At 64.1% G+C, this 54,128-nt stretch carries 59 protein-coding genes and 1 tRNA gene (1 of these 60 cut by a window edge); 22 read left to right on the top strand and 38 right to left on the bottom strand.

Annotated features, from left to right (window positions below):
- Window positions 1-295 precede the first annotated feature (295 nt).
- Together ABIB78_RS06710 and ABIB78_RS06705 are read right to left on the bottom strand one after the other, a co-directional pair.
- Window positions 296-730, bottom strand: coding sequence for a hypothetical protein (locus ABIB78_RS06710; protein WP_429022826.1), 435 nt, complete (start codon window positions 728-730; stop codon window positions 296-298).
- Window positions 712-1,059, bottom strand: coding sequence for a GrlR family regulatory protein (locus tag ABIB78_RS06705; protein ID WP_429022824.1), 348 nt, complete (start codon window positions 1,057-1,059; stop codon window positions 712-714). The genes ABIB78_RS06710 and ABIB78_RS06705 overlap by 19 nt, the downstream gene beginning before the upstream one ends.
- A gap of 158 nt (window positions 1,060-1,217) precedes the next feature.
- Between ABIB78_RS06705 and ABIB78_RS06700 the strand changes: the two genes are divergently transcribed.
- The 4 genes from ABIB78_RS06700 to ABIB78_RS06685 all read left to right on the top strand — a co-directional run bounded on the left by ABIB78_RS06700 (window position 1,218) and on the right by ABIB78_RS06685 (window position 3,850).
- Window positions 1,218-1,391: a hypothetical protein gene (locus tag ABIB78_RS06700; RefSeq protein ID WP_225644315.1), complete on the top strand. Its 174-nt coding sequence runs from the start codon at window positions 1,218-1,220 to the stop codon at window positions 1,389-1,391.
- Window positions 1,392-1,553: 162 nt separating this feature from the next.
- On the top strand, window positions 1,554-1,799 hold the full coding sequence (locus tag ABIB78_RS06695; RefSeq protein WP_429022823.1) for a hypothetical protein: 246 nt from the start codon (window positions 1,554-1,556) through the stop codon (window positions 1,797-1,799).
- Window positions 1,800-2,466: 667 nt separating this feature from the next.
- Complete coding sequence (locus ABIB78_RS06690; RefSeq protein WP_429022821.1) at window positions 2,467-2,919, top strand: VOC family protein; 453 nt, start codon at window positions 2,467-2,469, stop codon at window positions 2,917-2,919.
- Between the two features lie 289 nt (window positions 2,920-3,208).
- Window positions 3,209-3,850 carry a glutathione S-transferase family protein gene (locus ABIB78_RS06685; protein ID WP_429022820.1) on the top strand — a complete coding sequence of 214 codons (642 nt, stop codon included), beginning with the start codon at window positions 3,209-3,211 and terminating at the stop codon, window positions 3,848-3,850.
- An 18-nt stretch (window positions 3,851-3,868) separates the two neighbouring features.
- Here ABIB78_RS06685 and ABIB78_RS06680 read toward each other — a convergent pair whose 3' ends face one another.
- The 5 genes from ABIB78_RS06680 to ABIB78_RS06660 form a co-directional block, all read right to left on the bottom strand.
- Window positions 3,869-4,114: a hypothetical protein gene (locus tag ABIB78_RS06680; RefSeq protein WP_429022818.1), complete on the bottom strand. Its 246-nt coding sequence runs from the start codon at window positions 4,112-4,114 to the stop codon at window positions 3,869-3,871.
- 32 nt (window positions 4,115-4,146) lie between these two features.
- A complete protein-coding gene (locus ABIB78_RS06675) occupies window positions 4,147-4,404 on the bottom strand; it encodes a PilZ domain-containing protein (RefSeq protein WP_429022815.1) in 258 nt (85 codons plus the stop codon).
- A 184-nt stretch (window positions 4,405-4,588) separates the two neighbouring features.
- Window positions 4,589-4,663, bottom strand: a tRNA-Glu gene (locus ABIB78_RS06670).
- 157 nt (window positions 4,664-4,820) lie between these two features.
- A complete protein-coding gene (locus ABIB78_RS06665) occupies window positions 4,821-4,970 on the bottom strand; it encodes a hypothetical protein (protein WP_429022813.1) in 150 nt (49 codons plus the stop codon).
- Window positions 4,971-5,058: 88 nt separating this feature from the next.
- Window positions 5,059-5,400 (bottom strand): hypothetical protein, encoded by a 342-nt coding sequence (locus tag ABIB78_RS06660; RefSeq protein ID WP_429022810.1) that lies wholly within the window; start codon window positions 5,398-5,400, stop codon window positions 5,059-5,061.
- Between the two features lie 179 nt (window positions 5,401-5,579).
- On the opposite strand from ABIB78_RS06660, the gene ABIB78_RS06655 reads away from it, so the two are divergent.
- The gene (locus ABIB78_RS06655; protein WP_429022807.1) at window positions 5,580-6,827 is read left to right on the top strand and encodes a Zn-dependent hydrolase; all 1,248 of its coding nucleotides are present in this window, start codon (window positions 5,580-5,582) and stop codon (window positions 6,825-6,827) included.
- A 4-nt stretch (window positions 6,828-6,831) separates the two neighbouring features.
- On the opposite strand, the gene ABIB78_RS06650 is transcribed toward ABIB78_RS06655, so the two are convergent.
- The gene (locus ABIB78_RS06650) at window positions 6,832-7,050 is read right to left on the bottom strand and encodes a DUF2061 domain-containing protein (protein ID WP_429022805.1); all 219 of its coding nucleotides are present in this window, start codon (window positions 7,048-7,050) and stop codon (window positions 6,832-6,834) included.
- A gap of 210 nt (window positions 7,051-7,260) precedes the next feature.
- Here ABIB78_RS06650 and ABIB78_RS06645 point away from each other — a divergent pair, with 210 nt between their 5' ends.
- Both ABIB78_RS06645 and ABIB78_RS06640 read left to right on the top strand, forming a co-directional pair.
- On the top strand, window positions 7,261-8,298 hold the full coding sequence (locus tag ABIB78_RS06645; RefSeq protein ID WP_429022803.1) for a PrsW family glutamic-type intramembrane protease: 1,038 nt from the start codon (window positions 7,261-7,263) through the stop codon (window positions 8,296-8,298).
- Between the two features lie 93 nt (window positions 8,299-8,391).
- Window positions 8,392-8,529 carry a DUF6471 domain-containing protein gene (locus ABIB78_RS06640; RefSeq protein WP_429023014.1) on the top strand — a complete coding sequence of 46 codons (138 nt, stop codon included), beginning with the start codon at window positions 8,392-8,394 and terminating at the stop codon, window positions 8,527-8,529.
- An 11-nt stretch (window positions 8,530-8,540) separates the two neighbouring features.
- Here the strand turns inward: ABIB78_RS06640 and ABIB78_RS06635 are convergent, their stop codons facing one another.
- Window positions 8,541-9,356: a hypothetical protein gene (locus ABIB78_RS06635; protein ID WP_429022801.1), complete on the bottom strand. Its 816-nt coding sequence runs from the start codon at window positions 9,354-9,356 to the stop codon at window positions 8,541-8,543.
- A 134-nt stretch (window positions 9,357-9,490) separates the two neighbouring features.
- On the opposite strand from ABIB78_RS06635, the gene ABIB78_RS06630 reads away from it, so the two are divergent.
- Complete coding sequence (locus ABIB78_RS06630; RefSeq protein ID WP_429022799.1) at window positions 9,491-10,063, top strand: HdeD family acid-resistance protein; 573 nt, start codon at window positions 9,491-9,493, stop codon at window positions 10,061-10,063.
- A 236-nt stretch (window positions 10,064-10,299) separates the two neighbouring features.
- A complete protein-coding gene (locus ABIB78_RS06625) occupies window positions 10,300-11,385 on the top strand; it encodes a 3-deoxy-7-phosphoheptulonate synthase (protein ID WP_429022797.1) in 1,086 nt (361 codons plus the stop codon).
- 67 nt (window positions 11,386-11,452) lie between these two features.
- Here ABIB78_RS06625 and ABIB78_RS06620 read toward each other — a convergent pair whose 3' ends face one another.
- The 3 genes from ABIB78_RS06620 to epmA form a co-directional block, all read right to left on the bottom strand.
- Complete coding sequence (locus ABIB78_RS06620; RefSeq protein ID WP_429022795.1) at window positions 11,453-11,719, bottom strand: hypothetical protein; 267 nt, start codon at window positions 11,717-11,719, stop codon at window positions 11,453-11,455.
- A 241-nt stretch (window positions 11,720-11,960) separates the two neighbouring features.
- Complete coding sequence (locus ABIB78_RS06615; protein WP_429022794.1) at window positions 11,961-13,052, bottom strand: lysine-2,3-aminomutase-like protein; 1,092 nt, start codon at window positions 13,050-13,052, stop codon at window positions 11,961-11,963.
- Window positions 13,049-14,101, bottom strand: coding sequence for an EF-P lysine aminoacylase EpmA (gene epmA / locus ABIB78_RS06610; RefSeq protein ID WP_429022792.1), 1,053 nt, complete (start codon window positions 14,099-14,101; stop codon window positions 13,049-13,051). The genes ABIB78_RS06615 and epmA overlap by 4 nt, the downstream gene beginning before the upstream one ends.
- A gap of 386 nt (window positions 14,102-14,487) precedes the next feature.
- Between epmA and efp the strand changes: the two genes are divergently transcribed.
- Together efp and ABIB78_RS06600 are read left to right on the top strand one after the other, a co-directional pair.
- Window positions 14,488-15,054 (top strand): elongation factor P, encoded by a 567-nt coding sequence (efp, locus tag ABIB78_RS06605; RefSeq protein WP_173643398.1) that lies wholly within the window; start codon window positions 14,488-14,490, stop codon window positions 15,052-15,054.
- Window positions 15,055-15,196: 142 nt separating this feature from the next.
- Window positions 15,197-16,675 carry a M23 family peptidase gene (locus ABIB78_RS06600; RefSeq protein ID WP_429022790.1) on the top strand — a complete coding sequence of 493 codons (1,479 nt, stop codon included), beginning with the start codon at window positions 15,197-15,199 and terminating at the stop codon, window positions 16,673-16,675.
- Window positions 16,676-16,707: 32 nt separating this feature from the next.
- Here ABIB78_RS06600 and ABIB78_RS06595 read toward each other — a convergent pair whose 3' ends face one another.
- From ABIB78_RS06595 to ABIB78_RS06585, 3 genes are all read right to left on the bottom strand, one after another.
- Complete coding sequence (locus tag ABIB78_RS06595) at window positions 16,708-17,601, bottom strand: dihydrodipicolinate synthase family protein (RefSeq protein WP_429023011.1); 894 nt, start codon at window positions 17,599-17,601, stop codon at window positions 16,708-16,710.
- Between the two features lie 189 nt (window positions 17,602-17,790).
- On the bottom strand, window positions 17,791-18,297 hold the full coding sequence (locus tag ABIB78_RS06590) for a cupin domain-containing protein (RefSeq protein WP_429022788.1): 507 nt from the start codon (window positions 18,295-18,297) through the stop codon (window positions 17,791-17,793).
- Between the two features lie 43 nt (window positions 18,298-18,340).
- The gene (locus tag ABIB78_RS06585) at window positions 18,341-18,820 is read right to left on the bottom strand and encodes a carboxymuconolactone decarboxylase family protein (RefSeq protein WP_429022787.1); all 480 of its coding nucleotides are present in this window, start codon (window positions 18,818-18,820) and stop codon (window positions 18,341-18,343) included.
- Window positions 18,821-18,903: 83 nt separating this feature from the next.
- On the opposite strand from ABIB78_RS06585, the gene ABIB78_RS06580 reads away from it, so the two are divergent.
- Both ABIB78_RS06580 and ABIB78_RS06575 read left to right on the top strand, forming a co-directional pair.
- The gene (locus tag ABIB78_RS06580) at window positions 18,904-19,479 is read left to right on the top strand and encodes a MarR family winged helix-turn-helix transcriptional regulator (protein WP_429022785.1); all 576 of its coding nucleotides are present in this window, start codon (window positions 18,904-18,906) and stop codon (window positions 19,477-19,479) included.
- A gap of 112 nt (window positions 19,480-19,591) precedes the next feature.
- Window positions 19,592-20,827 (top strand): lytic murein transglycosylase, encoded by a 1,236-nt coding sequence (locus ABIB78_RS06575; RefSeq protein WP_429022784.1) that lies wholly within the window; start codon window positions 19,592-19,594, stop codon window positions 20,825-20,827.
- On the opposite strand, the gene ABIB78_RS06570 is transcribed toward ABIB78_RS06575, so the two are convergent.
- The 8 genes from ABIB78_RS06570 to ABIB78_RS06535 all read right to left on the bottom strand — a co-directional run bounded on the left by ABIB78_RS06570 (window position 20,824) and on the right by ABIB78_RS06535 (window position 28,940).
- The gene (locus ABIB78_RS06570) at window positions 20,824-21,642 is read right to left on the bottom strand and encodes an SDR family NAD(P)-dependent oxidoreductase (protein ID WP_429022782.1); all 819 of its coding nucleotides are present in this window, start codon (window positions 21,640-21,642) and stop codon (window positions 20,824-20,826) included. The two genes, ABIB78_RS06575 and ABIB78_RS06570, sit on opposite strands and share 4 nt — an antisense overlap.
- An 18-nt stretch (window positions 21,643-21,660) precedes the next feature.
- Complete coding sequence (recJ, locus tag ABIB78_RS06565) at window positions 21,661-23,502, bottom strand: single-stranded-DNA-specific exonuclease RecJ (protein WP_429022780.1); 1,842 nt, start codon at window positions 23,500-23,502, stop codon at window positions 21,661-21,663.
- Between the two features lie 55 nt (window positions 23,503-23,557).
- Entirely contained in the window at window positions 23,558-24,277 is a 720-nt protein-coding gene (locus ABIB78_RS06560; protein ID WP_429022778.1) for a haloacid dehalogenase type II, read from the bottom strand.
- A gap of 157 nt (window positions 24,278-24,434) precedes the next feature.
- Window positions 24,435-25,433, bottom strand: coding sequence for a class II fructose-bisphosphatase (glpX, locus tag ABIB78_RS06555; RefSeq protein ID WP_429022776.1), 999 nt, complete (start codon window positions 25,431-25,433; stop codon window positions 24,435-24,437).
- A gap of 80 nt (window positions 25,434-25,513) precedes the next feature.
- Window positions 25,514-26,833 carry a homoserine dehydrogenase gene (locus ABIB78_RS06550; protein ID WP_429022773.1) on the bottom strand — a complete coding sequence of 440 codons (1,320 nt, stop codon included), beginning with the start codon at window positions 26,831-26,833 and terminating at the stop codon, window positions 25,514-25,516.
- 22 nt (window positions 26,834-26,855) lie between these two features.
- Entirely contained in the window at window positions 26,856-28,076 is a 1,221-nt protein-coding gene (locus tag ABIB78_RS06545) for an LL-diaminopimelate aminotransferase (RefSeq protein WP_429022772.1), read from the bottom strand.
- 214 nt (window positions 28,077-28,290) lie between these two features.
- The gene (locus tag ABIB78_RS06540; RefSeq protein WP_429022769.1) at window positions 28,291-28,578 is read right to left on the bottom strand and encodes a hypothetical protein; all 288 of its coding nucleotides are present in this window, start codon (window positions 28,576-28,578) and stop codon (window positions 28,291-28,293) included.
- Between the two features lie 95 nt (window positions 28,579-28,673).
- Complete coding sequence (locus tag ABIB78_RS06535) at window positions 28,674-28,940, bottom strand: hypothetical protein (protein ID WP_429023021.1); 267 nt, start codon at window positions 28,938-28,940, stop codon at window positions 28,674-28,676.
- Between ABIB78_RS06535 and ABIB78_RS06530 the strand changes: the two genes are divergently transcribed.
- The gene (locus ABIB78_RS06530; protein WP_429022767.1) at window positions 28,879-30,687 is read left to right on the top strand and encodes a PHA/PHB synthase family protein; all 1,809 of its coding nucleotides are present in this window, start codon (window positions 28,879-28,881) and stop codon (window positions 30,685-30,687) included. The two genes, ABIB78_RS06535 and ABIB78_RS06530, sit on opposite strands and share 62 nt — an antisense overlap.
- Before the next feature lie 73 nt (window positions 30,688-30,760).
- On the top strand, window positions 30,761-31,159 hold the full coding sequence (locus ABIB78_RS06525; RefSeq protein ID WP_429022765.1) for an MAPEG family protein: 399 nt from the start codon (window positions 30,761-30,763) through the stop codon (window positions 31,157-31,159).
- A 47-nt stretch (window positions 31,160-31,206) separates the two neighbouring features.
- Here the strand turns inward: ABIB78_RS06525 and ABIB78_RS06520 are convergent, their stop codons facing one another.
- The 5 genes from ABIB78_RS06520 to ABIB78_RS06500 form a co-directional block, all read right to left on the bottom strand.
- Complete coding sequence (locus ABIB78_RS06520; RefSeq protein WP_429023009.1) at window positions 31,207-31,797, bottom strand: class I SAM-dependent methyltransferase; 591 nt, start codon at window positions 31,795-31,797, stop codon at window positions 31,207-31,209.
- Window positions 31,798-31,811: 14 nt separating this feature from the next.
- Window positions 31,812-32,858: an N-acetyl-gamma-glutamyl-phosphate reductase gene (argC, locus tag ABIB78_RS06515; protein ID WP_429022764.1), complete on the bottom strand. Its 1,047-nt coding sequence runs from the start codon at window positions 32,856-32,858 to the stop codon at window positions 31,812-31,814.
- Complete coding sequence (locus ABIB78_RS06510) at window positions 32,858-33,520, bottom strand: FMN-binding negative transcriptional regulator (RefSeq protein WP_429022762.1); 663 nt, start codon at window positions 33,518-33,520, stop codon at window positions 32,858-32,860. Before ABIB78_RS06510 ends, argC begins: the two co-directional genes overlap by 1 nt.
- A gap of 236 nt (window positions 33,521-33,756) precedes the next feature.
- Window positions 33,757-34,737: an MBL fold metallo-hydrolase gene (locus ABIB78_RS06505; RefSeq protein ID WP_429022760.1), complete on the bottom strand. Its 981-nt coding sequence runs from the start codon at window positions 34,735-34,737 to the stop codon at window positions 33,757-33,759.
- A 151-nt stretch (window positions 34,738-34,888) separates the two neighbouring features.
- The gene (locus ABIB78_RS06500; RefSeq protein WP_429022757.1) at window positions 34,889-35,419 is read right to left on the bottom strand and encodes a DedA family protein; all 531 of its coding nucleotides are present in this window, start codon (window positions 35,417-35,419) and stop codon (window positions 34,889-34,891) included.
- A 185-nt stretch (window positions 35,420-35,604) separates the two neighbouring features.
- Between ABIB78_RS06500 and ABIB78_RS06495 the strand changes: the two genes are divergently transcribed.
- The 4 genes from ABIB78_RS06495 (at window position 35,605) to ABIB78_RS06480 (ending at window position 40,145) form a co-directional block, all read left to right on the top strand.
- A complete protein-coding gene (locus ABIB78_RS06495; RefSeq protein ID WP_429022755.1) occupies window positions 35,605-35,973 on the top strand; it encodes a hypothetical protein in 369 nt (122 codons plus the stop codon).
- 126 nt (window positions 35,974-36,099) lie between these two features.
- Window positions 36,100-38,160 carry a DNA topoisomerase IV subunit B gene (parE, locus tag ABIB78_RS06490; protein WP_429022753.1) on the top strand — a complete coding sequence of 687 codons (2,061 nt, stop codon included), beginning with the start codon at window positions 36,100-36,102 and terminating at the stop codon, window positions 38,158-38,160.
- Between the two features lie 227 nt (window positions 38,161-38,387).
- Window positions 38,388-39,179: an outer membrane protein gene (locus ABIB78_RS06485; RefSeq protein ID WP_429022751.1), complete on the top strand. Its 792-nt coding sequence runs from the start codon at window positions 38,388-38,390 to the stop codon at window positions 39,177-39,179.
- Between the two features lie 195 nt (window positions 39,180-39,374).
- The gene (locus ABIB78_RS06480) at window positions 39,375-40,145 is read left to right on the top strand and encodes an SDR family NAD(P)-dependent oxidoreductase (RefSeq protein WP_429022749.1); all 771 of its coding nucleotides are present in this window, start codon (window positions 39,375-39,377) and stop codon (window positions 40,143-40,145) included.
- Window positions 40,146-40,219: 74 nt separating this feature from the next.
- On the opposite strand, the gene ABIB78_RS06475 is transcribed toward ABIB78_RS06480, so the two are convergent.
- The 3 genes from ABIB78_RS06475 to ABIB78_RS06465 all read right to left on the bottom strand — a co-directional run bounded on the left by ABIB78_RS06475 (window position 40,220) and on the right by ABIB78_RS06465 (window position 44,008).
- A complete protein-coding gene (locus tag ABIB78_RS06475) occupies window positions 40,220-40,996 on the bottom strand; it encodes an outer membrane protein (protein WP_429022748.1) in 777 nt (258 codons plus the stop codon).
- A gap of 199 nt (window positions 40,997-41,195) precedes the next feature.
- The gene (locus tag ABIB78_RS06470; RefSeq protein ID WP_429022746.1) at window positions 41,196-42,440 is read right to left on the bottom strand and encodes an FAD-dependent oxidoreductase; all 1,245 of its coding nucleotides are present in this window, start codon (window positions 42,438-42,440) and stop codon (window positions 41,196-41,198) included.
- Between the two features lie 71 nt (window positions 42,441-42,511).
- Window positions 42,512-44,008, bottom strand: coding sequence for a caspase family protein (locus tag ABIB78_RS06465; protein ID WP_429022744.1), 1,497 nt, complete (start codon window positions 44,006-44,008; stop codon window positions 42,512-42,514).
- 224 nt (window positions 44,009-44,232) lie between these two features.
- Here ABIB78_RS06465 and ABIB78_RS06460 point away from each other — a divergent pair, with 224 nt between their 5' ends.
- The 3 genes from ABIB78_RS06460 to ABIB78_RS06450 all read left to right on the top strand — a co-directional run bounded on the left by ABIB78_RS06460 (window position 44,233) and on the right by ABIB78_RS06450 (window position 48,494).
- Window positions 44,233-45,189, top strand: coding sequence for a helix-turn-helix transcriptional regulator (locus ABIB78_RS06460; protein WP_429022741.1), 957 nt, complete (start codon window positions 44,233-44,235; stop codon window positions 45,187-45,189).
- Between the two features lie 416 nt (window positions 45,190-45,605).
- Window positions 45,606-47,120, top strand: a complete 1,515-nt coding sequence (locus tag ABIB78_RS06455; protein WP_429022739.1) for a DEAD/DEAH box helicase — start codon at window positions 45,606-45,608, stop codon at window positions 47,118-47,120.
- A gap of 306 nt (window positions 47,121-47,426) precedes the next feature.
- On the top strand, window positions 47,427-48,494 hold the full coding sequence (locus ABIB78_RS06450) for a GGDEF domain-containing protein (RefSeq protein ID WP_429022737.1): 1,068 nt from the start codon (window positions 47,427-47,429) through the stop codon (window positions 48,492-48,494).
- Between the two features lie 15 nt (window positions 48,495-48,509).
- On the opposite strand, the gene ABIB78_RS06445 is transcribed toward ABIB78_RS06450, so the two are convergent.
- The 7 genes from ABIB78_RS06445 to sufB all read right to left on the bottom strand — a co-directional run.
- Window positions 48,510-49,034: a TfoX/Sxy family protein gene (locus ABIB78_RS06445; RefSeq protein ID WP_429022734.1), complete on the bottom strand. Its 525-nt coding sequence runs from the start codon at window positions 49,032-49,034 to the stop codon at window positions 48,510-48,512.
- 146 nt (window positions 49,035-49,180) lie between these two features.
- Window positions 49,181-49,570, bottom strand: a complete 390-nt coding sequence (locus tag ABIB78_RS06440) for a HesB/IscA family protein (protein WP_429023007.1) — start codon at window positions 49,568-49,570, stop codon at window positions 49,181-49,183.
- A gap of 74 nt (window positions 49,571-49,644) precedes the next feature.
- On the bottom strand, window positions 49,645-50,016 hold the full coding sequence (locus tag ABIB78_RS06435) for an SUF system Fe-S cluster assembly protein (RefSeq protein ID WP_429022731.1): 372 nt from the start codon (window positions 50,014-50,016) through the stop codon (window positions 49,645-49,647).
- A complete protein-coding gene (locus ABIB78_RS06430; protein ID WP_429022728.1) occupies window positions 50,013-51,260 on the bottom strand; it encodes a cysteine desulfurase in 1,248 nt (415 codons plus the stop codon). Before ABIB78_RS06430 ends, ABIB78_RS06435 begins: the two co-directional genes overlap by 4 nt.
- Window positions 51,257-52,579 carry a Fe-S cluster assembly protein SufD gene (gene sufD / locus ABIB78_RS06425; RefSeq protein WP_429022725.1) on the bottom strand — a complete coding sequence of 441 codons (1,323 nt, stop codon included), beginning with the start codon at window positions 52,577-52,579 and terminating at the stop codon, window positions 51,257-51,259. Before sufD ends, ABIB78_RS06430 begins: the two co-directional genes overlap by 4 nt.
- Window positions 52,580-52,596: 17 nt before the next feature.
- Complete coding sequence (gene sufC / locus ABIB78_RS06420; RefSeq protein WP_429022723.1) at window positions 52,597-53,349, bottom strand: Fe-S cluster assembly ATPase SufC; 753 nt, start codon at window positions 53,347-53,349, stop codon at window positions 52,597-52,599.
- Between the two features lie 61 nt (window positions 53,350-53,410).
- A protein-coding gene (sufB, locus tag ABIB78_RS06415; RefSeq protein ID WP_429022721.1) for a Fe-S cluster assembly protein SufB crosses the window boundary here: on the bottom strand, window positions 53,411-54,128 show its final stretch. 779 nt of this gene lie beyond the right edge of the window; 718 of the gene's 1,497 nt are visible here — the last part of the coding sequence; its start codon lies beyond the right edge, outside the window; it ends in the stop codon at window positions 53,411-53,413.

Genomic DNA, 54,128 nt, shown 5'->3' with positions numbered 1-54,128 from the left:
AGTCCGCAGTGTTAACGCCGGCTCGAAGGGATGGTTGCGGCAAGGTCGAGTTCGCAGCGCACGCTCCGGTTCCGCAGCCATGCGATAGCGCAAAGCTACCATCGGTCAGCGCGGGAACAAAAACACAACCTCAGAGATTACCTTGCAAGTAAGCGAGGTTGGCAATGCCGGCATGGATGGAACTGCTGCTGAATGTGATGGGCTTTGCCGGATTCATCGGCATCGCGATGTATCACAAGCACCCGAACGGGAAGCTGCCGGACTGAGCGCCTGCAGCGCGTCGCGGTTCGCCGTGTCAGTTTGTCTTGCGCGTCTCTCCGGCCGTACGAACCAGCCGATCAGCCTTCACGAGCACCTTGCCGCTGTCCGGCTGCGGCCGGAGCCAGAAGCTGATCGCCACAAAAATGGAACAGAATAGCAGGCCCGCCACCATCACTCGCCGGTGGGTCGGTCGATCCGCGCTATGGAACGATGGCATCATGGCTATCACCCAAGCCATCCCAATCACAATCGCAGGTGGTAGCAACAAGATCCCGCTCTTAACCGGGTTAGCGGGGTTGGGTAATGTCTGGTTCGGAGGGGCCATCGGCAGCAGCTGCTGAATCCACATGATATTCCATGCTTGTCCGCAGCAAATCCACAGCGTCCGCGGGTCCATTTGCTCAACAAGCTTCGGACCTTGCTGCGCACTCGTCCACAGCCTCGCGGCAGTCACGCGTCCGCCAGCCATTTCAGGGTTGCCTGGAAGCTCAGGCTGCGGGTTCCAACCAGCACGGTCCCGAACACCTCGGCCTCGTCACCGCTGAACGTGCCGGAGAAGCCGCTCGTCACCTCCTGCTCGGCGAACAGTGGCCGGATGAACGGATCGGAAAAAGGGGAATGCTGGTTGGTGCTGAGATAGCCCTTCCAGGTTCCCTCGCCGACCGTATAGGCCCCGATCGACCAGTAGTGCGGCCCGCCGCCGATCAGCAGACCGTCGCTCAAGATAAGGACGCTGCTGTCGCGGCCGCGCACGCCGTCGGTCATGTGGAGATGGACCGAATAGATCCCGTTCTTCATCGATCTTGCCGTGTTCCGGAGGCCCACAGTATGGCCCCAACCCGCGCCGCACGCGAGCGGCCGATATCCCGCCGATTCGCGCCCAAAGGGCCCCGTCCAGACGCTTACAAAGCGTTAAGAAAGCCCTGACAAGGTTCAACGGCCGGAGGGAGAGAGCCATGCTGGTTTACCCCGTACCTGTCGAAGTCACGCAAGCCAGAGTGCAACTCGTCGTCGACCAGACGGCGAAGGAGCAGCCGCGCATCATCAATGAGGATGTGCTTGATGTCTTCGCCGCAAAGAATCAGGCCGACCGCGACGCCGTCGAGACCATCCTCGACATCAAGGTGTGAAAGCGGCACCCGGCCAAAGGCGCTTGCTTTCGGGCGATAGCGATGCGCGGCGGCGCAGGTCGCGCGAGCGCCGTAGGTCGAGGCCCGAACAAGCCAGCCACTGGGATCAAGAGGAACTACGCGACGGCTTGCGGGTCATCCTGGTGACGCCAGGAGACACCCATGTACAAGCCTATCGTCGTCGCCATCCTCGCCCTGATATGCGGCGCTGCCTTCGCCCAGAATACAGGTCCCGCACCGCAAAGCGGCATGGAGCGGCCTGAAAATACCAACGGAGCCACACCGAAGGGCTCGATGGACACCACGGGCATGGATGTGAAGCGAGCAAACAAGGTCGAGACGAAAGGCACGGCGCATGGCGCGGCCGGCCCCTCAAAGACAGGAACCAACCGCTCAAGCCCGAATTGAACGGCGAAGCGGTGATCACATGAGTGGTGCCGACAGCTCGCCGCCATGTCGGCTTTGAAAGCCCCTGCGAATCCCCCTCGCGGGGGCTTTCTCTTGAACCTTTTGCGCGGTGCGAAGACAAAACGACGCTGGGGATTTCAGGGCTCAGCATCCGGCACAGCGCTGTGGGGCGAACATATTCCGTCTACGCGGCGCTGTTGCATTTTACAAATTCAACTTTAAGTTTGGCCTCCAACAGTTGACGGCTCACGCCCTGAGAGATCCCCAGTCCGTCAACTGGGAAAGCCCCGCATCCAGCCTGCGGGGCTTTCCATTTCCTGCACGCGGGAACCTGCCGCTCGGCGCGTCGTTAAATGCCCGGTTGCCGGCACGATCTCCCCAAGGCCGGCCGGCATCCGACCTCGCGAGCCCACTCGCGAGGTTTGCTTTTTTTGAGGATATCCAACCTCGCGCATCCTTGATTGGCTGTGATGAACAATCGGTGAGATAGAGGCCGTGCCTCCAAGGCTCGACCACGAAAGCCCTGTCCCGGAAATTTCCCGGGCGGGGCTTTCTCGTGTCGCGTGCTGCGCAAGACCCCTGCCCTGCGTCGCATTTTGCTGCTAATTCTTGGCCTGTCTCGCCCGAGCCCAAACAAAATCTCTGAATCTCTCAGGAGGATAAAAAAATGCGCTATCTGCACACCATGCTGCGCGTCCGCAATCTCGATATCGCGATGAAATTCTATCAGGACGCGCTGGGGCTGAAGGAGGTGCGCCGCATCGACAATGACAAGGGCCGCTTCACGCTGGTGTTTCTCTGCGCGGAGGAAGACCTCCATCTGCTCAAGTCCCTGCCGCAAACCCGCGGCGCGCCGTTGGTCGAGCTGACCTACAATTGGGACGAGGAGAAATACGGCGAGGACCGCCATTTCGGCCACCTCGCCTACGAGGTCGACGACATCTACGCGACCTGCGAGAAGCTGATGAAGATGGGCGTCACCATCAATCGTCCGCCGCGCGACGGCAACATGGCGTTCGTCCGTTCGCCGGACCTGCACTCGATCGAGATCCTGCAGAAGGGCGACCCGAAGGCGCCGGCTGAACCGTGGGCGTCGATGCCGAACACCGGCCACTGGTAAGCACCAAGATAAACGCCGCGCCCGCGCACACATTCCTCTGCGCGTTTCTCCATCGGTGAGGCGCGGAACAATCGCGAGGAACGTGACGCGACCCGTTGCCTCATTACAAGAGAGTTCGAGGAGGCAACGAGACGGGAAAAGGACTTTTGCTTTGGCTAAGCGTATCAGCGAGGCTCTGCCGCAATGCGGTGGAGCCTCTTTTTTTGCTCTCAGTACAATTCACCCCGCGCTTTTCCCTGACGCTTCAGCTAAGAACGCGCGCAAAGCACAACAGCGGAAGAAACCCGTGATGGACAGCAAACCGCAACTGACGATCTGGGGCCGGGCCAACTCGGTCAATGTGCAGAAGGTGCTCTGGTGTCTCGCCGAGCTCGACCTCCCCTATCATCGCATCGACGCCGGCATGCAGTTCGGCAAGAACGATCAGCCTGACTATCTCGCGATGAACCCGAATGGCCGCGTCCCGACGCTGGTCGACGGCGACTATGTGCTGTGGGAATCCAATTCGGTGATGCGCTACATCTGCATGGCCTATGGTCAAGGCTCACCGATTTATCCGGAATCGCCGAAGGCGCGCGCCGCCGTCGACCGCTGGCTCGACTGGACGCTGTCGACGCTGCAGCCGGTCGACCGGCCGGTGTTCTGGGGGCTGGTGCGCACGCCGCCGGAGAAGCGCGACATGGTGCAGATCCAGCAGGCCGCCGACGCCGAGGGAGTGGTGTGGCGCGTCGCCGAGGCGCAGCTCGCAACCCGTCGCTTCATCGAGGGCGATCAGTTCACGATCGCCGACATCGCGATCGGCGCCTTTGCGCGGCGCTGGCTCGGCGTCGAAGGCGTCACCAAGCCGAAGCTGCCCAATCTCGAACGCTGGTTCGGCGAGATCGCGCAACGGCCCGCCTTCGTGCGCTTCATCGCGCCGCCGATGTCGTGAGTGTTGGCGGCGAGCCGCTCAGCGCCCGCTGGACATCCCGCCCTCGACACTGATGCCGCCGCCGAGCTTCACGCAGGTGTCGGAGCCCTCGACCTTGACGAAGCCTGCCCCGTACGACGCGCAAGGATTGCTCCGCGTCGTGGATTTCGACGGCAAGGTTTTCCCGGCAACGGGAGGCGTCTGGAGATTGCGGCGGTCGCCCTGCTGCGCAAACGCAGCAGCGGGGATCAGCACGGCGATGATGGCGGAGCAGATTTTGCGCATCCGCCCCTTCTATCGTGGGTGGCCCAACGAGGCTAGCGCACGAATTTGACGCCGAACGTCCTGCCTTCGCGCCAGACCACTTCGCAGGCGCGCCCGGTGCGGGCGTCGCGCGAAAACGCCAGCCGCAGCTTGGCCGGCAGCGTGTTGTTGTCCTGGACGGTGATTTTGGCGCCCGACGCGGACATGTCCTCGACCACGCATGGCCGCGCGGCGAAACCGCCGTCGAGCGTGATCCAGCCGGATCGACGCAGCGATTTGCGCGTTTCGCGCTTCTTGGACCCTAAAACCATTCACATCATCCCCGGGGCTCAGCCGTATCGCCGCTGGCTTTACAAAGGGTTGCGAAATCATGGCGGATTGCAGCGATTGCGGGGTTGTTCACACGGGGTTGTTCACACCTGCCGGGACGGGCACGGCACAGCATCCGCCCGAGGACAATCCGTTGAGTTGGCAGGATTTCCGGTTTGGCCGAGATGGCGCTCCCTAGCGGAATCGAACCGCTCTCTCCACCGTGAAAGGGTGGCGTCCTAACCGATAGACGAAGGGAGCAAAACTACCGGCAAATCAATACGTTGGACGTGAGACGCGCCGGAGTGGCCACAGCCGATCAACGGCCGCAACGGGCGAACGTATAGTGGCGATTGGCCGGGCGGGCAAGCTTTCAGAACGCTTTTCCGGGATTGCCGGCGAGATCACCTGCGGGAGGTCACCTGCAGGACAATCCGGCCTCGATCGAGGTCCAGAAGCCGCAATGCGGCGGCACATGCGCATGCGCCCGCGAACCACCGACATGAATCAGGATAGCGGCGGCGAGCGCGACGACGACAGCGGGAACGACGAATCTGCGGAATGACATGGGGCTGCGCATCGAACGATATCGTGGCCTAACTAAGACCAGCGGACACCGACCGATATTTGGGAAACGGCGCAGTCCCCGCCGACCGCTAGTGATTGCTTGCGACGTCCTGACGGTCGTTCGGCTGTGCCGCCGGCGTCTGCTTGATGCAGGTGCTGCAGATCACGAGCTTGCGCGCGAGCCGATCGTCCGCATCTGCTTCCGACAGTTGCGCGCCGGATGTCTCAGCGACGGCCGGTGACGCATTGCGCGCATGGCGGCGCGGCGGCGGCGAATTGGGGTCTTGTCCAGCACCGTCCCAGGCCAGCGGACCGGTTCCCGGCGCCGGTGCGGTCATGCTGTATTGCTGTGAATATTGCGCGCACGCGCCGAGCGCGATCGGAAGAAACAGTACCGCGGCCTTGCGAGCCCAGTTCCGGAATGCAGACATGATCACACTCACACGCTATTCGTACCGCGACATTCGTACTGCGACCTAAGAGCAGAACCGCTAAGAAATCGTTTGCCCTGATTGTTCCGTCGCATCCAACCACGACGGCATCAAGACGGGATTGCGGCGCCAAGAAGCAAACCTATACGCAAATCAAGACGCTAATCCGGAGTCCAACCATGCCAGGCATCAACAGTCGCTTCGATGGCAAGCGCGTGCTCGCCGATCTCAAAGCGCTGCGTGCGATCGGGGCCTACAAGACCGGCGTGCACAAGCCGACATTCTCGGAACCGCATTTGCGCTCCCTCGACTGGCTCGCCGGGCAGCTGCCCGACGCTGACCTTGTCGCAACGATCGATGGCATCGGCAACGTGCTCGGCTCTAGCGCGAAGGCGGGACCGAAACTGCTCGCCGGCTCGCATCTGGAGAGCCAGAACCATGCGGGCTGGCTCGATGGCCCGCTCGGCGTGATCTATGCGCTGGAAGCCGCGCGCGTCATCAATCCCGATCCGGACATTCACGGTGCGGTCGAGGTCGCCTCGTGGTGCGATGAGGAAGGACATTTCGGCAGTTTCCTCGGCAGCCGCTCCTTTGCCGGCGCCGTGACCGAAGGCGATATCGATGCGGCGCGCGACCGCTCCAGTGATCGCACCATGCGACAGGCGTTGCGCGATGCGGGCTTCGCCGGCCGCCCGCGCCTCAACGCCGAGGCTGGCCGCCATATCGGCTATCTCGAAGCGCATATCGAGCAAGGCGACACGCTTGAAGGCAGCGGGCTCAAGATCGGTATCGTCACCTCGATCGTCGGCATCTGGCAATATCGCATCACCTTCACCGGCGAGCAGAACCACGCCGGCACCACGCGGATGGCGGTGCGCAAGGATGCGGGCCTGGCGCTGGCGCGATTCTGCGTCGCGATCGACGACAGCTTCCCTGCGCTGTGCGGACCGCGCACGGTCTGGACCACCGGCCGCATCACGCTGGATCCGGGCGCTCCGAGCGTCATCCCGGGCAGCGCCGACATGCTGTTCCAGATCCGCGACGACAATCCCGAGGTGATCGCGCGTCTCGAGCAACAGCTTGGTCGCATGGCGGCCGAGGTCACCGCGCAAGGCTGCTGCGGCGCGAAGATCGAGCGCATCCGCACCGGCGTGCCCGCGATGATGACGCCCGCGTTCCAGGATGCGATCGAGGCCGCCAGCGCAGCCTGCGCCGGCGGCAAATCTATCCGCATGCCGAGCGGCGCCGGCCATGACGCGCAGGTCCTCGCCACCATCATGCCGGCCGCGATGCTGTTCGTGCCGTCGATCGGCGGCATCAGCCATCACTGGAGCGAGAACACCGACGATGCGGACATCGTCACGGGCGCCGAGGTGTTCGTCGAAACCTGCCGGCGCCTGCTGATGCATGCAGCCGCCGCGCGCTGATCGGTCAGGCGCGCCGTCCGAACGGAACAACTGCCCAGACCCGCTCATGCACATAGTACCAGGCGATCTTGGTAATAATCTCGAGCCCGGCGATCGAGCCGGCGACCGTAACCTTGCCGGTCATGAACCAGCTGATGGCGAAAGTATCGAGCGTCCCCAGCGTCCGCCAGCTGACGGCCTTGAGGATCGATCGCGTATGAGTCTCTGCTGCGCGCAAATGCACCCGGTAACGTCTCCCGTCTGATCGGATCCACTTCTATCATGCCGTTGACGGACGCGCTCCCGCTCGCCCCGCAATCATCCAGGCACGTTGCGAGCCTGCGGCCGGTACAGCCAAGCGCGAATTCCCAAGCGCGTGTCCGCTGCCGCCGGCCACCTTGCAAAGTGCTGGGTTTGCGGCCATTTTCGCCTTTCACGAGAACAGATTGGCCCCATGTTGTTGCTTGAGTCGCTTCCGACTGTGATTGGCGCCGCCGCCATTGCCCCCGCGCTGCTGGTGCTGTGGCTGGTGATTGCAGCCGACGAGCGCCCCGGACCGCCGGTGCAGGTGTGGCTCGCCTTCGTGCTCGGCGCGGCCAGCATCTCGCTGCTGGGCCTGGCGCGAATTCCCTTCAATGCGCTGCTCGCCATTCCCGACAATCCCTGGGCGACGCAGGCGGTGCGCGCGGCGTTCGGCGTCGCGGCGCCGGAGGAGATCGTCAAGGTTCTCGTCATCGTCGCCATCTCGACGCGGCGCCGCGCCTTCGCCGATCCGATGGATACGGTGGTCTATGGCGCGGCTGCCGGACTTGGATTTGCCGCCTACGAGAACCTGGCCTATCTCGTCCAGCACAAGGACATGTGGCGCGCGCTCGCGGCGTTGCGCAGCGTGCTCACCGTGCCGTTTCACGGCGCGCTCGGCATCATCGCCGGCGCCTACCTTGCGATCGCGCGCTCCGGTGGCGCACTCGGCGCCTACCGGGGCCACCGTGACTGGTCGCGCATCTCGAACTGGGCGCTGGTGCTGGTCGCACCGGTCGCGCTGCACGCGGCGTTCGATTTTCCGCTGCTCGCGCTCCAGCGCATCCCCGATCTCGGTTCGACCGCGCGGCTGTTGCTCGGTTCGGCGAGCGTGCTGATCGGCTTCTCCTCGATCGGTTTTGCAATCCGCCTGGTGCGCCGCCTCGGCAAGCATCATGCACCGCGCACTGACGTTGCGCGCGAGCGGCTCAGCCAGTTGCGGCGGATGTGGGCACTGCTGTTGATCGGCGGCGGCACCGGCTTTGCAGGTGTCTCCTTCCTGCTCACCTCGCTGCATCATTGGTACGTCAATCCCGAGCGCAATGCGTCGTTCATCCTGGTCCCGATCGGCTTCACCTCGATCCTGATCGGACTGGCGCTCCTGATCGCGACCACCGCGGTCTACTTCCTCGGCCGCAACCGGATGCGGACCGCCTCGGAGGGCTTTCCGTCGGCTCCCGGTCAGAGTTAGGATACGCCGCACGCGCGCGGTATTATCGCGCAAACGCCACAAGCCTAAGACTTAAGGAGGGCGGAAGTCACTTACGCCGAGCTAGCCTAGCGGCTGAAGAAACACGGCTTCAAGGATGAGATCGAGGCTGGAATCACCATGAAGCTCAAGCGCGGAACGTTTTCCGCAGTGTTCTTTCTCGCGCGTATAGCAGCCATGGAATTAAAGTGTGTGGTCGTTGATGATATTTGAATGGGCGGAAGCTACCCAGGCCTTTTCTGGTAAGCGCGCGCATTGGAATTCCAATCGAAATACCAACCGCCGCCGTTGATCAGCGCGGCAACGTCCTGCTCTGTCAGTTCGAAATTGATGTCGTCCTTTATCGTAAGTTCTACGCCATTCTCATCATTGGCAAAGACCGAAAGTTCATGATGGCCTGGCGCGAGTCGGTATGAAGTTTTCGCGTGAGGTTCGGAAATGTGGAAATCACTAAACACTTCTCGCCCCGTGTCAGGAATTCGCACGGCAGTCGTGCGAACGGGATGGGCTTTTTCTGAATTCGCAAAGTCTCGCGTCATCCATAGCCGGAAGTCTTGTGCTGTTCCAGACGTAACCCTGACGTACATATCCTTAATTATCGCGGGGGCGTTCGCATGAATAAATATCAAGATGTGGACATATGGGGCAGTGAACGCGCCGCCTCCTCCGATGAAAAAGGACTGCGATATCCCCCGAATCCCGATCGAGTTTCCCGAGTGATGCTTCGTCGGGGGAAGTATCGATCCGCCCCCCTCTGCTTGTGCTTTACCGTCTGCATCTCGCGGCTGACCTCTCGCTAGCTTTTGCGGGCCGGGCATCCAAATGGATGTGACAACCAAATAGGCGAGACAAATTATGCCAACAGTCAGGGCGCCATAAGCAATCAGTGCGGGGGTTTTTGACATAGCGGTCAAAAACTCCCCAGCGTCGTGCGGGAGATGAATGATCGATATCGCGTCTGCCAACCGCTTGGCGATAGTGAGCAGGAACAGGCCGATCGACACGGCCGCCCCCAAAACCGCAGTCCACTTCTGCCGCATGAAAATTGCCCCCCAAAGGCACCGTACCCTAGGGGCGCGAGATTCTGAATAGGTGCAACCCATCTAGATTACGCGAGGCATCCGGAGGCGTTTGCGCCATAATGCCGTACGCTCGCACAATCAGGAGAGCCGCGATGACCCTGTCCAACGACCTCGACAAGCTGCGATCGGAGATGCAGGCCGCCGTCAAGGCGCACTGGAAGGCGTTCCTGTTCGAAGGCATCCTGCTCGTGGTCCTCGGCATCGCCGCGATGATCGTGCCGGCATTTGCGAGCCTCGCCGTCACCATCTTCCTCGGCTGGATGTTCCTGATCTCAGGCATCGGCGGGCTGATCGTGACGTTCTGGGCGCGCAACATGCCGGGCTTCTGGTGGTCACTGATTTCGGCCGCGCTCGCCGTGCTGGCCGGTATGGTGCTGCTCGCCCGCCCGATGCAGGGCGTGTTGACCCTGACCATTGTGATCGGCGCCTATTTCGTCGCCGAGGGCGTCGCCACCATCATGTACGCGCTGGAGCACCGCCGCGAATTGTCGGGACGCTGGTCCTGGCTCCTGGTCGCCGGCCTGATGGACATCGTGATCGCCTTCTTCATCATCGCGGGCTTGCCGGAGTCGGCAGGATGGGCGATCGGCCTCCTTGTCGGCCTCAATCTGATGTTCGGCGGCGCGACCCTGATCGGCGTGGCGCTGGCGGCGCGCAACACCTGACGGCGAACCGGCTCGCCGGGTCGGATTGGGGGGTGACAGGCGCAAATCCCTGCGCTATAGAGCCGCCCATGATCACCGTCGCCACCAGCTATTTTTGGTACTTTAGCTACGACAGCTCGCTGGCGGCAGGAGGATCGCGCTCAATCTGAAGAATTGCAGCAAACATCCAAAACAAGCCGCCAGACCTGGCGGCTTTTTTGTGTGCCGGCAGGTCCCGAAATCCAAAGGAGCCAGCCGTGTTGAGTACGACAGACGATCTTCGCATCAAGGAATTGAAAGAGCTCAGTACGCCCGAAGAGGTGATGCGGGAGGTCCCGCGCACCCTGACGGCGACACGGGTGGTGATGGGCGCCCGCAACGCCATCCACGCGATCCTCAACGGCACCGATGACCGCTTGCTGGTCGTCGTCGGCCCCTGCTCCATCCACGATCCCGCGGCGGCCGTCGATTACGCCGAGCGCCTCGCCAGCCTGCGCGAACAGCTCACCGACCGCCTCGAGATCGTGATGCGGGTCTATTTCGAAAAGCCGCGCACCACCGTCGGCTGGAAGGGGCTGATCAACGATCCCGATCTCGACGGCAGCTTCGACATCAACAAGGGCCTGCGGCTTGCCCGCAACGTGCTGTCGGCCGTGAACAATCTCGGCCTGCCGGCCGGCACCGAATTCCTCGACATGACGACACCGCAATTCATCGCCGATCTGGTCTCCTGGGCCGCGATAGGCGCGCGCACCACCGAGAGTCAGATCCATCGCGAGTTGGCCTCCGGACTGTCCTGCCCGGTCGGCTTCAAGAACAGCACCGACGGTGGCGTGCGGATCGCGGCCGACGCGGTGAAGTCCGCCTCGCACCCGCATCACTTCATGGCAGTCACCAAGGGCGGCCGTTCGGCTATCGCCGCGACCAGCGGCAACGAGGATTGCCACGTCATCCTGCGCGGCGGCCGGGTGCCGAACTATGATGCCGCAAGCGTCGATACCGCCGCCGCCGAGCTCGGCCGTGCCGGCGTCGCAGCGCGGCTGATGATCGACACCAGCCATGCCAACAGCAGCAAGAAGCCGGAGAACCAGCCGCTGGTTGCCGCTGACATCGCACAGCAGGTCGCAAGCGGCGATCAGCGCATCGTCGGCGTGATGATCGAGAGCAATCTTGTCGCGGGACGCCAGGACGTCGTCCCGGGCAAGGCGCTGACCTACGGCCAGAGCATCACGGACGGCTGCATCGACCTCGAGACGACGGCTGGCGTATTGAAGCAGTTGGCCGATGCCGTCGACGCAAGGCGCGGCGTGCGCCGTGACGGTCTGCAGGAGTGTTCGGCCTGACGCTGCCGAACGGATTGAGCGTTGCCGGCGGGGCGGATATCGCGCTCCGCCGGCGTTTCGCCGCGGCTTAGCAGCCGCGGCAGATGCTCTTGATCTTCTTGTCGAGCGCAGCGTCTTCCTTGTTGGCCGTGCTGTTCGGATCGGTGATGTTCTTCTCGTTCGGAACTTCGCCGCGGCGCGGCTGACGATGTCCGACCGGCGCCTCCGGAAGCGGCGCGCTTTTCTGCATGGAGGACGATCCGCCCTGTTGCTGCGCCCAAGCCTTGGACGTTCCAACCTGGGCCGCTCCCACCACACCCATCATCAGAGCCATCAACAAAATTGTCTTCCGCATCTCGCGTCTCCGCTTGTCAACCCTAGCGCGCCCGTTCCGGCACCTCGACAGTAGCACAATTGCGCCGCACCTGCGCCGCGCAATCCTGCACCCTCCGTATATCGGCCATCGTACCAAGGAGCCAGATTCCCGCGGCGGCGAGCACCACAAAGAAGCCGAACATCACAGCATTTTCGATGCCTCGGTTGCCCTCATCCTCGGGCGGGCCCTGCCGTCCGTCCCCGCCCCGCTTATCGCCGGCTCACGGTTGCGGCGGGTAAAGATGAACGTCACCGCAATAATCGACGATACGGTACCGTCGTTCCAGAGGATCTTCACGTTCGCGCGAAGCTGACTGCGACAAATAGGTCGGGCCGATCGGCGCCTTGCCGTGGCCGCCGGGGATGTCGAGGACGTAGTCCGGCTGACACAGTCCGGAGACGCGCCCGCGCAAGGCCCGCATTAATTCCTGCCCTGCTTCGATCGTGGTGCGCAAATGCGCGGTGCCGGGTGCAAGGTCGCCGTGGTGCAGATAATAAGGCTTGATCCGGCACTCGACGAAGGCGCGCATAAGCGCCTCGAGCGTCGCAGCATCATCATTGACACCGCGCAGCAGGACCGACTGGCTGACCAGCGGGATACCGGCATCGCCGAGGCGCGCACATGCCGCGCGGGCATTGACGCCCAGTTCGCGCGGATGGTTGGCGTGGATTGCAACCCAGGTCGTCGCCCCCTCGACCCGCAGCGCCGCGATCATCTCGGGATTGATCCGTTCCGGATCGGCGATGGGGACACGGGTGTGGATGCGGATGATCTTCACATGATCGATATCAGCGAGATCGGCCATGATCTCGGTCAACCTGCGCGACGACAGCATCAAGGGATCGCCGCCGGTCAGGATGACTTCCCAGATCTCTTGATGGGTACGGATGTAATCCAGCGCCGCGCGGTAGGCATCGTCGGACAAGGCGGAGGCCTTTCCCGGCCCGACCATTTCGCGCCGGAAACAAAACCGGCAATAGACCGCGCAGACGTGGACGAGCTTGAACAGGACCCGATCCGGATAGCGATGCACGATCCCGGCGACGGGCGAATGCGCATCGTCGCCGATCGGATCGGCGTTCTCGCCCGACTGCTCCACGAGTTCGTCAGCGCTCGGGATGAACTGCCGCGCGATCGGGTCGGCGGGATCGGCCGGATCGATCAGCGCAGCAAGCTCCGGCGTCACCGCGACCGCGTAGCGCACCGCCACCTGTTCGAGCCCGGCAAGTGCCGCGACCGGCGCGAGGCCGGCATCGACCAGTTCGCGCGGCTGTCGCAGCGTCGCCGCCAATTTGGGATCGATCCTGTTCATGTCTCTCCTGCAGGCGGTGTCCAGACCACCTGATCAATTCGCGGCGCGCCGCTCGCCAGCATCACCAGCCGGTCGAAGCCGAGCGCGACACCGCTCGCCTCCGGCATCTGGCCGACCGCGGCAAGGAAATCGTCGTCGAGCGGATAGCGCTCGCCGTAACGGCGGGCCTTCTCGTCCATCGCTGCGGTGAAACGATGGCGCTGCTCGGCCGCATCGGTCAACTCGCCAAAGCCGTTGGCAAGCTCGACCCCGCAGGCATAGATCTCGAAACGCTCGGCGACATCAGGCTCGCCCGCCTTGGTGCGCGCCAGCGCGGCCTCGGGCGAGGGGTATTCGAACAGCACCGTCAGGCGGCCCTGTCCCAGATTGGGCTCGACATGCTCGACCAGCACCTTGCTGAAAATGTCCGACCAGGTGTCGTCATCGGCGATCCGCACCCGCGCTCGCGCGGCCGACGCCAGCGCGGCGCGATCGCCCTCGCCGCCCGAGATCGTCGCCAGCAGGTCGATGCCGGCGAAGCGCTCGAAACCTGCGGCGACCGTCAATAGCTCCGGCTCGGCAAAGGGATCGGTCATCCTGCCGCGGAAGGAGAAGCGCCCGATCCCGGTTGCCTGCGCCGCATGGGCGATCGCGACGATCGTATCCGCCATGATGGCGTCATAGCCGGCATTGGCGCGGTACCATTCCAGCATGGTGAATTCGGGCAAATGCAGGTCGCCACGCTCGCGATCGCGGAATACCCGCGCGAACTCGTAAATCTTCGGCTCGCCGGCTGCTAGCAGCTTCTTACAGGCGAACTCCGGAGAGGTGCGCAGATAGCGCGTCGCACATGAGCCATCGGCATGCCTGAGCTCGGTACGGGGGGCGTGCAGATGGGTCTCGTTGCCCGGCGAGATCTGCAGGATGGCGGTCTCGACCTCGGCAAATCCCTGCTCCTCGAACCAGGCCCGAAGCGCCCGCGTGATCGCGCTCCGCGCCTGCAGGAACGACCTGCGGTCCGCGTAGCGCGACGGTGTCCACCAGGGAGAAGGCGCATCCGGCTCGATCATCGTGAACTTGTCTCCAGCCGCATCGAATCAACCCCAACACCTCCAACCGCTTGATTAGGAGGCGAGCGTAAACCATTGATATTGGGTGAATTAACGACCGGCACGAGGTTTACCCTGCAGAAATGCGGTGACGATTGTCCCTTCATGTCGAAAGACGCCGGCCTTGTCCATGCGGCCGACCCCGTCGCCAGGACGGCCCAAATCCCGATCGGTCGACGAAGCAGGCCCGGATTGGGCTCAGATCGAAGGCGCGTAACCTACCAAACCAGCCGCAAAGGACTGGCATCTCAAAAACAAATCAGTATGTTGCAGCCCGAAATCGCCGCCATGGCCGAGGGGCTGCCATCCGGTTTGCGCCCCTGGCTCCCAAATTCAGGAAAACACCTTTGAAAGTCATCGCCAGTTCCATCCGCAAGGGCAACATCATCGAGCAGGACGGCAAGCTCTATGTGGTCTTGTCCGCCGAAAACATTCACCCCGGCAAGGGCACCCCGGTCAGCCAGATCGAAATGCGCCGCATTGGCGACGGCGTGAAGGTCTCGGAGCGCTACAAGACCACCGACCAAGTCGAGAAGGCCACCGTCGAGGACCACAACTACAACTACCTCTATGAGGACGCCGACGGCTTCCACTTCATGAACAATGACAACTACGACCAGGTCCAGGTCTCCAAGGAGATCGTCGGCTCGTCTGCGCCGTATCTTCAGGAGAACATGACCGTGAAGCTCTCGATGCACGAGGGCAACCCGGTCGCGATCCAGTTGCCGCAGCGCGTGACGCTGGAAGTGGTCGAGACCGAGCCAGTGACTAAGGGCCAGACCGCCTCCTCGTCCTACAAGCCGGCCATGCTGTCCAACGGCATCCGCACCGGCGTGCCGCCGCACGTTTCCACCGGCACGCGCATCGTCGTCATGACCGAGGACGGTTCCTACGTTGAACGCGCCAAGGATTAAGCGCTAGTCTCTCTGGAGACATGAGCCGGGGGGTGCAGTGAACAGGAAGGTGGTCAGCTTCATCAGTTGCTGGCTGGCAGCCCTGCTCTCGCCTCCTCCCGGCGCTCATGCAGACGAATTCCGAACGCCTTCGATCTCGGCCATGCGGATCGAATGGCGTGCCGTGCTCGACCAGCTGCGGCAAGAGATCACCACCCGCCCGGCGATCGCCGCCAACTTTGCTTTCGCCGGACAACGCCGCGTTTCAGCCTACGATCCGCGCGCGACGCCCGCGCTGGTGCAACTGAACGCGGTGACAGCGCCGCTGTTTCCAGGCATCGCGCACAGCCCGATCCCGGTACTGCTGCCTTTCGACCCCGCAAGTTATCTCGACGCACGACGGAACGGCGCACCGGACAGCCTGCCGGTCGCGCGCTATCAGGCCGATTTTCGCGCTGTCGATTTCTTCGGTGCCGGTGCGTCCGGTTATGACGCGGTGTTCTCGCTCGAGCCCGACGCGGGCGACGGCATGCCGCAACGGACGTTTGCGAAACCGGTCGAGGTGCAGATCTCGGGCTCGATCCTGGTCTACGACCTCGCCGACCGGCTCGGCGGCAAGGGTGAGCCGGTCAAGACGCTGGCCGCGCAGTTTCCGGACATCCGCCGCTTCATCCGCGAAGGCTATGTCCGCTACGCCTTCACCCGCTTCGGGATTCCCTATGTCGTCTCGATCCAGTGCCTCGACAGCGCGCCGCGGCCGAAGCGGCTGGCGTGCCGCGAGGCCTATCCTGTCGCCGAACGCTTCCTGAAGGCATTGCGCATCGTCGGTGGCCAGCCGTCGCGGCCGCGCGGCGACATCGCCTCCGGCATCGCCGAGCGGCCGATCACGCAGTCGGCCGACTTCACCTATCGCCCGAGCGGCGATATCGTCGCGGGCAGCGGCGGGCGCAAGCAAGGCGGCCACGCCGACTTCAACGTGTATTCGCAAATCCGCTTTCCGCTGGAGAAGGCGCCGGCCTTCGCGCATTCGCAATCCTTCGCCAAGCGCAAAGCGGGCGCGACCGTCGACGAGTATCCCTGGCAGGACAATTTTTGCGAGGCGCGCAGCTTCGAGGTCGGCCAATGCAGCGGCGGCTACGGCCATCAGGGCCAGGATATCAGACCGGGCGCGTGTCCGGCTGACAGCAAGGACGGCTGCGACCCCAGGCAACAGGTGGTCGTCGCGGTGCGCGACAGCATCGTGATCCGCTCGGCGCAGCAGCAGGCCGCGACATTGCAGGTCAACACCGGCACCGAGCACATCCGCTTCCGCTACATGCATATGAACCCGTCTGTGATGGACGCCGACGGCCTGCTCAACGGACGCCGGGTCAACGAAGGCGAGAAGGTCGGCGTGGTCTCGAACTATCTCGACCATCCCAACGGCACGTCGCGGCATCTGCATTTCGACGTGCAGGTGTTCACGCGCGATGGCTGGCTGTGGGTTAATCCCTACACCACGCTGGTGTCGGCCTATGAGCGGCTGATCCGCGGCCGTGGCCGCGAGATCGGACCGGTGACCGGAGCTGCGGCAGCCGTGGCGCACGCCCTGCCCGACGACGTCTTGCATCGCATCGACACCCAGGAAGGCGGCAGCAATTAGATCGGCCGCCCCTTGCGCTAGAGGACATGCGATCAGTCGATCTCCATTGCAGCCAACGTCTCCTTAACCTTCCTCTGAGCGTCCGGGGGCAATGGCAAGATCGGACGCGGAGGCTCGGCCGCACAGATCCCTCTGAGATTGGCGATCGCGTAAACGACCCGCAGGCTCGAGAATGTTTTGAACAGCTGCCAGACCGGCTGCAGACGCGCGTCAAGCTGGCGCGCCTTGGCGGCATCTCCAGTTGACACGGCACGGACGATGTCGAGGCAGTTCTTGGGAAAAATTCCTGCGAGAACACTGTACCAGGTCTCGCCGCCCGCCAGCAGCGCCTCGGTGCAATTCCAGTCGGCACTGTAACCCAACGAAAACCCGCTCGGTACGGCAGCCCGCAATTCAGCGACATGGCCCGATACTGCAGAAGCGTCCGGCGCGGGACTTTTCACCGCCACGATTCCCTCGACACGGCTCAAACGGCCGATCAGAGCCGGCGTGAAGCGAAAATGCGTCGTGCCCGGATTGTCGTAGATGCAAATCGGCAATCTGCTTTCACGCACCACGGTTTGAAAATGCTCAAAGACCTCGTCGTCCGTCAGAGGCGTGTAGGAAACCGGCGCCAGAAGGCCTGCCGTCGCGCCGGCATCACGCGCATCCTGAGCCAGTTGCACGGCCTCGTCGGTTCGCAGTGCGCCGATCCCGACCAGGATCGGCGTTTGACCGTCGGCCAGGGCGGTCGCCGCCTGCACGGCCCGCCGCCGCTCATCGCGGCTGAAATACGGATATGAACCGGTACTTCCGAGCAGCCCGACCGAATCCACCTTCGCGGCAATCAAAGGCTCCAGCAATGCATGAAGCGCTCCCGCATCGACCTCCCCATCTCGATTCGAGGGTGTGATCGGGAAGGCAGAAAGCCCTTTGAGATTGACCATCGGTTGCTCCTCTTCGGTGACCGTCGCTCGATCGGAAACGGCGGTCGTTACCGCCGCGCCATCAATCACGGAGCGCAGTTCTGCTTGCAAGGTCCAGTTTCCTGCGCACTTCACACCAAACTGGTCCAGTGCGCAGCGCCACTCGCGACCCGAGCTATTGAGCCGGCTTCCAACGGCCGTTGCGGGCGGCTATTCGAGCATCGTAGTCAGCTGCGCGCCTTCATCCGCCACGAACACCGCGATCAATTCCGCCGGCTCCGTGGCGCTCGCATTGGCCGAGACCATGTGGGTCGAGCCCGGCGGCTCGAAGAAGGACTGGCCGACCTTGAAGGTCTCGACCGGCCCGCCGCCGAGCTGGGAACGGATTTCTCCCTTGGTGATGTAGGCCGTCACCGAACCCGAATGGCGGTGCGGCGGCGTGAAGCCGCCGGGACCGTAGAACACGCGCACGACCGTCACGCGCTTGCCCGGCACGTTGGGCAGCGCATGCGAGGTGATGACCTCGACCTTGTCGAGCGGCGACGCCGCATTCGCGCTGGCGCAGAGCGGCGCGATCACCGAGGAGATCGCATCCATCGGGGTCGGCAACGCCTTGCCGATCATGAAGGCGCAAGCCAGCCCCGCGACCACGGCCAGCGAGACCGGCCGCGGCGGCCGCGCGAATGGAAGAGATGGTGTCATCGCCATCGAGGTCATCGGTTCGTCTCCCCTGTCGGTTGCCGTCTGATCCGTCTCGACTCTACGAAGCCGCCGTGTCCGCCCGTCGCCTGCGCGGCGGCGGCGTCCAGCGATAGGCTGCGCCGAACCGGTTCCAGACATTGATCGATGCGATCGCCGAGGTCAGATAGGTCAGCTCCTGCTCGGAGAATTCGGCGGTGACCTTCGTGTAGACCTCGTCGCTCACGCCGTTCGGCATGGTCGTGAGCGCTTCGGTCCAGGCCAGCGCCGCGCGCTCGCGGGCCGAGAACTGCGGCGCCTCGCGCCACACCACGACGAGGCTGAGCTTGTCGACGGGCACGCCGAGGCTCTCGCCTTGCAGGACGTGATACTGCACGCAGAAGGCGCAGCCGTTAATCTGCGAGGCGCGGATCTTGACGAGCTCCAGCAGCTGCTTGTCGAGGCCGGCCTTCGCCGCGAACTGGCCGAGCTCCCGCACGGCGGCGAACACATCAGGGGCGAGCTTCTCGAAGTCGGCATATTCCTTGCGGGCATGTGACATTGGCTTGGTCTCATGTTATCAGTGTACTGACACATTATCAGAGCTCTGATATTGAGCAAGACGCGGACATTGGCGAAGGCAACATGGCGGGAATGCGGAAACGGGGGAAATCCGGCGCCGCCGAGCGACGGCCGATCACGAAAACGTCGGCACGCAAGATCGCAACGACGGGTTCAGAATCGGCCGCCGACGTCCTGCCCGCCTCCCCCGTTCCGCCGCCCGGCGAAGGCAAGCGCGGCGAACAGGGCTACCTCGCCTACCTGCTGCGGCAGGCGCATGCGGCCTCGCGGCTGTCGATGGAACGCTCGCTGGCGCAGCTTGGCGTCACCTCCCCGCAATTCGTCGTGCTCACGATGCTGAAAGCCTATCCGGGGCTCTCAGGTGCCGATCTGGCCCGGGTGGCGCTGCTGACGCCGCAGACCGTGAGCGTGATCATCCGCAACCTTGAGCGCGACGGCGCGATCCGCAAGACGCCGCACCCCGTCCACGGCCGGGTGCTGCAATGGACGCTGACCAGCCACGGAACCTCGCTGCTGGAGAAATGCCGTCATATCGCCCAGGCCCAGGAGCGCCGGCTTGCCGCCAGCCTCGATCGCAAGTCAGAGCAAATTGTCCGGCAATGGCTGTCAAAAATCGCCACAGATTTGCAGGATAGCTAGAGCATGACCCGAAAAAGTGGGAACCGGTTTTCCGACAAGGCCATGCTCAAACAATGCCCCCTGCGGCGGCGTGGCTTTTGGCTCACCCGATCGGCGCCGCTACACTGGTCCGATGAAACAGCCTGATTCTCCAAAATCCCCTGCCCGCCGTACCGTCCTGAAGGCCGGGCTCGCGGCAGGCCTGATGCTCGCCAATCCGCTCCAGGTGCTGGCGGCCGCCCCTCCGGGCTTTGACCAGTGGCGCGACAATTTCCGTGCACGCGCGCAGGCAAAAGGCATTTCGGAGGCGACCTGGAATCGCTGCATGGGGCGGGTCGAGCCTGACATGAGCGTATTCAAGCAGATGCGCAACCAGCCAGAATTCCACGAGCAGATCTGGCAGTACATCAACCGCCGCGTCTCCGACTGGCGCATCATCCACGGCCGCGAGGCGCTGAAGAAGAACGACGCGCTGTTCGCCCGGATCGAGCGCGACTTCGGCGTCGAGCGCGGCACGCTGCTCGCGCTCTGGGGTGTCGAGTCCGCCTATGGCGATCCGCTGGTGCAGCAGAACCACATGACGCCGGTGTTTCCCTCGCTTGCGGCGCTCGCCTGGAATGAGCCGCGTCGCAAGGCCTATTGGGAGACCGAGCTGATCAACGCGATGAAGATCGTGCAGCGCGGCTGGAGCACACCGGAGGAGATGAACGGCTCCTGGGCCGGTGCGATGGGCCATTCGCAGTGGATGCCGGAAGTCTGGCTCAATGTCGGATTCGACTATGATGGCGACGGCAAGGTCTCGCCGTTCGGCCGCCCCGACGACGCGCTGGGCTCGACCGCAAAATATCTGGTCAATCGCGGCAAATGGCACCGCGGCGAGCATTGGGGCTACGAGGTCCGCGCGCCCGGCGGCGGTACCAGCGGCAGCCGCACCTATGCAGCCTGGGCCGGCGCCGGCGTCGTCAGAGCCGACGGCCAGCCATTCCCGCAGCCGAACGCGTCGGCGCAGCTCTGGATTCCCGTCGCGGGTGGCCCGGCTTTCCTGCTCGGCCCGAACTTCAATTCGGTGAAGAGCTACAATCCCTCGATGAATTACGCGCTGGCGATCTGCCATCTCGGCGATCGCTGTCTCGGCGGACCGCCGTTCATCCAGCCCTTCCCGGGCTCCGAGCGCGCGCTGACGCTTGCAGAAGTGCAGGAGATGCAGACGCGGCTGACCAAGGCCGGCTTCGACACCGGCGGCACCGACGGCCGCGTCGGCAACGACACCATGAAGGCCATCAAGGATTACCAGACCAGGATGGGCCTGCTGCCCGCCGATGGTTACGGCGGGCTCAAGGTGCTGGTGCGGTTGCGGCAAGGTGGCTAGCGGCTCGGGGGCTGGCGCACCACCCCGCCCGCGTTCATGCCGCCGTCGATGACAAGCTCGGTCCCGGTGACGTAACGCGACGCATCCGAGGCGAGATACAGCACGCCCTGCGCGATCTCGATTGCCTGGCCGGCGCGGCCGAGTGGCGTGGCCAATCTTGCACGTTCCTCCGGATCGATCGGCGCGTTCTGGCCGGCCCCCGTCGCGCCGGTTGGGATCTTGCCCCAGATCGGCGTGTCGATGATACCGGGATGCACCGAGTTGACGCGGATGCCGTCGCCAACCTGGGCACACTCCATCGCGATCGACTTGGCAAACAACCGAACCGCGCCCTTGGTCGCGCTGTAGCCGGAGAGCGTCGCCGCACCGCGCAAGCCGGCCAGCGACGACATCATGATGATGGAGCCGCCGCCGTGCTTGCGCATCAGCGGCAGCGAGTGCTTCACCGACAGGAATACGCCATCGATGTTGATAGCGGTCTGCCGGCGCCAGTCTGCGAGCGACATCTCGACAATCGAAGGCGCCCCGATGCCGATGCCGGCGTTGGAGACCATGATGTCCAGGCGGCCGTAGCGCTTGCCGATGTCAGCGACGACCTCGATCCAGCGCTCCTCGCTGGTGACGTCCTGCGGCAGAAAGACCACGTCGCGACCAGCCTTCTTGAGCCGCGCTGCGAGCTCCGGGCCCCTCAACTCGTCGATATCGGTCGCAACGACAGTCGCGCCTTCCTGCGCCAGCAATTCAACGATGGCCGCGCCGATGCCTGATGCGCCGCCGGTCACCAGCGCGACCTTGCCTTCAACCTGTCCTGACATGTCCTCTCCCAACGTTTCTTATCTGATCACCGTCGGGCCCTGATCCGGCACCGCGACGTCGAGCACACGGAATTGCACACGTTCGGTGCCTTGCCAACGGTCGACTGCGAGAGAGCCCGCGACGTGCAATTGCTGGCCACGATTTTGCGTCAAGGCGTTGCCGAGCTTCTGTCCGATGGAGCGGAACGCGATACCGTTGACGATGGAGCCGTCGCCGGACTTGAAGCGCAGCCGCAAATGCGTCTGCCCGACCTCGTCGGCATAGATCAGCTGATGCGACGGCAGTGCGATCACCGGCTCCGGATTGGCACTGCCGAACGGACCTGCGCGATTGAGCGTCGTGGCGAATTCTGGCGTCACCGCACGGGCGGTGACGGCGCCGTCAATGAACAGCTCGTTTTCGTGACGCGAGTTGGCGACGTCGGACGCCAGCGCACTTTCCATGTAGGCGCGGAATTCGGCGAGCTTCTCCTTGCGCAGCGTGACACCCGCTGCCATCGCGTGACCGCCGCCCTTCATCAGCAGGCCGTCGTGCACCGCTTGCCGCACCGCCTTGCCGAGATCGACGCCGCCGATCGAGCGGCCTGATCCGGTGCCGATGCCGCCCGGCTCGAGCGCAATCGCAAAGGCAGGACGCGCGAACTTCTCCTTCAGCCGCGCCGCGACGAGCCCGACCACGCCGGGGTGCCAGCCTTCAGCCGCGGTGACGATCACCGCGCCCTTGTCCTCGAGCCCGAGCGAGGCCAACGCTTCTGCCTCGGCCTGTGCCTCGGCCGCCTGCTCGATCACGCGCCGCTCGCTGTTGAGGCGATCGAGCTCGGCCGCGATCCGCGCGGCCTCCGAGACATCGCCTTCGAGCAAGAGCCGCACGCCGAGATCGGCGCGCCCGATGCGGCCGCCGGCATTGATGCGCGGCCCCAGCATGAAGCCGAGATGCCAGGCCTCCGGCGGGCCATTGAGCCGCGCCACATCCATCAACGCAGTGTGGCCGACATGGTCGCGGCGGCGCATCGCGATCAGGCCCTTGGCGACAAAGGCACGGTTGAGCCCGATTAGCGGAGCGACGTCGGCGACGGTGCCGAGCGCGACGTGATGCAGCACGCTGAGCAGGTCCGGCTCCGGCATCTCGCTGGTCCAGAAGCCGCGCTGACGCAGCTCGCGGTTCACCGCGACCAAGGTCACCATCACGAGGCCGACGGCTGCGAGATGGCCGAGCCCGGAGAGATCGTCGGGCCGGTTCGGATTCACCAGCGCATCGACTTCGGGCAACACATCGCCGGTCTGGTGATGATCGATCACCACGACCGACATGCCGAGCTTCTTGGCTTCCGCCAGCGGCTCGATGCTGGTGGTGCCGCAATCGACGGTGACGAGCAGCGTCGCGCCCTTCGCCGCCAGCGCACGGACGGCATCGATGTTCGGACCGTAGCCTTCGAAGATGCGGTCGGGAATGTGGATCAGCGGGTCGAGCCCGCAATGGCGCAGATGCCAGGTCAGCAGCGCCGCCGAAGTCGCGCCATCGACGTCATAGTCGCCGAAGATCGCGACCTTCTCGCCGCGCACCGCAGCATCCGCGATGCGCCCGGCAGCATGCTCCATGTCGGTGACCGTGTGGGGATCCGGCATCAGCTTGCGGATGGTCGGGTCGAGGAAGTCGGCGACCTCGTCGATCGCGACGCCACGCCCGGCCAGCACGCGCGCCAGCATTTCCGGCAGATTGTGCCGCTGCACGATCGCGAGGACCCGCGCCGCCCCACGCGCATCCAGCCGGTCGCGCCAGAGTTTTCCGGTGAGCGACCGCGTCACACCGAGGAACGCCGGCGGCGTCTCGATGGGCAGTGCGGATGCGTGCAGCATCATGATCCCTTCCCGATTGAGGAGGAATCGTAGCGCTTCAGTGAATCGTAGGCCAGTTCTAGCAGCCCATCCGGCTGGCGATTTCCCCGAAATCCTTGGCCACGATGTCCCACTCGCCGGTGGCCTCGAAATCGTACTTTTGCAGCGGACCGTATTCGGTCGGACGTGCCACGAAGGCCGTCTTCAGGCCAAGCTTCTGCGCGTGCTTGAGATCATAGTTGTGGGCGGCAACCATCATCACCTGCTCCGGCGGCAGGCAGAGCAGCTTCGCGGCGCCCAGGTACGTTTCCGAATCGGGCTTGTAGTGCTCGAACAGCTCGGCCGACATCACGAGGTCCCAAGGGAGGCCCGCGAACTTCGCCATGTTGGTGAGCAGTGCGACGTTGCCGTTGGAGAGCGGCGAGATGATGTACTTCGTCTTCAGCCGAGTCAGGCCGGCGACGCTGTCGGGCCACCCGTGCAGGCGATGCCAGCCCAGCGTCAAATGCTGCAGGTCGGCCTCGGTGAGACCCTTGACGTCGAATTGCGCGACCAGCTTCTCCAGCGAGCGGCGGTGCAGCACATCGAGGATGACGTAGCCGTTCTGCGGGTTCTTGCGCACCTCGTCCATCGAGGCCGCATAGACCGCACGCCAGCCATCGACCAGCGCCGTCCAGTCGGCCTTGATGCCTGATGTCTCGCCCCATTTGGTGAAATCGTTGATGAGGCTGGTGCGCCAGTCGACCACGGTACCGAACACGTCGAACACCAAGGCTTTGACCGCGGAAAGATCGGACATGTTCGGCTCCCTTTGTTGTTCTTGTTGGTCCCGTCGTTCCGGGGCGATGCGAAGCATCGAACCCGGAACCTCGAGATTCCCAGATGCGCAATTGCGCATCTGCGGCCCGGTGCTGGCGCACCATCCCGAAACGACGAGCATCTTACCTATCGTCTACCTAGTCGAGGTGGAACTTCTCGAGTTGCCGGTGCTCGGCCTTGATGTAACGCACGGTGCCGGTGACCGAGCGCATCACGACCGTCTCGGTCTCGATGACGTCCTTCTTGAACTTCACACCGGTCAGCAGCGAGCCGGTGGTGACGCCGGTGGCGGCGAACAGGCAGTCGCCCTTGGCCATGTCCTCGATGCCGTAGATCATCTTCGGATCGGTGACGCCCATCTTGTGCGCGCGCTCGCGCTTCTCTTCGCTGTCGAGGATCAGGCGGCACTGCATCTGACCGCCGATGCAGCGCAGCGCAACCGCCGCCAGCACGCCCTCGGGCGCGCCGCCGGTGCCGATATACATGTCGACGCCGGTCTCATCGGGCTTGGCGCAGTGAATGACGCCGGCGACGTCGCCGTCGGTGATCAGTTGCACGGCAGCGCCGGTCGAGCGCACGCTGTTGATGATGTCGGCATGGCGCGGACGGTCGAGCACCAGCACGTTGATGGCGGTGGGGTCGACGCCCTTGGCCTTGGCGAGCCGGCGGACGTTGTCGGCGGGCGGCGCGTCGAGCTCGATCACGTTCTTGGCGAATCCCGGACCGATCGCGATCTTCTGCATGTAGACGTCGGGCGCGTGCAGCAGCGTGCCGCCATCGGCCATTGCCATGGTGGCGATGGAGCCCGGCATGTTCTTGGCGCACAGCGTGGTGCCTTCAAGCGGGTCGACCGCGATATCGACCTTGGGACCGGCGTTAAGGCCGACCTTTTCGCCGATAAACAGCATCGGCGCCTCGTCGCGCTCGCCCTCGCCGATCACGATGGTGCCTTCGATCGGCAGCCTGTTGAGCTCACGCCGCATCGCATCGACCGCGGCCTTGTCGGCGGCCTTCTCCTGGCCGTGGCCGCGCAGCCGCGCGGCCGACACCGCCGCGCGCTCCGTCACGCGCACGATTTCGAGCGTCAGGATGCGCTCGAGCAGCATCTGCGGCGGAACGGAAATATGGGTCGACATCAGCGTACTCCTTAAGCCTCTGGGACAGGCCTGCCTGCCCAGCATCAATCGTCTCACGCCCGACCCGTTCAGGCCACGCGCTAGTTTTTCTCGATCCGGATCACCTGCGGCCGGCCGCTGATGACCTTATCGCGCTGCACTGCAGCCAGCGCGCGATGCACGGCATCCTCGCTGGTCGCATAGGTAATCAGAATGACCGGGACCGGTGAAGGTTTTTTGGCCGCACCGTTCACATCGACGCCATCCGGATGCCGTTGCACGATGGATTCCAGAGATATCTTCTGTTCCGCGAGCCGGGTGGCGATTGTTGCGGCAGTGCCTGCAAGATCACGCGCCATCAGGCGGATATAATAGCCACCTTCATGGCGTTCCATCGGCGCCTTGGTGGTGCCGCGCAACCGCTCCACCGGCCGTCCGAACGGCTTGGCGCGGATACCGCGGGCAACGTCGGCGATGTCGGCGACCACCGCCGAGGCCGTCGCGCCGCCGCCGGCGCCGGGCCCCACCAGCGTGATCGGCGGAATACCCTCGCCGTCGATCGCCACCGCATTGGTGACGCCCATCACCTGCGCGATCGAGGATGACTTCGGCACCATGGTCGGGTGCACGCGCTGCTCAATGCCCTTTGCCGTGCGCACCGCGACGCCGAGCAGCTTGACGCGGTAGCCGAGTTCCGATGCAGCCTTGAGATCTTCCGGCGTGATCGAGGAGATGCCTTCGACGTAAACAGCGCTTTCCGCGACCTTGGTTCCGAAGGCGAGGCTCGCCAGGATTGCGAGCTTCTGTGCGGTGTCGTGACCATCGACGTCGAACGACGGATCGGCTTCGGCATAGCCGAGACGCTGGGCGTCCTTCAGGCACTCTTCAAACGACAGACCTTCCTGCTCCATCCGCGTCAGGATGTAATTGCAGGTGCCGTTGAGGATGCCATAGACGCGGTTGACGCTGGTGCCGGCAAGGCCCTCGCGTAGCGTCTTGATGACCGGGATCGCCGCACCGACCGCCGCCTCGAAGTTCAGCGCGCCGCCGTGCTTCTCGGCGGCTGCGGCGAGACGCAGTCCATGCTTGGCGATCAACGCCTTGTTGGCGGTGACGACCGACTTGCCCGCCTTCAGGGCGGTCTCGATCGCGGAGAGCGCGGGATCGCCGGCACCGCCCATCAGTTCGACGAAGCAGTCGATATTCGGGTCTTCGGCGAGCTCCTGCGGGCTCTTCGCCCAGGCGATACCGCGCAGGTCGAGGCCACGCTTCTTGGCTTTCGAGCGCGCCGTGACGGCGACGACGCGAACACCGCGGCCGCTGCGCTCGGCCAGCGCCCGTCCTTGCGTCTCGATGAGGCGGACGACATCGGCACCGACGGTGCCGAGCCCCGCTATGCCCACGTTCAGGGGTGCGACCATGAGATTAAGCAACCTGGAAGGATTAGCGTCGGTTGGCGAGAGGTACGACGTTGTGCAACGTTTCGATGCCGCTTTCAAGGAAGCGGCGTACGCCACGCGCGGCCTGCCGAATGCGCTGCTCGTTCTCCACCATCGCGATGCGGACATAGCCTTCGCCATGCTCGCCGAAGGCAACGCCTGGCGATACCACGACGCCGGATTTCTCCACCATCAGGGTCGCGAACTGCATGCTGCCGACCGCCTCGAACGCCTTGGGCAATGGCGCCCAGGCGAACATCGAGGCCTGCGGCGGCGGAATGTCCCAGCCGGCGCGGCCAAATGACTCAACCAGAGCATCGCGGCGCTTGCGGTAGGTGTCGCGCATCTCACGGATGCAGTCGTCGGGACCGTTCAGCGCCGCGGTCGCCGCCACCTGGACCGGCGTGAATGCGCCGTAATCGAGATAGGATTTGACCCGCGCCAGCGCGGCGATGATGCGCTCATTGCCGACCGCAAAGCCCATGCGCCAGCCGGCCATCGAGAATGTCTTCGACATCGAGGTGAATTCGACGGTGACGTCGAGCGCGCCGGGCACCTGCAGCACCGACGGCGGCGGCTTGTCTTCGTCGAAATAGACTTCGGCGTAGGCGAGATCGGACAGGATGAAGATATCGTGCTTCTTCGCGAACGCGACGAGATCCTTGTAGAAGTCGAGATCCGCGACACAGGCGGTAGGGTTCGACGGGTAGCAGACGATCAGCGCGATCGGTTTCGGGATCGAATGGATGATCGCCCGCTCGACCGCCTCGAAGAACTGCGGCGTCGGCTCCGAGGGCACCGAGCGGATCACGCCGCCCGCCATCAGGAAGCCGAACGCATGGATCGGGTAGCTCGGATTGGGGCAGAGCACGACGTCGCCGGGCGCGGTGATCGCCTGCGCAACGTTGGCAAACCCCTCCTTCGAGCCGAGCGTCGCAACGACCTGGGTGTCGGGGTTCAGCTTGACGCCGAAGCGGCGCCCATAATAGGCGGCCTGGGCCTTGCGCAGGCCGTTGATGCCGCGCGAGGCCGAGTAGCGGTCAGTCCGCGGCTTGCCCAGCGTCTCCTTGAGCTTCTCGATTACATGCGGCGGGGTCGGCAGGTCCGGGTTCCCCATGCCCATGTCGATGATGTCGGCCCCGGCATTGCGCGCGGCCGCCTTGGCCTGGTTGACCTTTTCAAAGACGTAAGGCGGCAGACGGCGAATGCGGTAGAAATCTTCCATGGGACCCTTGCTCCGACAACCGCGACGCCAGAATCGCCCCCTTTGGTTCACTGCGGAAGCCAGCTCGGCCTCTTACAGAAATCGCACTGAATCAATGACTTAGAGCGAATTCAGGCGCATGATCTGGGGGCTGCGGCCGGATCTGCGGTTGAACTGGGTTTCTTTTAGCACGGACACCGGGCGGCGCCAGCGCTGATCGGCCGATCTCGCGCGCTCACTTCCCGCTCTGGGCTGCCGTCGATGCCTGGGCCTGGGCCTGGCGATCGCGCGCGGCAATCAGCTCCTGCTCGATCTTGGTCTGATCTGCCGGCTTGATCGTCGGGTCGGCGCGGTCGGGCGGAAGGTCATGGACCGGAAGATAGCCTCCGGCATCCTTTTGTCGCGCCGGCGCGTCGGCCGGCATCGCCATATCGGCGATCGTGCTCGAGCACCCGCCCAGCGCCGCCAATGACGCGAGCAGCACCGCGGCCGCGAGCCCCCTGTTCATCTTATCGATCGGCATGCGCCGAATTGTCCCCAACAAGCTAGCGCGCACGTCGCCGACACGGGTCGCACTGGTACGAGCCTTGCAGCGTCCCCGCTGCGTTAATTCCGACTTCAGCGTTTCAAACCATTGTCGCCCGAAACGCTTAAAGCAGGAACACCAAAAGCGACCCCACCAAAAGCGACCCCTAAGGCTTCAATATGACGGAACAAAGATTTTTTTCTCGCACCGCAACAGAGCGAAACGCTGGATTTTGACTGATTTTCGTTGCCGCACCGCGCGATGACGCCCTCCAAACGACGCGATATTGTCCCACAGATGAGCAACGTCAGTACCGAGACCCAAGCCGCCCCGAAATTCAACGCCGAAGCCTTCGCCATGAACATCGCCCGGGCGATGGAGAGCAGCGGCCAGGCGTTGGCAGCCTATCTCAAGCCGCGCCAGACCGGGGAAGTCCGCGACAAGCCGCCGAACGAGCTCGGTGAGGTCATCAAGACCTTCAGCGTGATCGCCGAATACTGGCTGTCCGACAAGGAGCGCGCCTCGTCGCTGCAGATGCAGCTCGGCAAGGATTACCTCGATCTCTGGGGCTCGGCCGTGCGCCGCATGGCCGGCGAAGCCGATGCCAAGCCGGCGATCGCGCCGGCCCCGCGCGACAAGCGCTTCCAGGACCCGGAGTGGAAGTCGAATCAGTTCTTCGACTTCATCCTCCAGCTTTACCTGCTGACTTCGAAATGGGCGCAGCAGCTGATCCACGACGCCGACGGGATAGATCCGCACACGCGCAAGAAGGCCGAATTCTACGTCCAGCAAATTACCAACGCGCTGGCACCGTCGAACTTCGTGCTGACCAATCCGGAGGTCCTGCGCGCCACGGTCGAGACCAACGGCGACAATCTGGTGCGCGGGATGAAGATGCTGGCCGAGGATATCGAGGCCGGCCACGGCACGCTGCGGATCCGCCAGTCCGATTCGAGCAATCTCGAGGTCGGCGTCAACATGGCGACGACGCCGGGCAAGGTGATCTACCAGAACGAGCTGATGCAGCTGATCCAGTATTCGCCGGCGACGGAGAACGTGCTGCGCACGCCGCTCCTGATCGTGCCGCCCTGGATCAACAAGTTCTACATCCTCGATCTCAGGCCGGAGAAATCCTACATCAAATGGTGCGTCGACCAGGGCGTCACGGTGTTCGTGATCTCCTGGGTCAATCCGGACAAGGAACTCGGCAAGAAGACCTGGGCCGACTACATGACCGAAGGCCCGCTCACGGCGATGGACGTGATCGAGAAGGTCACCGGCGAGTTGAAGGTGCACACCGCCGGCTATTGCGTCGGCGGCACCCTGCTCGCCTCGACGCTCGCCTATCTCGCCGAGAAGCGCCGTCAGCGCGTAACCTCCGCGACGTTCTTTGCCGCGCAGGTCGACTTCACCCACGCCGGCGACCTCCTGGTCTTCGTCGACGAGGACCAGATCTCCGCGCTTGAGCGCGATATGCAGGAATCCGGCGTGCTCGAGGGCAGCAGGATGGCGATGGCCTTCAACATGCTGCGCTCGAACGACCTGATCTGGTCGTATGTCGTGAACAATTATCTGAAGGGCCAGTCGCCCTCCTCGTTCGACCTGCTGCACTGGAATTCGGATGCGACGCGGATGCCGTCGTCGAACCATTCCTACTATCTGCGCAACTGCTATCTGGAGAACCGCCTGTCGACCGGCACGATGGTGCTCGACAACACGCTGCTCGATCTGTCGAAGGTGAAGGTGCCGGTCTACAACCTCGCCGCACGCGAGGATCACATCGCGCCGGCGGAATCGGTGCTCTACGGCTCACAGTTCTTCGGCGGCCCGGTGAGATATGTGCTGTCCGGCTCCGGCCATATCGCCGGCGTGGTCAATCCGCCCGCGTCGAACAAGTACCAGTACTGGACCAACGACAACATCAAGGACATGAAGCTCGCCGACTGGCTGAAGGGCGCCGAGGAGCACAAGGGTTCGTGGTGGCCCGACTGGCGCGGCTGGCTGGAAAGCCATGATCCGGAGACGGTCCCGGCGCGCATGGTGGGCTCGAACGGGGCAACGGTGCTCGAGGACGCTCCCGGCAGCTATGTCCGCGTCCGCGCGTAGCGCGCGGTCTGCCGCTCAGCTATAAACAGGCGGTCCCGGCGGTCGGGAATCGAATTGACGTGAGGGGGAGACGATGACGCGCGAACTGTTCTGGCTGTCGCTGACGGTGATCCTGACCGGGCTGCTGTGGATCCCCTACATCATCAACCGCTGCCAGGTACGCGGCCTCTCCGGCGCCATGGGCAATCCCTCACGCGGCGACAAGCCACATGCCGAATGGGCCAACCGGCTGATGTTCGCCCATGACAACGCGGTCGAAAACCTCGTGATCTTCGCGCCGCTGGTCCTGATCCTCAACGCGGCCGACTATTCCACCAAATGGACCGTGCTGGCCTGCGCCGTCTATTTCTGGGCTCGCGTCGCGCATCTGATCGTCTACACGCTCGGCCTGCCGGTGTTCCGTACCCTGGCTTTCACGATCGGCTTCCTTGCACAGGCCGTGCTGGCGCTCGCGATCTTCAAGATCCTCTGAGTTGTAAATCTCCGCCGGTTCGGCAGCAGCCGCACCGGCGGTATCTATTACCCGCTCTTGCGCACGACGACGTGCAGCATCGTCGCGGGCGCCTCATCAAAGCTCTTGATCTCGCTGGTATCGGACGAGACTTGCGTCCACGCCCCTGACGCGGCGTAGGTTGCCGCCAGCCATTCCGCCGCCGGATAATTGTAGTAGCGGCCGATGCTGTCGCGGCCGTCGCCATGGCCGATCTTGTAGCTCGCGTAGAAGATGCCACCGGGCTTCAGCGCCCGATGGATGCGGCCGATGATGCCGGCCAGTTCGTCGCGCGGCACGTGAAGCAGGCACGCGCTGGCCCAGACGCCGTCATAGGCCTCCAGATCCTCGAGCTCATCGAACAGCATCGCCTCGACGGGATGATTGATGCGGCGCGCGGCGACTTCGGCCATCTCGGGTGAACCGTCGGTCGCACGCAGCACGAAGCCTTCAGCGAGCATGACGGCGGCATGATTGCCAGCGCCGCAGCCGAGTTCGAGGATCGTGCCGCCCGGCGGCAACAGCTTGAGAAAACTTATCAGCCGGGTGGACGGTGCTTTCGCCCACCCGGCATAGGCCTCGGCATTGCGCCGGTAGAATTGCAGCGTGTCCTCGTCCACGACGACCACCCCACTCATGGAAACAGCGCGATCTGCTCCAGTCCGGTGGTTTCAGGCAGGGCGAACATCAGGTTCATGTTCTGGATCGCCTGTCCGGCCGAGCCCTTCACGAGATTGTCGAGCGTCGAGAGCACGATGGCGCGGTTCTTGATCCGGTCAGCGACGACGCCGATCTGGACGTAGTTCGAACCACGCACGTTCTGCGTCTGTGGCAACACGCCCTTCTTCGCCACATATACGAACGGCTCGTTGGCGTAGGCCTTTTCCAGTTCGGCCCGCAAATCGTCCGGCGTAGCCCCGTTGAGCTTGACATAGGATGTGCAGAACTCGCCCCGCGCCATCGGAATGAGATGCGGCGTGAAGTTCACCGTCACAGCCGAGCCAGCGGCTGCGCCGATCTCCTGCTCGATCTCCGCCGAGTGTCGATGGGTGCCGACCGAATAGGGCGACAACCCCTCGCCGGCCTCGCTGAACAGCGTGTTCTGTTTCAGTCCGCGTCCGGCGCCGGTGACGCCCGACTTGGCGTCGATGACGATATCCTCGACGTCGATCAGCTTTGCCTTCGCCAGTGGAACCAGCGCCAGCAGCGCCGCCGTCGGATAGCAGCCGGGACAGGCCACCAGCCGCGCGGCCGTGATCTTCTCCCGGTAGAGTTCGGTCAGCCCATAGACGGCCTCGCCCTGCAATTCGAGCGCCCGGTGCTCGTGGCCGTACCATTGCGCGTAGCTATCCTTGTTGCGCAGCCTGAAATCCGCGGACATGTCGAGGATCTTGATTCTGGGATTGGCTTTCAGCACCGCGGCGATGATCTCCTGCGTCGTCCCGTGCGGCAGTCCGCAGAACACGGCATCGAGCTGCGTCCAGTCGACCTTTTCCCATTCCACGAGTTTTGGCAGGTCGAGCATGAAGAAGTGCGGAAACACCTCGCTCATCGCCTTGCCGGCATGGGTGTTGGCGGTAAGCGCGACGATTTCGGCATTCGGGTGCCGCGCTAGCATGCGCACCGCGTCGGCGCCGGTGTAGCCGGACGCGCCCAAAATGCCGATCCTCTTCTTCGTCATCACACGCTCCTTTCAAGCGTAGTCGTTTCGTTTGCAAAGACATCCGGCCGCGCCTGCCGCATCAGATGCGCGATCTGTTGCGCGCCGGCGTCCGCTTGCGCGTCAAGGTGGCCCGCGACCGCCGCGTAGTCGGTCTCGGACTTGTGCTGGTTCAGCTTGAAGCTGCCCTCCACCTCTTCCACCGTCATCTCAAGGCCCATGATCGCCTTCTTCATGGCATCGAGCCGCGCGGCTGTCATCTTGCCTGACGTCCACGGCGTCTTCGGCAACAACCGGTTCTCAAACTTGGCGCTCAGCACGTCGATCTGAACCGCAAGGTCCTCACCCGACAGGGTCCGCACCGGCCCGGTCAGATCCACGGCCTGATAAAGCCAGGTCGGCACCTGGTCGGGCGACACATACCAGTCCGCCGACACATAGGCATCCGCGCCGTTGACGGCCAGCAGCCAGGACGTGCCGCCTGCGAGCTTTACCAGCGGATTGTGACGGGCAACATGAAACAGCGCCCGCGGCGTGCCGTCGGCGGCGTAGGTCAGATAGAACGGCAGCGCGGAGGCGACCGGCTTGCCACCGTCCCACGCGCAGGCGATGCCGAAACCGCGCGCCCCTGCGAAGCCGAGGCTCGCGGCGCGGTCAGGCTTGAAAGGCGGTGGCGTATACATGGTCGAAGCTCCTGCATGACGAAGGAGCCGCCAGATCGAACCGCGTGTCTTTTTGAGGAGAGCGCCGCGGGATCAGGTCCGGCGGCAGGGGCGATGGTCTTAAACGCGAGCGACCGCCCATACCGCTGACGTGCGGCGGCGGCGGGCGATGATGATGGTCGCGGCGTTGAACATGGGCGCGGCTATAAGGCCGCACCCAAGCTACGTCAAGAAGAAGTCGCGTCAGCGAAATCCGTTCAGATCACCGGATTCCACGGCGCCGGTACGACGCGGTAGCCGCTGCCGTCCTTCACGACGTTGCCGAGACCCGGGAACGGATAGTGGAAACCCTGCACCTGGAGCCGCTCCGCGACCACCATGTCGTAGATGCGGCGGCGGGTCTTTTCCGCGACGTCGCCGTCCTGGTCGAAGAACGCATGCCAGCCGGGATTGGTCGCGAACAAATGCGGATTATTGGTGACGTCGGACTGGATGAAGACCTTGTCCGGGCCCGAAGCCAGCACATAGGAGGTGTGGCCCGGCGTGTGGCCGACGGTCTCGACCGACGTCAGCCCCGGCGCTATCTCCTTGCCCCACTCATAGGGCGTGACCTTCTTCTTCAGGCCGGCCTCGAAGATGTTGCGGTTGTTTTTGAACAGGCCCTGCATCCGGCCAGCCGGCGCCCGGCTCATCTCGCCGTCGTCCATCCAGAACTTCCATTCGGTTGCCGGCACCAGCACCTCGGCGTTCGGGAATGCCGGCGTGCCCTCAGCGGTCAGCAGGCCGTTCACGTGGTCGGTATGGAAGTGCGAGATCACAACCATGTCGACATTCCTGGGGTCGAAGCCCGCGGCGACGAAATTGTCGGCGAACAAGCCGTTGGCTCCCTTGCTGTTGACCTTTGCCAGCGCGCCATTGCCAGTGTCGATCACGACCAGCTTGCCGCCGGTGTTGAGCACGAGCGGCGCGAACCAGATCGTCACCATGTCGCGCGGCATGAACGCCTTCTCCAGCGCGGCGTTGACATCCTCGCGTTTCGCATTGGGGATGAAGGAATCTTCCAGCTTGAAGACGTTCTTGCCGTCGGACACCGCGGTGACGAGGATGTCGCCGACCTTGTAGCGATAGAAGCTCGGCGCCTGCTTGTTGGCGACCGGCGCCGCGGCGAACGCAGTAACGGCTGATAACACCGGTGCGGCGGCGATGCCGGCGAGAGCGTGACGTCGTGTCAATTCCATCTGATGTCCTCCCGGTGAAACGGTGATGCGATTGGTGGAAGCCGCGCCTTCTGACGTGATTTTATCAACGTTTTGACGGTCGCGCGATGACGACGGCGCGAGCACTGTTCTCCCGCCTAACCCCCGCGCAGTGGCGTTATTCCGGAGTTCGCTACACCACCCGCCACATCCACTCGATGGCATGCCCAATGACGTCGCCGAACAACAGCAGCGCCGCTGACCAGACCAGGGCGGAGACGAAATTGGCGATCTGGAATTGCCAGTACGACATCTCGAAAATGCCGGCCGCAAGCGGCACCGAGGCGCGCAGCGGGCCGAAGAAGCGGCCGATGAAGATGCTGGGCACGCCCCAGCTCTTCACGAAGGCTTCACCACGCGGCAGGATCTCGGGATAGCGCGACAGCGGCCACATCTGCGCGACCTGCTCCTTGTAGCGATAGCCGAACCAGTAGGAGACCCAGTCGCCGAGCGCGGCGCCGATGCCGCCCGCGATCCAGATCGGCCAGAAGTTGATCCCGCTGACGCCGATCAAAGCACCGATCGCAACCAGCGCGCCCCAGGCGGGCACCAGCAATGAGATGAAGGCGAGCGATTCAGCGAACGCCAGCAACATGACGATCGGTGCGGCCCAGGCCTGATGATGGCGCACGAATTCGGCCAGGGCCCGCGCAATATCTTCCATCTCGTCGAGTGCCTTCCGCTCCGTTGAACCTGGAATGAACCTTTCTAGCGGCACGCAGCCTAAGAACAGGTAAGCCAGCCGATTGCGTGACATCAAGTCACAAAGGCGGGGATCGAACGTGATTTCCCACAGGCCGCTGCGGTCCGGGCTGGCTGGCATCTCCCTCACAAAAAAGGAAGCACTGGATGATCGGGTCACTGATGATGTGCGTGAGCGTTCTCGTCTTGTTGTTCGGAATGCTCGCGGGCGTCGCCATGGGTATTCAGCACGACTTCACGTTGGGGCCGGCGCACGCGCATCTCAATCTGGTCGGCGGCGTGCTGCTGTTCCTGTTCGGCCTGTACTACCGGCTGGTGCCAGCTGCAGGCACCATGCTGCTGGCCAAAATCCAGGGCTGGCTGCATATCGCAGGCGGCATCCTGTTTCCGGCCGGCATGGCCGCCGTGCTGCTGAAGGGTCCCTCGTTTGAGGCGGCTCCGATCGTCGGATCACTGCTGGTGGTCGCCGCCATGGCCATGTTCACGGTCGTTGTGTTCCGCACCTCGCGGGCGTAATCGCGGGCTCCTATCTAGTTGGACGGCCGGGCTCCAAGGCGCAGCCGTCCCCATCGGCAGCCCATCCGTGGCATAGTCAGAGCAACCGATTCGCCGCGCCAAGGCTAGCGCGCTACTTGAAGAGCCATGTCCAAACCATTGAAATCGAACGCCAAAACAAAATCAGCCGACGATCTGTTCGGAGCCCCTGAGCCGAAGGGACGCGCCCCGGCAAAGGCTGCTTCCCGGCCCTCGGGAGGCGCCGAAGCCGCCTATACGGCGGCCGATATCGAGGTGCTGGAAGGGCTGGAACCGGTCCGCCGGCGCCCGGGCATGTATATCGGCGGCACCGACGAGAAGGCGCTGCACCACCTGTTCGCCGAGGTGATCGACAACTGCATGGACGAGGCTCTCGCCGGTCACGCCACCTTCATCGAAGTGGAGGTAAGCGCCGATGGCTTCCTGACCGTGACCGACAACGGCCGCGGCATTCCGGTCGACCCGCATCCGAAATTCCCGAAGAAGTCGGCACTCGAAGTCATCATGTGCACGCTGCATTCGGGCGGCAAGTTCGACTCCAAGGTCTATGAGACCTCGGGCGGTCTGCACGGCGTCGGCGTCTCCGTGGTCAACGCCCTCTCCTCACGGCTCGAGGTCGAGGTCGCGCGCAGCGGGCAGTTGCACCGCATGACCTTCGAGCGCGGCCATCCCAAGGGCAAGCTCGAAGACCTCGGCAAGATCAACAACCGCCGCGGCACGCGGATTCGCTTCAAGCCGGACACCGACATTTTCGGCGCCAAGGCGGCCTTCAAGCCGCAGCGTCTGTTCAAGATGACGCGCTCGAAGGCTTACCTGTTCGGCGGCGTCGAGATTCGCTGGCGCTGCGACCAGGAACTGCTGAAGGGCGTCGAAGACGTGCCGGCGGAAGCCAAGTTCCACTTCCCCGGCGGCCTGAAGGATTATCTGGCCGCGGCGATCCATGCCGACACGTTGGTGCATCAGGATATCTTCTCCGGCAAATCCGGCCGCAGCGGCGCGCATGGCGCTTGCGAATGGGCGGTGGCCTGGACTGCCGATGCTGACGGCTTCCTATCGTCCTACACCAACACGGTGCCGACGCCTGACGGCGGCACGCACGAATCCGGCCTGCGCAGCGCGCTGCTGCGCGGCCTGAAGGACCACGCCGAGCGCGCCGGCCAGGGCAAGCGCGCGGCCTCCATCACCTCCGAAGACGTGATGGTGGGCGCGGCCGTCATGCTCTCGGTGTTCGTGCGCGAGCCTGAATTCCAGGGCCAAACGAAAGACCGCCTCGCCACCGCCGAAGCGCAGCGCATCGTCGAACAGGCGATGAAGGACCCGTTCGACCACTGGCTGTCAGGCAATCCGAACCAGGCCAACCGCCTGCTCGATTTCGTGATCGATCGCGCCGAGGAGCGGCTGCGCCGCCGCCAGGAAAAGGAAACCGCGCGCAAGACCGCCGGCAAGAAGCTGCGTCTGCCCGGCAAGCTCGCCGATTGCTCCGACGCCGGCACCGAAGGCTCGGAACTCTTCATCGTTGAAGGTGACTCGGCCGGCGGCAGCGCCAAGCAGGCGCGCGATCGCAAGACGCAAGCCGTGCTGCCGCTGCGCGGCAAGATTCTCAACGTTGCGTCTGCCGGCAAGGACAAGCTGACCGCCAACGCGCAGCTCTCCGACCTCGTGCAGGCGATCGGCTGCGGCACGCTCGCGCACTACCGCGAAGAGGATCTGCGCTATCAGCGCATCATCATCATGACCGACGCCGACGTCGACGGCGCGCACATCGCATCGCTCCTGATCACCTTCTTCTACCGGCAGATGCCGCGGCTGATCGACGAAGGCCATCTCTATCTGGCGGTGCCGCCGCTCTACAAACTGAAGCACGGCACCAAGTCGATCTACGCCCGCGACGACGCGCACAAGGAAGAGCTGCTGAAGAGCGAGTTCAACACCAACGCCAAGGTCGAGGTGAATCGCTTCAAAGGCCTCGGCGAAATGATGCCGGCGCAGCTGAAGGAGACCACGATGGACCCGGCCAAGCGCACGCTGCTGCGCGTGGTGCTGCTGGCCGACGATCGCGAGGGCACCGCCGACTCGGTCGAGCGGCTGATGGGCACCAAGGCGGAAGCCCGCTTTGCCTTCATCTCCGACAAGGCCGAGTTCGCGAGCGACGATCTGCTCGACGTTTAGGATCCAACCAACTGATTTGAAATGATTTTCCGGCCGCTTCCCGATTGGAGCGGCCGTATTCATTCGCCCATTCGGGGAGCCCCAGCGATTTCGTTTTCGGGCGGTTGTGTCTCACCCGCAACAGCATTTCGGGCGGAACTACGTATAGTCCCGACATGAGTTTCGGGAATCGGCGCCAACGCGCTCCCGCCAGCGACCCGATCGAACGCTAAGTCGAGGATTTGGATATGAAGAAGTTTTTGCTCGCTCTGACCGCGGTTGCTGCGATGACGGCATCGGCGTCGGCTGCCGACCTGGCTGCCCGCCCCTATACCAAGGCTCCTGCCCCGCTCCCGGTCGTGCCGAGCTGGACCGGCTTCTACATCTTCGGCGGTGGCGGCGGCGGCATCTGGGATGCGGACACCGGTGTCCAGTCGACCACCACGGGCGCGCCGATCCTCGGCTTCAACCAGCGCCAGGGCGGCGATGGCTGGTTCGGAACCGTCGGTGCCGGCTACGACTGGCAGACCGCCAACAGCTGGGTCATCGGCGTGTTCGCCGACGGTCAGTTCGGCAGCCTGAAGGGCACCATCCAGGATCAGGGTCCGTTCCTCGCCGGCAACATCAAGAACGACTACAGCTGGGCCGCCGGTGCACGCCTCGGTTATCTGATCGCTCCGAACGTTCTGTCCTACGTCAACGCCGGTTACTCCAGCTCGCACTGGAAGGGCACCACGTTGTTCAACACCGCGACCGCTCTTCCCTCGGGCCTGCACACCAACGGCTTCGATCGTAGCGGCTGGTTCGTCGGCGGCGGCGTCGAGAACAACCTGAACATCTTCGGCATCACTGCGCCGGGCTGGTTCATGAAGACCGAGTACCGCGCTGCCTACTACGACAGCAAGAACATCTCGGAGCTGGCCGACGTCACCAACATCTCGAACGGTCGCGACATCACCTTCAAGCCGTTTGTCCAGACCATCAGCACCTCGCTGGTGTACCGCTTCAACTGGACCGGTCCGCTTGTGGCCAAGTACTGAGCTGAGTACTGATCCCTGTTGAGATAGCAGACCAAAAGCCCCGGCATCGTCCGGGGCTTTTTTGTTGCCCGAACGTCGTCGGGAACCATCCCGCACGCCAGCAGGCGCAGGGCCGACCGGCTGCGCCTGATCTGGTCGGCGCTGTAGCGATGGGGCAATCTCGCGCCCAGGTTCAAACCACAGCGGACAGCAACAATGAAAAACCGACTGTTTGATCTCTCGGGCAGGGTCGCCATCGTCACGGGCGGCAATGGCGGCATCGGGCTCGGCATGGCGCGCGGCCTGGCGGATGCCGGTGCGGCGGTTGCCGTGATCGGCCGCAACGAGGCGAAATCGAAGGCCGCCGTCGAAGATCTCGGCAAGCGCGGCGTCAAGGCGATCGCGGTGACAACCGATGTGACCGACAAGGTCGCGGTCGCGGCCATGGTCGAGCGAGTTGTCGGCGAGCTCGGCCGGATCGACATCGTCGTCAACAACGCCGGAATGAGCATCCGCAAGCCGCCGCATGAGCTCGAGCTCGACGAGTGGAGCAAGGTCCTCGACACTAACCTGACCAGCGCCTTCCTGTGTTCGAAGGCGGCGTACCCGGCGCTCAAGGCGTCGGGCCACGGCAAGATTATCAATATCGGCTCGATGATGTCGATCTTCGGCGCGAGCTTCGCTGCGGCCTATGCCGCGAGCAAGGGCGGCATCGTGCAGTACACCCGCGCCTGCGCCAACGCCTGGGCCTCCGACCACATCCAGGTCAACGCCATCCTGCCCGGCTGGATCGACACCGACCTGACGAAGGGCGCGCGCCAGCAGGTTGCCGGGCTGCACGAGCGCGTGCTCGCCCGCACACCGGCGGCACGCTGGGGTGCCATCGACGACTTCGCGGGCATCGCCGTGTTCCTGGCGTCGCCGGCCTCGGACTTCGTCACCGGCACCGCGATCCCCGTCGATGGCGGCTATTCGGTGATGGCCTGAAACACAGCAGCCCTGAAACACAAGAGCCCCGGCGCATCGCCGGGGCTCTTGCATCCTGTTCGCCTCAGTCCAGCTCAGTAGCGCCCGATCACCGGCGCGTCGAACTTGTAATTCATGCGGACCACCGCCCACTGAATGTCGCGCGGCTTGGCGTCGAACGTATAGGTGCCTGCCGTGGTGCCTGCGAGCTGATAGGTCTGTCGCTCGAAGGCCGCGTAGTTGTATTCCACGCCGATGGTCCAGTTGCGGGTGATGCCGTATTCCCAGCCGGCACCGACCGTCCAGCCGCTGGCCCAGTGGGTCTGGCTGCCGGAGCCGGTCGACGGCGGAAGGTTGTCGACGACGGACACGCGGTTGTTCACGCCGGCATAGCCGCCCTTGAAATAGAGCAGATTGTTCTGGATCGCGTAGCCGGCACGACCGACGATCGTCGCCATGACATTCGAACGCCAGCTGAACTGATCGTCGCGGCCAACGCCGAATACCGTGTTGGTGACGCGGCCGGAATTGTCGAGCCCGGAGATCGTGCCCTCAACGCCGAACACGAAGTCGTTGGCCTGCCAGTTGTAGCCGATCTGACCGCCGCCCATGAAACCTGAGCCGCGCTGCCGAAAGCCCTGCCCTGGCGCGAGATCGCCGAACGCCGTCGTGTTCGCGCTGTTGACCCACTGCTCGTTGGTCCAGGCGCCGCCGAGATGGCCGCCGATGTAGAAGCCGGACCAGTTGTAGATCGTTTCCACATAGGCCGGCGCCTTGGTGTACGGACGGGCGGCAAGGTCGGCGGCCGATGCAGCGCTGACGCCGAGCGCCGTGGTCACGGTCAACGCGGCAATGAATTTGGCATGAAACATGGTGAGCACCCCCAGGTTGTCTGATGGAGATGAGCTTTCCCAGACAGACCTTACCAAAGGAAAATCTCGGGAACCGGCCGCGCAGATTCCGCGTATGCCGGATTCGAATCATGTCCCGATGTTGCAACCAAGCAACTTATAATGGTCGTCTTAAGTGGCTGTTATCCCTAATAGAATCCTTCCACGCGCAAGACGTGCGTCAGCCTGCGGCCAACGAATGCACGTGCTCCGGCCGCACCCCGACGGCGACCAGACGCGCCGTGACGCCCTGCAGCCAGGGCATTGCCGTGATCAGCCGCAGCGCGAACGGCACCGGCTGATCGCCGGCCTGCAGCGCCGCGCTGATGATGTTGTTCTGCGCGATCACCTGCATCCGTTGTGTCACCCGTACCGGGAATTCGCGGCGACGCCTCACCGCGTCGAGCTCTTCTTCCGACGGGCAGCCATTGACGAGCTTCGCCGCCAGGATGTTGGCGGTGGCGACCGCGTCCTGCACCGCGAGATTGACGCCGACGCCGCCGATCGGCGACATCGCATGCGCGGCGTCGCCGATGCAGAGCAGGCCGGGACAGGTCCAGCGCGTCAGGCGATTGATCGCGACCGTGAGCAGCTTGACGTCATCAAAGCTCCTCACGTCGGCAACGCCGGCCTTGAGGATCGGCGCCAGCCGCAGCACGTCGTCGAGCAGCGCAGGCAATCCCCTCGCCTTCACGGCCTCGTATTGTCCCTTGGCGATCACATAGGCGCATTGCCAATAGTCGCCGCGATCGAACGTCACCATCATCTTGCCGTGCTCGATGCGGGCGAACAAATTCTCGGTCTCGTCCGGACGCCGCCCGACGCGAAACCACAGCACGTCCATCGGCGCGCCGATCTCCTCGACGTCGAGGCCGGCGCGCTCGCGCACGAGGGAATGCCGGCCGTCGCAGCCGATCGTCAGATCCGCCTCGATGTCGATGGGGCCATTGGGCGTATTCGCGCGGATGCCCGCAATGGCGTCGCCGCGCCGGATCAAGTCGGTCGCCTCGGCACTCATCAGCACCTTCAGCGAGGGGAAACGCTTGCCGCTCTCGCGCAGGAAATTGAGGAAGTCCCACTGCGGCATCATCGCGATGAAGGGATATTTGACGCTGAGGCGGCTGAGGTTCGCGATCCGCACCGAGGTGCCGCCGAACATGCCGTCGAGCGTCCGGATGTCCTGGTGCGGCAGCTTCAGGAAGCCGTCGATCAGACCGAGTTCGTCCATCACCTGCAAGGTCGAGGGATGCACGGTGTCGCCGCGGAAGTCGCGGAAGAAGTCGGCGTGCTTCTCCAGCACCACGACATCGATCCCGGCACGTCCAAGCAGATAGCCAAGCATCATGCCGGCCGGCCCGCCGCCGACCACACAGCAGCGGACCTTCATCTGACGCGTCGTCGGTCCTGCCGGATTGCCCGCATCCATGATGCCATCCTTACCGCTGCCTGCCCCTCCGGCCCCGACTGTAACGCGGATCGGACCACAAGGATGCAAAGCTATCGCCTGAACGTTTTTATTTCCGACACGCTGCCGTCGCGATAGGTTAGCTCCACCGAGACCGATTTGGTTTGCGGCGCGAGCTTCAGATAGGGCTGCGCGTCTGACGGGATCGCGCTGGGATCGCGCTGATTGCAGGCCGGCATCTTCAACGCCTTGTCCGGCACTGCGGTGTCGATGCCGATCCGCGCCTCGCGGATCGCGCAGCGATACGACATCAGGTGCGTGTAGTAGACCAGCAGCCCGTTGAACTCGCGGAACGACAGCCAGCTTGTTGCGGTCATGTCGAGGATCTTGCGCTGGTCGCGGATCAGCGCGGCATCGGGATCGAACTTGATCGGGAACGGCCCCTGCATCTCGCCTTGCGTATCGACATAGCGAAGCTGGATCGTGGCCGCCGGCGCGTCGGCCGGCAGCTCGATCGATGGATTGGGCATCCGCTTGCGCGTGCGCTGATCAAGCGTGTCCATGAAGCCGGTTTCGCGGAAATCGCCGCTCTCGCCGAGCCGCCAGGAAATGCCGAGCGTCGGATCGGCGATCGAGAACACGACCGTCCAGCCGCCATTGTGCCGTGAGAAACTTGCGATCGGCGCGTTGATCGAGTCTTCCTTCGGCAGCTTCGGCACCGCGACCGGCGGCAGCGCGGCGACCTGCTGCGGCGGAGCGGATGGCTTGGCCGCCTCGGCCTGCCCCTTCGCGATCCCGTTCAGGAAGACGTCGTCGACCATCTGGTCGAAATAAACCGGGATCTGCTTGTGCTTCACAGTCTCGGCCATCTCGCTGACCAGTCGGCGGGTGCGCTGCGCGACCTGCACGAGGTTTTCGCCCGGCTGCAGCAACTCCTTGGCAAAGGTTCGCGTGAACACCGAATTGGGATTGGCATCGTCGTTCGACAGCCGGTCGAGCGCGGTCTGGCGCGGCCCCGCCGAAAATACCGAGAACACGCCTTCCGGCAACTGCGTCATCGGCGCGAGGCCACCGCCGCCGGCAACCGCCCGCGTGCCGGCGCGTTCGAACGGATTGTTGCGGCAGGCGTCGAATACCAGGATCGAGGTGCGCGCCTTCTTGTTCTGCAACCGCTCGATGATGCGGTCGGCGAGCACCGAGGCGTCGCGCACCAACTCCTCCTGCCCTTCGGTCGCGGCCGGCACGTCGGTCGGCAGCAGGAAATTCTGGCCGGCAATCTCGAAGCCATGGCCGGCGTAGAAGAAGAACGCGGTGTCGCCGGCTTCCACGGCACGGTCGAACGCGAGCAGCGTCTCGGAGAACGCCTGCCGGTTCAAATTCTCGGCCACCATCACGCTGAAGCCGAGCTGCTTCAGCGTGTCGCCCATGGTGCGGGCGTCGTTGACCGCCTTCTGCAGCTTCGGCACGTTCCTGTAGTCATTGTTGCCGATCACCAGCGCAACGCGCTTTTCGGCCTGGGCGGGCGCCGCCGATGCGACCAGTGCAACCGCCAAAAGGGACGCCGAAAGTACTGAAAGCCAGCTCTTCATTCCATTTCCCGCCTGCACGTGTGCCGCTCGTGCGACCGCCGCCTAATAGTCGGATCAGCCGTTTGGCCGGTTCAAGGCCGACGGCGGATGGCCGTTCTGACCGGCCACGTCAGGCCAACATGAGGCGTCCCATCCGTCTTAGGTCAAGTTTCTTTTTACGGCCCGCGTGATAGATTCGAGCCTCCATCCGCATCGAGCCCTCCGCACGTCCCAACGGCTTTTCCGTGCACACATGGTCTACTGATCAGGTCGATCCCCGGGATCGCTTCGACTATTGGCGCGAGGTCCGCGCCAAGGGGTTGTTCGGCGTCACGGCCGAGCTCGACCCCGACCGGCGCGGGGACTTCGTCGGCGAGTTCTCGCTGCGCAAGCTCGGCGATGGCGGGCTGGTCGAACTGCGCGCCTCGCCCTATCGGGTGGAGCGGCGCGCCGGCGATATCGCCGACGCGGCCAGCGACAGCCTGTGCATCTACCAGCAGCTCGGCGGCGGCGGCTGGTTCGGCGGCGCGCGGCTCGATGACTTTGCGGTTCGCGACGGCATGTTCGCGACCAGCTATTCGGACCTGCCCTATCGCACTGTCCCGCTGCACGACGACGGCTTCCACCTGCGCATCATCAAGATCCCGGTGGCGCACCTCGTCCCGCCGGGCGCCGAGCTCGGCGAACTGGTCCCCAGGCCCGTGCGGGATGAGGCCGCGCTGCGACCGCTGCTGGAATCCTGCTTCCGCGACCTGATCGAGAGCAAAGACGCGGCAGCGGATACGGCTCCGATGCTGCAGGCGCTTGCCCATATCGCGTTGATCGAGCGCGGCATCATGCGGCCGACGAGCCGGCTCGCGCAGCAGGCCCTGCGAACCGCCCATCTGTCGCTGGCCCGCCGCCCGATCCGGCGGCATCTCTCGAACACAGCGCTAACGCCTACCCTGATTGCCGGCCTGCTCGGCATCTCGGTCCGTCACCTGCACATCCTGTTCGAGGAGACCGGGATGAGCTTCTCGGAGACCGTCACCGCGCTCCGGCTCGTGCAAAGCCGCCGCCTGCTCCGCGAGCAGTCCGGGCAGACGATCGCCGAGGTCGCCTTTGCCTGCGGCTTCGAGAGCCTTGCGACCTTCTACCGCCTCTTCAATTCGTCCGAATCGATGACGCCGGGCGATTACAGGGCGCGACCGGACGCGCGCTGAACCGAAGTGGTCAGCCTGCGCCGCTTGGCCACCTTCTACCGGATCTTCAGCGCATCGCAGGGCCTGACACCCGGCGAGTTCAGGGCAAAAAAGCAGCGCGGTCGCCCCCGCCGAAACCTCGCCATCCGATACGGGGGTGATGGTTCATTTGACCGCCAAATGACGGAAGCGGAGCTTATTTTGGCGAAAACATTAAGCTTTTTCGGCTATCCGCCCGGTTCCAAGATTGACTTTACCGGGTTCGCCCCTATGTTGCGTGGCAACGCGGCCCTCGGATCGAAACGCGATTCGTCAGGTTTGCCGTCCGTCAGCGTTAGTCAGAGCCCCCGAGCTTTATAGAAAAGCGAGCCGTTTCGGGGCCGAACGCGACAGCCTTTTACCTGCGATGCCGAACGGCGGTTTCGACCAGAGGCTCAATGTCTTTTTCCAATCTAGGCCTGTCCGATAAGGTCCTCGCCGCAGTCGCGGCCACCGGTTACACCACCCCCACTCCCATCCAGGAACAGGCAATCCCGCACGTTCTCGCGCGGCGCGACGTCCTCGGCATTGCCCAGACCGGCACCGGCAAGACCGCTGCCTTCGTTCTCCCGATGCTCACACTGCTGGAGAAGGGCCGCGCGCGGGCACGGATGCCGCGCACCCTGATCCTCGAGCCGACCCGCGAGCTTGCCGCGCAGGTGAAGGAGCAGTTCGACAAATACGGCGCCGGTCAGAAACTCAACGTTGCGCTCCTGATCGGCGGCGTCTCGTTCGGCGACCAGGACTCCAAGCTGATGCGCGGCGTCGACGTCCTGATCGCAACGCCCGGCCGCCTGCTCGACCACACCGAACGCGGCGGATTGCTGCTCACCGGCGTCGAGTTGCTGGTGATCGACGAAGCCGACCGCATGCTCGACATGGGTTTCATTCCCGACATCGAACGCATCTGCAAGCTCGTCCCCTTCACACGGCAAACGCTGTTTTTCACCGCGACGATGCCGCCGGAGATCAGCCGCATCACCGAGGCTTTCCTGCATAATCCTGCACGGATCGAAGTTTCCAAGCCAGCGACGACCGCCGTCACAGTAACGCAATTGCAGGTCCCGGCCGGTCGCGAAGCGCATGACAAGCGCGAGATACTCCGCCGCCTGCTGCGCGACGCCAAGGATCTCAACAACGCGATTATCTTCTGCAATCGCAAACGCGAAGTCGCCGTCCTTCACAAATCACTCCAGAAGCACGGCTTCAGTGTCGGCGCGCTCCACGGCGATATGGATCAATCCGCCCGCACCGCTGCTCTGGATCAATTCCGCAGGGGCGAGATTCCGCTGCTCGTTGCCTCCGACGTCGCCGCCCGCGGCCTCGATATTCCTGCCGTCAGCCACGTCTTCAATTTCGACGTGCCCCACCACCCCGACGATTACGTTCACCGCATCGGCCGTACTGGCCGCGCCGGACGCACCGGTACCGCGATCTCCATCGTCACCTCGCTCGACAACAAGTCGATGGCCGCGATCGAGAAGTTGATCGGCCAGCAGATCCCGCGTGCCGAGGGCGACTACACCGTCCATAGCGAAGCATCTGAGGATGACGCGGCGCCGCGCCGCTCGCGTGGCCGCGAAGGTTCGCGCGACGGCGCCCGCGGCGGTCGCAAGCCTCGGCGCGAGCGCGAACCGCGTCACGGTGAACGCGAGACGCGTCACGGTGAACGCGAGGCGCGTCAGGGCGAACGCGAGCCCCGTCACGACCAGGAGCCCCGCCAGGAGCGTGCCGCCAAACCGGAGCGCGAACCGCGCCACGGCCGCAACTCGGCCCCGCAAGCCGCCCCGTCGCACGTGCCGTCGATCGGGCGTGCCGAGCCGCGGCGGCCGCAGCGTGAGGTGGACCACGAGCCCGCCGATCACTCGCACCTGCCCGCTTTCCTGCTGCGACCAGTGCGCGCACGCGCGTAAGACTTGCCGTGTTGCCGCCGCGCGAGCGGCGGTATTCCGGAAATATGTGTCGCCGCCATTGAGCGACGCATACGCTGATCCCTCGCTTTTGAAGCAAACACGCGCTGCTTTCGCACCGAAGTGGGGAGCAAGCGAAACGCTTTCCGAAAGCCTGCGCTCGATCGTCGACGGAAGCGAGCTCGTCGCGGCCAAGTCCCGGAGTTCCACTGTTTACCTTGCCTTCACTCTCGTCCCGTACCCTCGCGCCAATAATTTAGTCATTTGCTGCCGGGCATAACCGGTATTGCGTGTATTGAGGACGTAACAGTGGTCAAGCTGCTGGACGAACACGAACGTACGTTGGCCTTTGCCGAAGTCGCGCTTGGTCAAATTCGCTCGCTTCGCCAGACCGCCATCCCCCGTAACTACGAAATCTGGTATGTCTATGCGAGCGGATACAACGCACCGCTCAACAAGGTCATCAACGAGACGCTGGCGCGCAGCGGCAAGCTCAGCGAAGCCGACCTCGAGCAGATCTACGAAACCTATCTCTCGCACATCAAGACCTCGGACCGCATCGACAAGGTCGGCGCGCGCGTCATCGGCGAGATCGACGCCGTCATGAGGCTGATCACCGACGCGCTCGGTGTGTCCGCGACCTACGACGCCAGCCTCGTCGGCGCAAGCGACCGCCTCTCGACCGCAACGACCCGCGACCAGATCAAGACTATCGTGGCGGGCCTGGCCAAGTCGACGCACGAGATGCGCGAGACCAATCAGGCATTGGAGAACCGGCTCGCGCTGTCGAAGTCGGAGATCAGCGACCTGCAACACAGCCTCGAGGCGATCCGCGCCGAGAGCCTGACCGATCCGCTCACCGGCCTCGGCAACCGGAAATATTTCGACCGCTCGATCGACATGGCGGTGCAGACCGCGCTCGCCAGCGGCGAGCCGCTGTCGCTGTTGATGTTCGACATTGATCACTTCAAGTCGTTCAATGACTCCTACGGCCATCTCACCGGCGACCAGGTGCTGCGGCTTGTGGCGCAGTCGCTGAAGCAGAACATCAAGGGCCAGGACATCACCGCGCGCTATGGCGGCGAGGAATTCGCGGTGGTGCTGCCCAACACCGCGCTGCGCCAGGCGCTGACGGTTGCCGACCACATCCGCCGCGCCGTGATGGCCAAGGAGCTGAAGAAGAAGTCGACCGGCGAGATCCTCGGGCGGGTCACGATCTCGGTCGGCGTCTCTATGCTGAAGCCGGCGGACGACACCGATTCGCTGATCGAGCGCGCCGACGCCTGCCTCTATGCCGCCAAGCGCGCCGGCCGCAACCGCGTGATCTGCGAAGCCGATCCGGAATACAACGCCGAGACCCAGACCCGCGTGGCGTGACCTCTGGCCGTTCCTTCAGACGCGCAAAATGCGCGTTCGCTCAGGAGAGGACGACTTTTTCCGTTTCACACGCCTCTTCTGCGCCGCAGACGGCTTTGCGGTAGACTTCCTCGCCGCGGCCTTCTTCGCCGCAGCCTTCTTTGCAGCGCTCTTCTTTGCCGCAGACTTCTTCGCCGGCGCCTTCGTCTTCCGCGCAGCCGCTGGTTTCCTCGGCCGCTTGCGCAGCGCGGCGCGCTGGGCGGCGGCGAGCGCCGAGCGCGCCCACACCGCAAGCTCCTCGGAATCGTCGAACAATCGCGCCGGCAGCTGCCAGTACGAATTGACCACGACCGTCTTTGTGCTCGTCTGGTACTGGAACGGCTTTGCGCCTTCCGCCTCGAATTGCGGAATGGTCTGGTCGTCGGCGCGGAAGTAGAGCCCGGCCCGCAGCGCCAGCGCGAAATTGGTGCCGTCGGCGGAAATGCCGTAGCCGGAGAACATCCGGCGCAGCGTGACCGGGCCGAAATCGGTGAACAGGTCGATCAGGAATTCGCGGTCCATGTATCCACCCTTGCCGGCGCGCATCCGAATGCCGCGCGTGTGGCGAGCAGTATGGTCGACGACCGCGTCGACCCGCAACAATGGTGGCTATTGATGGACAGCCTTTGGCTGGCGCGCGGTTGCGCGCCCGGCCCGCGCGACGGCGATCAGACCGTCGCCGGCTTGAGCTGCACCGATTCGCCGCAACCGCAGGCGGAGACCTGGTTCGGGTTGTTGAACACGAACTGGGCCTGCATCCTGTCGGCCTTGTAGTCCATCTCGGTGCCGAGCAGGAACAGCACGGCCTTCGGATCGACCAGGATCTTAACGCCCTTGTCCTCGACCACTTCGTCGGTCGGACGGATCTCATGGGCGTATTCGACGGTGTAGGATTGTCCGGCGCAGCCGCCGTTCTTGATGCCGACGCGCAGGCCGACGATCTCGGAATCCGCGCGCTTGGTCAGCTCGGTGATCCGCTCCGCCGCCGCATCGGTCAGTTTCATGACCTGCGGGCGCGGCCGCTTCGGCTTGGCTGGGGTTGGTGAGGCTTGCGTCATGTCACTCATGTGGTCAGTCCCAGCGGCAAATCAATTGCCGATCTTCTCGAGCCTAAGTTTAGTTTCCTAACGCATCACCACATATTGAGGACGAGGCGCGCCTCGTCCGACATCCGGTCCGGCGTCCAGGCCGGATCCCACACCAGATTGACACTGACGACGCCGACGCCGGGAACACTGGCAACTGCGTTCTCCACCATCTGCGGCAGTTCGCCCGCGGCCGGGCAGTTCGGGGTGGTCAGCGTCATCAGGATATCGACGGAGCGATCATCCTTGAGATCGACCTTGTAGATCAGGCCGAGTTCGTAGATGTCGGCCGGGATTTCCGGGTCGAACACCGTCTTCAGCGCCGCGACGATCTCGCCGCTCATGCGCTCGGTCTCCTCCGCCGGCAGCGCCGAGGTGGTTTCCATGATGGCCGTCTTGACTTCGGCTGTATCGGTCATGCGAACAATTCCCGCGCCTTGATCAGCGCCTGCGCCAGATGGTCGACTTCTTCCCTTGTATTATACATCCCGAAGGATGCGCGGCAGGTGGCCGTCACGTTGAACCGCTCTAAAAGCGGCATCACGCAATGCGTGCCGGCGCGTACGGCAATGCCCTGACGATCGATCACGGTCGCGACGTCGTGGGGATGCGCGCCCTTCATCTCGAAGGAGATCACCGGCCCCTTGTTGCGGGCGGTTCCGATCACGCGCAGCGAGTTGATCTCGCGCAGGCGCTCCTGCGCATAGGTCAGCAACTCATGCTCATGCGCGGCGATGCGCTCCTTGCCGATCGAATTGACGTAGTCGATCGCGGCACCGAGCCCGATCGCCTCGACGATCGGCGGCGTCCCGGCCTCGAACTTGTGCGGCGGATCGCCATATGTGACCCAGTCCTTGGCGACCTCACGGATCATCTCGCCGCCGCCGTTGAACGGCCGCATCGCCACCAGATGCTCGTGCTTGGCGTACAGCGCACCGATTCCGGTCGGCCCGTACACCTTGTGGCCGGTGAAGGCGTAGAAATCGCAGTCAAGATCCTGGACGTCGATCGGCAGATGCACCGCACCCTGCGCGCCGTCGACCAGCACCGCAATGCCGCGGGCGTGGGCGAGCCGGACCACTTCCTTGACCGGAACCAGCGTGCCGAGCGCGTTCGACATCTGCGTGATCGCGACGATCTTGGTGCGCGGCGTCAGGAGCTTCTCGAACTCCTCGATCAGGAAATTGCCCTCGTCATCGACCGGCGCCCATTTGATCACGGCGCCATGGCGCTCGCGCAGGAAATGCCACGGCACGATGTTGGAGTGGTGCTCCATGATCGAGAGGACAATCTCGTCGCCCTCTTTGATATTGGGTTCACCCCAGGACGACGCCACCAGGTTGATCGCCTCGGTGACGTTGCGGGTGAAGATGATCTCTTCATTGCGGCGAGCGTTGATGAAATCAGCGACCTTGCCGCGGGCGCCCTCATAGGCCTCCGTCGCGGCATTGGCGAGGTAATGCAGGCCGCGATGCACGTTGGCGTATTCGGTCTTGTAGGCCTCGGTCATGCGGTCGAGCACCGCGTTCGGCTTCTGCGCCGAGGCGGCGTTGTCGAGATAGACCAGCGGCTTGCCGTAAATCTGCATGGCGAGCGCCGGAAAATCCTGTCGCACCAGAGCGACATCGTAAGTGCCGTTGGCGACCGCCTTGTGCATGCTCACGCCCTCGCCTCCAGCCAGCGCTGCGCGGTGGCAATTGCGACCTCGCGCAGGGCGTCGCTGGCGATGGTCTCGATCGCTTCGCCGACGAAGGCCTGGATCAGAAGCGCCTGCGCCTCCTTCTCGGGCAGTCCGCGCGCGCGCATGTAGAATAGCAGGCTCTCGTCGAGCGCACCGGTGGTCGCACCGTGACCGCAGGTGACATCATCGGCGAAGATTTCGAGCTCGGGCTTGTTATCGGCTTCTGCGTCATCGGACAGCAGCAGCGCGCGGGTCATCATCTTGGCGTCGGTCTTCTGGGCATCCGGACGGACGACGATGCGGCCCTGGAACACGGAATGGGCGCGGTCGTCAACGACGGCACGGAAGATCTCGCGGCTCGCGCAGTTCGGCACCGCGTGATCCATGAACAGCGTGGTGTCGGCGTGCTGCTTGCCGTTGATCAGATTGACGCCGTTGGTTTCGACCTTCGAGCCCTCGCCGGCGCACGTGACCGCGAGCTGATAGCGGCTGACATGGCCGCCCGAGGTCATGCCGAACGTGTTGAAATGGGCGTGCGCGCCGATCGAAATGGTCGCCGAGGAAATGTTGAAGGCGTCGATGGAATCCTCGACCAGCCTGATGTGATCGAGCCGCGCATTGTCGCCGATCGCGACAACCAGCCCGTCATGCGTCTGGTAGCCCTTGGCGCCCTCGCCGGCGAGATAGCTCTCCACCAGCGTCGCGCCGGTATCGCGGCCGAGCCGGAGCAGCGAGCGGGTGAACATCGCAACCGGCGCGGTGCCCGACGCGACGTGCACGATGTGCAGCGGCTGGGCCAGCACCGTGCCGTCGGCGACCTCGATGACGACGCCGTCGGTGGCCATCGCGCCGTTCAGCGCAATCATCGGATTGGAGATGTCGGAGGCGAAAGCCTGTCCGGAGAGCGCGCCGTCGCCGGCATCGAGCACCTCGCGCAGCGGACGGATGCCGAGCCCCTTCTCGAGATTTCCGAGATCAGAGAGATCCGGCGCAAAGGCGCCATCGACCAGCACCAGGCGGCGCACGCCGTCGATCGCCCGCAGCTTGACGGCGGCAGCGGCGCGGCTCAGCGCCGCTGCATCCGGCGCCGGCGCGAGCGGCAGCACCTCGCGCATCAGCGCGCGCAGGTCGGTATATTTCCAATCCTCGATCCGGCGATGCGGCAGGCCGAGGCGCTCGTAAGCCTCGAATGCCTGACGCCGCTGATCGGCGATCTCGCCTTTGCCCGGCAGGCGGTCGCGCACCACGGCGAACGCATCGCCCAGCGCGCGCCCGCTCTCGGTCTTTGCAACAACGTTCATCTCAAAACTCGCACCTGTCAGGCAGCGTCTTCGAACTGCGTGTAACCGGACTCTTCCAGCTCCAGCGCCAGTTCCTTGCCGCCGCTCTTCACCACCCGGCCCTTCGACATCACGTGCACGAAATCGGGCACGATGTAGTTGAGCAGCCGCTGATAGTGGGTGATCACGACCATCGCGCGCTCCGGCGAGCGCAGCGCGTTGACGCCGTCCGCCGCAATCCGCAGCGCGTCGATGTCGAGGCCGGAATCCATTTCGTCGAGGATGCAGACGGCCGGCTCGAACAGCGCCATCTGCAAAATCTCGTTGCGCTTCTTCTCGCCGCCGGAGAAGCCGACATTGACGCCGCGCTTCAGCATGTCCTGCGGGACGTTCAAGGACTTGGCGACATCGCGGACCTTCTTCAGGAAGGCCGGCGAGGACATCTCCTCCTCGCCGCGCGCCTTGCGCTGGGCGTTCAGCGCGGCATGCAGGAAGTTCCAGGTGGTCACGCCGGGAATCTCGACCGGATACTGGAACGCCAGGAACACGCCCTTGGCCGCGCGCTCGTTCGGCTCCATCTCCAGCAGGTCCTCGCCCCGGAACAGGATTTGCCCGTCGGTGACTTCGTAACCCGGCTTGCCGGCGATGACGTGGCTCAGCGTCGACTTGCCGGAGCCGTTCGGCCCCATGATCGCGTGCACCTCGCCCGGGTTCACCGTGAGCGAGAGCCCGTGGAGAATCTCACGCTCCTCGACACGGACCTTCAGATCTTTCACTTCAAGCAGAGACATCTCATTCTTCCTGAGCATCATCCGGAAAGCGCGCGGCGGCCGCGCCCTTCAGCGGGATGGATTAGCCAACCGAACCTTCAAGGCTGATCGAGATCAGCTTCTGCGCTTCCACCGCGAACTCCATCGGGAGTTGCTGCAGCACGTCCTTCACGAAGCCGTTGACGACGAGGCCGACGGCTTCCTCCTGCGAGAGCCCGCGCTGGACGCAGTAGAACAGCACGTCCTCGGAAATCTTCGACGTCGTCGCTTCGTGCTCGAACGTCGCCGAGGAATTCTTGGCCTCGACATAGGGCACGGTGTGCGCGCCGCATTTGTCGCCGATCAGAAGCGAGTCGCAGGCGGTGTAGTTGCGCGCGCCGGTGGCCTTGCGGTGGGCGCTGACGAGGCCGCGATAGGTGTTCTGCGACCTGCCGGCGGCGATGCCCTTGGAGATGATCCGGCTCGACGTGTTCTTGCCGAGGTGAATCATCTTGGTGCCGCTATCGACCTGCTGGAAGCCGTTCGAGATCGCGATCGAGTAGAACTCGCCGCTCGAATTGTCGCCGCGCAGAATGCAGCTCGGATACTTCCAGGTGATCGCCGAACCGGTCTCGACCTGGGTCCAGGAGATCTTGGAATTCTTGCCGCGGCAGTCACCACGCTTGGTGACGAAATTGTAGATGCCGCCCTTGCCCTCGGAATTGCCCGGGTACCAGTTCTGCACCGTCGAATACTTGATCTCGGCATCGTCGAGCGTGACGAGCTCGACCACGGCGGCGTGCAGCTGGTTCTCGTCGCGC

The sequence above is a fragment of the Bradyrhizobium sp. I1.14.4 genome (assembly GCF_050435825.1).
In the GTDB taxonomy this organism is placed as follows: Bacteria; Pseudomonadota; Alphaproteobacteria; order Rhizobiales; family Xanthobacteraceae; genus Bradyrhizobium.
Note: the sequence above shows the minus strand (reverse complement) of the source record. Positions and strands in the feature narration are given on the sequence as shown.

Excerpts from the sequence above, each read along its gene's own strand:
- parE (WP_429022753.1), top strand. The coding sequence starts at position 36,100 with ATGTCCAAACCATTGAAATCGAACGCCAAAACAAAATCAGCCGACGAT.
- ABIB78_RS06595 (WP_429023011.1), bottom strand. The coding sequence starts at position 17,601 with ATGGTCAATCTCAAAGGGCTTTCTGCCTTCCCGATCACACCCTCGAAT.
- ABIB78_RS06590 (WP_429022788.1), bottom strand. The coding sequence starts at position 18,297 with ATGACCTCGATGGCGATGACACCATCTCTTCCATTCGCGCGGCCGCCG.
- ABIB78_RS06620 (WP_429022795.1), bottom strand. The coding sequence starts at position 11,719 with ATGCGGAAGACAATTTTGTTGATGGCTCTGATGATGGGTGTGGTGGGA.
- ABIB78_RS06435 (WP_429022731.1), bottom strand. The coding sequence starts at position 50,016 with ATGACCGATACAGCCGAAGTCAAGACGGCCATCATGGAAACCACCTCG.
- glpX (WP_429022776.1), bottom strand. The coding sequence starts at position 25,433 with ATGTCGACCCATATTTCCGTTCCGCCGCAGATGCTGCTCGAGCGCATC.
- ABIB78_RS06680 (WP_429022818.1), bottom strand. The coding sequence starts at position 4,114 with ATGCGCAAAATCTGCTCCGCCATCATCGCCGTGCTGATCCCCGCTGCT.
- ABIB78_RS06510 (WP_429022762.1), bottom strand. The coding sequence starts at position 33,520 with ATGTATACGCCACCGCCTTTCAAGCCTGACCGCGCCGCGAGCCTCGGC.
- ABIB78_RS06615 (WP_429022794.1), bottom strand. The coding sequence starts at position 13,052 with ATGAACAGGATCGATCCCAAATTGGCGGCGACGCTGCGACAGCCGCGC.
- ABIB78_RS06505 (WP_429022760.1), bottom strand. The coding sequence starts at position 34,737 with ATGGAATTGACACGACGTCACGCTCTCGCCGGCATCGCCGCCGCACCG.
- epmA (WP_429022792.1), bottom strand. The coding sequence starts at position 14,101 with ATGATCGAGCCGGATGCGCCTTCTCCCTGGTGGACACCGTCGCGCTAC.
- recJ (WP_429022780.1), bottom strand. The coding sequence starts at position 23,502 with ATGATGCTGCACGCATCCGCACTGCCCATCGAGACGCCGCCGGCGTTC.
- ABIB78_RS06475 (WP_429022748.1), bottom strand. The coding sequence starts at position 40,996 with ATGTTTCATGCCAAATTCATTGCCGCGTTGACCGTGACCACGGCGCTC.
- ABIB78_RS06525 (WP_429022765.1), top strand. The coding sequence starts at position 30,761 with ATGACGCGCGAACTGTTCTGGCTGTCGCTGACGGTGATCCTGACCGGG.
- argC (WP_429022764.1), bottom strand. The coding sequence starts at position 32,858 with ATGACGAAGAAGAGGATCGGCATTTTGGGCGCGTCCGGCTACACCGGC.
- ABIB78_RS06695 (WP_429022823.1), top strand. The coding sequence starts at position 1,554 with ATGTACAAGCCTATCGTCGTCGCCATCCTCGCCCTGATATGCGGCGCT.
- ABIB78_RS06660 (WP_429022810.1), bottom strand. The coding sequence starts at position 5,400 with ATGTCTGCATTCCGGAACTGGGCTCGCAAGGCCGCGGTACTGTTTCTT.
- ABIB78_RS06645 (WP_429022803.1), top strand. The coding sequence starts at position 7,261 with ATGTTGTTGCTTGAGTCGCTTCCGACTGTGATTGGCGCCGCCGCCATT.
- ABIB78_RS06665 (WP_429022813.1), bottom strand. The coding sequence starts at position 4,970 with ATGTCATTCCGCAGATTCGTCGTTCCCGCTGTCGTCGTCGCGCTCGCC.
- ABIB78_RS06585 (WP_429022787.1), bottom strand. The coding sequence starts at position 18,820 with ATGTCACATGCCCGCAAGGAATATGCCGACTTCGAGAAGCTCGCCCCT.
- ABIB78_RS06575 (WP_429022784.1), top strand. The coding sequence starts at position 19,592 with ATGAAACAGCCTGATTCTCCAAAATCCCCTGCCCGCCGTACCGTCCTG.
- ABIB78_RS06465 (WP_429022744.1), bottom strand. The coding sequence starts at position 44,008 with ATGAAGAGCTGGCTTTCAGTACTTTCGGCGTCCCTTTTGGCGGTTGCA.
- ABIB78_RS06700 (WP_225644315.1), top strand. The coding sequence starts at position 1,218 with ATGCTGGTTTACCCCGTACCTGTCGAAGTCACGCAAGCCAGAGTGCAA.
- ABIB78_RS06545 (WP_429022772.1), bottom strand. The coding sequence starts at position 28,076 with ATGGAAGATTTCTACCGCATTCGCCGTCTGCCGCCTTACGTCTTTGAA.
- ABIB78_RS06560 (WP_429022778.1), bottom strand. The coding sequence starts at position 24,277 with ATGTCCGATCTTTCCGCGGTCAAAGCCTTGGTGTTCGACGTGTTCGGT.
- ABIB78_RS06485 (WP_429022751.1), top strand. The coding sequence starts at position 38,388 with ATGAAGAAGTTTTTGCTCGCTCTGACCGCGGTTGCTGCGATGACGGCA.
- ABIB78_RS06550 (WP_429022773.1), bottom strand. The coding sequence starts at position 26,833 with ATGGTCGCACCCCTGAACGTGGGCATAGCGGGGCTCGGCACCGTCGGT.
- ABIB78_RS06480 (WP_429022749.1), top strand. The coding sequence starts at position 39,375 with ATGAAAAACCGACTGTTTGATCTCTCGGGCAGGGTCGCCATCGTCACG.
- ABIB78_RS06500 (WP_429022757.1), bottom strand. The coding sequence starts at position 35,419 with ATGGAAGATATTGCGCGGGCCCTGGCCGAATTCGTGCGCCATCATCAG.
- sufC (WP_429022723.1), bottom strand. The coding sequence starts at position 53,349 with ATGTCTCTGCTTGAAGTGAAAGATCTGAAGGTCCGTGTCGAGGAGCGT.
- sufD (WP_429022725.1), bottom strand. The coding sequence starts at position 52,579 with ATGAACGTTGTTGCAAAGACCGAGAGCGGGCGCGCGCTGGGCGATGCG.
- ABIB78_RS06530 (WP_429022767.1), top strand. The coding sequence starts at position 28,879 with ATGAGCAACGTCAGTACCGAGACCCAAGCCGCCCCGAAATTCAACGCC.
- ABIB78_RS06705 (WP_429022824.1), bottom strand. The coding sequence starts at position 1,059 with ATGAAGAACGGGATCTATTCGGTCCATCTCCACATGACCGACGGCGTG.
- ABIB78_RS06445 (WP_429022734.1), bottom strand. The coding sequence starts at position 49,034 with ATGGACCGCGAATTCCTGATCGACCTGTTCACCGATTTCGGCCCGGTC.
- ABIB78_RS06630 (WP_429022799.1), top strand. The coding sequence starts at position 9,491 with ATGACCCTGTCCAACGACCTCGACAAGCTGCGATCGGAGATGCAGGCC.
- ABIB78_RS06535 (WP_429023021.1), bottom strand. The coding sequence starts at position 28,940 with ATGGCGAAGGCTTCGGCGTTGAATTTCGGGGCGGCTTGGGTCTCGGTA.
- ABIB78_RS06470 (WP_429022746.1), bottom strand. The coding sequence starts at position 42,440 with ATGGATGCGGGCAATCCGGCAGGACCGACGACGCGTCAGATGAAGGTC.
- ABIB78_RS06675 (WP_429022815.1), bottom strand. The coding sequence starts at position 4,404 with ATGGTTTTAGGGTCCAAGAAGCGCGAAACGCGCAAATCGCTGCGTCGA.
- ABIB78_RS06580 (WP_429022785.1), top strand. The coding sequence starts at position 18,904 with ATGGCGGGAATGCGGAAACGGGGGAAATCCGGCGCCGCCGAGCGACGG.
- ABIB78_RS06635 (WP_429022801.1), bottom strand. The coding sequence starts at position 9,356 with ATGCGGCAGAAGTGGACTGCGGTTTTGGGGGCGGCCGTGTCGATCGGC.
- ABIB78_RS06540 (WP_429022769.1), bottom strand. The coding sequence starts at position 28,578 with ATGCCGATCGATAAGATGAACAGGGGGCTCGCGGCCGCGGTGCTGCTC.
- ABIB78_RS06440 (WP_429023007.1), bottom strand. The coding sequence starts at position 49,570 with ATGACGCAAGCCTCACCAACCCCAGCCAAGCCGAAGCGGCCGCGCCCG.
- ABIB78_RS06655 (WP_429022807.1), top strand. The coding sequence starts at position 5,580 with ATGCCAGGCATCAACAGTCGCTTCGATGGCAAGCGCGTGCTCGCCGAT.
- ABIB78_RS06455 (WP_429022739.1), top strand. The coding sequence starts at position 45,606 with ATGTCTTTTTCCAATCTAGGCCTGTCCGATAAGGTCCTCGCCGCAGTC.
- ABIB78_RS06690 (WP_429022821.1), top strand. The coding sequence starts at position 2,467 with ATGCGCTATCTGCACACCATGCTGCGCGTCCGCAATCTCGATATCGCG.
- ABIB78_RS06600 (WP_429022790.1), top strand. The coding sequence starts at position 15,197 with ATGCGGATCGAATGGCGTGCCGTGCTCGACCAGCTGCGGCAAGAGATC.
- ABIB78_RS06685 (WP_429022820.1), top strand. The coding sequence starts at position 3,209 with ATGGACAGCAAACCGCAACTGACGATCTGGGGCCGGGCCAACTCGGTC.
- ABIB78_RS06710 (WP_429022826.1), bottom strand. The coding sequence starts at position 730 with ATGGCTGGCGGACGCGTGACTGCCGCGAGGCTGTGGACGAGTGCGCAG.
- ABIB78_RS06495 (WP_429022755.1), top strand. The coding sequence starts at position 35,605 with ATGATCGGGTCACTGATGATGTGCGTGAGCGTTCTCGTCTTGTTGTTC.
- ABIB78_RS06570 (WP_429022782.1), bottom strand. The coding sequence starts at position 21,642 with ATGTCAGGACAGGTTGAAGGCAAGGTCGCGCTGGTGACCGGCGGCGCA.